This is a genomic window from Devosia sp. (genome assembly GCF_025809055.1).
Lineage (GTDB): Bacteria > Pseudomonadota > Alphaproteobacteria > Rhizobiales > Devosiaceae > Devosia.
Genome location: NZ_CP075529.1, coordinates 622,055 through 678,993 on the forward strand (window position 1 = coordinate 622,055; position 56,939 = coordinate 678,993).

A 56,939-nucleotide genomic window follows, 5' to 3' on the forward strand; every position below is an offset into this window, starting at 1 on the left:
TATCTCAGCTTCATCTGGTTTGGCGAAACCATCGGTGGGCTCTATTCGCCTGAATTCGAAGCGGCACGCTGGAGCCTGCCTAAGGTCTGGGATTTCCTCCGCCATGCTTGGGCGCCCATCCTTGTGCTGTCATTGGCTGGCACTGCCGAGTTGATCCGCATCCTTCGGGCAAATCTGCTGGACGAGCTCAAGAAACCCTATGTGACCACCGCACGCGCCAAGGGTCTGAGCGAATTCCGGACCATCATGAAATATCCCGTGAGGGTGGCCCTCAATCCGCTGGTCTCCACGATCGGCTGGCTGCTGCCGGCTCTGGTATCGAGCTCGGTGATTGTTTCGGTCGTGCTCAATCTTCCGACTGCGGGGCCGCTGCTGCTGCGCTCGCTCACGTCCCAGGACATGTATCTGGCAGGAGCGATCATCTTGCTGCTGGGCATCCTGACCGTGATCGGCACGCTGATCTCCGATCTGCTGCTGGCCTGGATCGATCCACGCATACGCTTTGGGAGCAAGTGAGATGGCAGTGGAAACGCTGAACGAAACCACCGCCCCAGGCTTTGCTATCCGCGCCAGGCGCGAGAGCCAGTTCGGACTGATGTGGCGACGTTTCCGGCAGCACCGATTGGCGCTGGTGAGCCTCTGGGTCGTGATCGCCTTTTACCTCGTGGCTCTCCTGGCAGAGTTTCTGGCACCTGCCGACCCTTCCGCCTACAGCGCCCGGTACACCTACGCGCCACCGCAAGGCATTCAGCTGTTCTCGACCAACGAGGATGGTTCCTGGCGCTTTTTTCCCCATGTCAATGGCTATGCCAGCGAGGTCGACCCGCTGGCGATGCGGCGGACGTTCGTCCTCGACCCTGAAGACGAAATTCCGGTGCAGTTCTTCGCGCCGTCGGAGCATTACAAGCTCGCGGGTATCATCCCAATGTCGATTAAATTCATCGGCGTCACTGAACCGCGGGCACCCTTCTATGTGCTGGGTGCGGACCGGCTGGGACGCGACCTATTGAGCCGGTTGATCCACGGCACGCGCATCTCCCTCTCCATCGGGCTGGCCGGGGTGACGCTGAGCCTGTTCTTCGGCATTGTGATCGGCGGTTTTGCCGGCTTCTATGGCGGCTGGTTCGACTCGGCGGTGATGCGCGTGGTGGAGTTCATCCGCTCCATGCCCACCATTCCACTCTGGCTAGGGCTGGCCGCGGCCATGCCAAAGGACTGGTCGGCGCTGCAGACTTACTTCGCAATCACCATCATCCTCAGCCTGATCGGGTGGACCGAGCTGGCGCGGGTTGTGCGGGGACGCTTCCTGAGCCTGCGGACCGAGGATTTCGTGACGGCGGCGCAGCTCGACGGTGCCAGCGACTGGCGCATCATCACGCGGCACATGGTACCCAGCTTCATGAGCCACATCATTGCGGCGGCGACCCTCGCCATACCGGGCATGATCTTGGCCGAAACGGCCCTGTCATTCCTCGGACTTGGGTTGCAGGCCCCGGTGGTGAGTTGGGGTACGCTGCTGCAGGATGCGCAGAACATCCGCACGCTGGCCTCGGCGCCGTGGCTGCTGACGCCGGGCATTTGCGTGGTGGTCATCATCTTGGCGATGAATTTCTTCGGCGATGGGCTGCGCGATGCTGCCGATCCGCACGGGAGATAATTCAATGCGCCGCGGCCTTCCGAAGCGGAATTTTGTTCGATCGCCTTGCTCCACCACGAGGGGTGGGTGTTCTTCAGTGATCAAGGAGGTCAATACATGACCCAACCTATTCTAACCGTTTCCGACATGTCCATCGTCTTCGCCTCGCCGGACGAGGCCGATATCGAGGCGGTGCGGCAGGTGGATTTGACACTTACGCCGGGCAAGACGCTGGCGCTGGTGGGAGAAAGCGGCTGCGGCAAGTCGGTGACGGCGCGGGCGGTGTTACGCCTGCTGGACAAGAATGCATCCATTCCATCCGGCCGCATCCTGTTCTCGCCGGAGGGGCAGGAGCCGGTGGACATCGTCAAGCTCAAGCAGGACAGCCTGCCCCTGCGCAGCATTCGCGGCAACCAGATCGCGATGATCTTCCAGGAGCCGATGAGCTCACTGTCGCCAGTACATACGATCGGTGACCAGATCGATGAGATGGTCATCATCCATGAGGGGCTTAAGCCCAAGCAGGCGCGCAAACATACGGTGAGGCTGCTCGACCAGGTGGGAATACCCGGCGCGCGGGAGCGAGCCAATGCGTACCCGTTCGAGCTGAGCGGCGGGCTGCGGCAGCGCGCCATGATTGCAATGGCGCTGGCATGTACGCCGCAAGTGCTGATCGCCGACGAGCCGACGACGGCGCTGGACGTTACGACGCAGGCACAAATCCTCGATCTGCTGCGCGACCTGCAGTCGGAGTTCGGCATGGCCATGCTGTTCATCACCCACGACCTGGGGGTGGTGGCGGAAATCGCTGACGAAGTAGCGGTGATGTATCTGGGGGACGTAGTAGAGCAGGGTAATGTGTATGACGTGTTCGCCCGACCCAGCCACCCTTACACGCAGGCACTGATGGCCTCAATTCCCAAGATGGCGCGTAAGGCGGACCGTGTACGTCTGAGCCCCATCAAGGGCAATGTACCCTCGCCGCGCGATCGTCCCGAGGGCTGTGCATTCACCAGCCGTTGTCCCTATGCGTTCGAACCCTGCCCGGATGTTCGTCCGGGCCGGACCGATGTCGGCAATGGGCATCATGCCCGCTGCCACCTGCTGACGCGCGCACCGGTTGAGGAGATAGCATGAGCACGCTGCTGACGGTGGAGCATCTTTCGAAACATTTCACGCTTTCGGGCGGATTGTTCGGGGCGGAGCGACGGCTCGAGGCACTGACCGATATCAACCTGACAGTGGAAGCAGGCGAGACCTTGGCCATCGTCGGGGAAAGCGGTTGTGGCAAGACAACGCTGGGGCGCTGCATTATCCAGGCGCAGCCCGCCAACGCCGGAAGGGTGGTCTATCATCCCAGGTCAGGCGGCGACGTGGAGTTGTCGGCGCTGTCGAAGCGCCAGCTAAAGCCTTGGCGGCAAGACATCCGCATGATCTTCCAGGACCCGATGAGCTCGCTGAACCCCAATATGCGGGTGTTCGACATTGTGGCCGAGCCGCTGCGCATTCATGGCCTTGCCAAGGGGCCGGAGCTCGAAGACCGCGTGATCTCGACACTGGAAAGGGTAGGCATTTCCGCTGATGCGGCCGGTCGCTATCCGCATGCTTTCTCGGGTGGACAAAGGCAGCGCATCGGCATTGCCCGGGCGCTTGTGCTCAACCCCAACCTGGTCATTGCCGACGAGGCGGTGTCAGCGCTCGACGTGTCCATTCAGGCGCAGGTGCTCAACCTGCTCGACGATCTCAAGCAAGAGTTCGGCCTCACCTATATTTTCATCAGCCACGACCTGGGCGTGGTGAACTACATCGCCGACCGCGTCGTGGTTATGTATCTGGGGCACATCGTGGAGAATGCGCCCACCGAGATGCTTTTTGATCGACCGCGGCACCCCTATTCCGAACTGCTGCTCGAAGCCCTGCCGATCGCCGATCCATTGCGGCGCAGGGGCAAGCGTGATGAAGTGCGGGGAGAAATTCCCTATCTCGGTAATCGTCCTCAGGGCTGTCCATTCCATACCCGCTGCAAATATGCCGCCGACCGCTGCCGCAGTGAAAAGCCCTCGCTCAGGCCCATCGACGGCACGGCGCAGCTGGCGGCCTGTCACTTTGCCGAAACACTTGATCTCAAGGGTGCGTACGAAGCGCCACCAAGGGCTATTGCGTAATGACCTACAACCCGGCCACCGCAAATCCGTTCTTTGGCAATCCGCTGCGAACGCGCGCTGATGTCGAAAAGGGCTTGCGTGATCTGCTCGATCCGTTGTTGCCATATTTCTCAGAAGGCGGCGCGCGCGTCCGGCTCGATGGTGCGGCTGCCCATTTTGACCGCGCCGCGGCGGACCTGGAAGGCTTTGCCCGGCCGCTCTGGGGCCTTACCCCTCTGGCGGCTGGCGGCGCCGACCTGGCATATTGGGATCTTTACCGGCAGGGCCTGGCCAATGGTACCGACCCAGACCATCCCGAATATTGGGGCCAGGTGAATTCGACCGATCAGCGGATGGTCGAGCTGGCCGCCATCGGCTTTACCATGCGGATGGTGCCACACCTGGTCTGGGAACCGTTGAGCCAAGAGGCCAAGGCCAATCTGGCGGCCTATCTCAAGCATGCGCGTCAGTCTGATTATGTAGACAACAATTGGAAATTCTTCCGCATTCTTGTCGATCTGGGGCTGGAAGAGTGCGGCGTCGACTTTGACCGAACGCTGACAGAGAAATACCTTGCAGAGCTCGACGGCTTCTATTTGGGCGATGGCTGGTATCGCGACGGCAATGTGCGCCGGATCGATCACTACATCCCCTTTGCGATGCATTTTTATGGGCTGATCTACGCCAGGCTGGCGCGTGGCGATGAGGCGCGCGCGGCAGCCTACAAGGAGCGCGCAAAACGCTTTGCCCAGGACATCCAGCACTGGTTTGACGAGGATGGCGGCACGCTGGCCTTCGGCCGCTCGCTGACCTATCGCTTTGCCTGTGGCGGCTTCTGGGGCGCGCTTGCCTTTGCCAATGTCGAGGGCCTGCCCTGGGGGAAGATCAAGGGCCATTTCATGCGCCATCTGCGCTGGTGGGCAGATAAGCCTATTGCTCATGGCAATGGCGTTCTTTCCATCGGCTTTGCCTATCCGCAGCTCCTGATGTCCGAGAGTTACAACTCAGCTGGTTCGCCCTATTGGGCGCTCAAGGCCTTTCTGCCGCTGGCTCTTTCGGCCGATCATCCCTTCTGGACCGCCGAAGAAGAGGAGGCCGGTTTTGACCCTAAGCCGGTGCCTTTGAAGCATCCGGGCATGGTGATGCAGCACACGCTCGGCAATGTTGTCGCGCTTTCAAGTGGCCAGCAGACTTGGCAGATGCGCCATGGCAGCGAGAAATACGCCAAGTTTGTCTATTCCAGCCGCTACGGATTTTCGGTGGAAGCCGACGAGCGCTCATATCATTCCGGCGCCTTCGATGGTGCGCTGGCCCTGAGCGATGACGGCCGCCACTACCGGGTGCGCGAAACCAATAAAACTGCAAAAATCGCCGAAAATTGCCTTCATGCGGTTTGGGAGCCATGGAGCGATGTCAAGGTCGAAACCTGGCTCATTCCCGCCAATCCGTGGCATCTGCGCGTCCACCGCATCACCACTCCGCGCGCGCTGCACGGCACCGAAGGCGGTTTTGCCATAGATCGAGCTGATCTCAACGTCGACGACTATGTGGACGAGCCGGGCAGGGCCGTCGCCCGCTCGAAAGCCGATCTCTCGGCCATCCTTGATCTGGCCGGGTCGCGGGAGGGGCGAGCCTTCCGCGCGTTACCCAACACCAATCTGATTGCCTCGAAAACCATTGTTCCACAATTGCGAGGCGACATACCGGCGGGCACCATCCTGCTCATGACTGCGGCCATGGCATTGCCGGCGGGGCAGATCGCCGAGGCTGCTCTGGTCAGGCCGCCGCAAGCTCCCGACCTCGCGGCGCTCGAGGCGCTGTTTCTGCGCGAGGGTGTGGATGTCAGCGCTATCCTTGTGCCGGAGCGTCTCTGATGCGGCCGCACCTGATCTTTGCCTTCGACCCGGACAAAACCGAGCACGTGTTTCCGCCTGAAACGCTGGAGCGTCTGGGCCGAAGCTGCACGATCCTATCACCCGATCCCCTTGCAAGTTTTGCAAGCCCCGAGGCGAGGCAACTGCTGAGCGAAGCGAACGTGCTGGTCAGTGGCTGGGGTTGCCCCAGACTGTCGCCGGAGGTTTTGCGAGCGGCGCCGTCGCTACAACTCATCGCCCACGCGGCGGGCACCGTGAAATATACGATTGACCCCTATGCTTACGCGGCTGGCATTCGCGTCACCCATGCGGCCGAGGCCAATGCCGTTCCGGTGGCCGAGTTCACGCTCGCCGCGATCCTCTTCGCCAACAAGCGGGTGTTCGAGCTGCGCGACCTTTACCGCGCCGACCCGACGCGAAGAACCGCCTCTCAATTGATGGATCAGCCCATTGGGAATTTCCGGCGCACGGTAGGCCTGATCGGCGCCTCGCGCATCGGCCGGAAAGTGGCCAGCCTGCTAACGGGATTTGATGTCAACGTGCTGCTCTACGATCCTTTTGTTGAAGCAGGCGACCCTATCGCCAAGGAGGCCGAACTGGTCGACCTCGATACGCTGATGGCCCGAAGCGACGTTGTCTCGGTGCACGCACCATCGCTGCCGAGCACATGGCGCATGATCGGGGCGGCACAACTGGGTCGCATGAAGGACGGGGCCGCCTTCATCAATACGGCGCGCGGGGTCCTGGTGGATGAGGCGGCGCTGGTGGCCGAATTGCAGTCGGGGCGCATTCAGGCGGTCATCGATGTCACCGACCCCGAAATCCCGCCGCAAGATTCGCCGCTCTTTTCCCTGCCCAATGTGTTCCTGACGCCGCATGTCGCCGGCGCTATCGGCACGGAACGGGCCCGGCTGGGCCTGATGGTGGTGGAGGAGATCGAGCGTTACGCTCGTAGCGAACCGCTGCTGTACGAGATCGAGCCGGAACTGCTGGAGAGATTGGCGTGATGGAGGAGGCCCCCTCATCCGGCGCTGCGCGCCACCTTCTCCCCCAAGTGGGACAAGAATGATTCTGCGCGCCGATACTGTCCCTCTCCGGGGGGAGAGGGTGGACTGGCCGCAGACGGAGAGGAGTGAGGGGAGGCTTGGCCTTTAGGAACGCTCCAATTCCTGACTTGACATCCCGCGGCTGCAGGCGTGGAGGAGGTTGAAATCGGGCTCTTACCGGGCGCCTATCAAGTACACAAGTCGGGCGTTGCCCTGCGCAACTTTGGGCTGGCGCACTACAATATTTTGGCAGTGGACTAGCTTGAAGTGCTGGACAGCCGTCCGCTGCATTAAATTGCTGCGGTTGGCCTCCACATTGGTTGTAACCGAATAAAGGTTGCACACGCTCAGTTCTCCGGGACCGGGTAGCCGTTGGCGACAAGAATCTGGTCGATATCCGCGCGCTTGGCGGGATAGACATCCCGGACTTCCAGCAACAACGACAATGTGGATTCGAAAGCCGCCAGAGCGTTTTCCTTGTCACGCCCTGCCTGGAAATTATGGCCGTGCGAGCGCAGTGCGGCCGCGCACCGCTTAATAAAATCGTTGGCTTCACGATCGGACATGGTGTGCAGTGGACGCAAGGGAACGCCGTCGTTATCCGCCTCATCCGGCTCAAGGCCAAGCGCTCGAAACGAAACGGTATTGGGCACGCGAACCATCAGTTCATCGCCTCGAGCTGGCCGGCAATCGCCTCGTCGATATAGTCCTCGATTTCCATGAACAGCGCCGCAATGACAGCCCTGCGCTCAACGTCATTGTTGGCCTCGGTGGCCTCGATCCCGAAGACCTCGCTGCGCAGCTTGTGATCTGAACGCAAGGCAAAGCCAACCCGGAACTCGATGAAGCCATGGTCGCTCCAGAGATCCACCATAAAAGTCTCCACATAGAGCTTGTACTGCTCGATCAGGGTCGAGCTCAGTCGGTCGACATACGCCTTCTCGATGCCATGCTCCTCGGATCGGTGCGTGTTCAGTCGACCGCCCGCTCTTGCGACCAGCAGCCGGAGCAGGGTCCGCAGCGTGTCACTTAGTGGCATGAAGCAGATGGCCGACACACCATAAAGCCGTCACAGCAACGTTCCGCTTTCCCGATGACCGCTTCTGTCACTTTGAAAACCGAAAGCGGACCGACCGGAATCCACCACCCCATAACAGCCATTTAACTGATCGAAAGTGAAGCTTGGAGCATCAAGCTTCATGTTTCTTGCACAGATGGCAGCAGCACCAAACTCCACTACGCGATAAGTGAAGGTTTTCGAGTAGTGATGTTGCCGCCATCCTTAGCGTCGTACCGGAATCGCACAATGTCCTCGCGCGTCACATCGTGCGCCAAGTCGATCTGCAAGTTGGATCTGTCGATCTTGTAAAACGTGGTCGCCATGGACCGGTCTATTTTGCTGGGCGCCTTCTTACGTCAACAAAAAAATGACCGCCCGGCCGGAGGTCCAGACGCGAGCGGTCGTGAAGTGCAAAATGCATAGTCTACAGTGTTCTATATAACTGTTACCCATGCATAGAACAACCATGACCGGATCACGCGAAGCGGCGTGATCCATTGCGAGGGGGTAACGGGGGTGTCATGGGTCACTGCGCTATCGCAGCTCGAGCAGCCTGCAGCGACGGGATCGGATGCAGGCTTGGAATGAACGACGGATCGCGATGCTCGTCGCGCAACGACATTCGCTGCGCGATGGCGAGCTTGGACTGCCTGCGATCGTAGCCTTGCCTGTCGACGAGAATGACGAGTGCTGTCTCGACCAGTTCGGCGATGGACAGTAAGGCGTCAGTCTGAGCGCCTGACAGCACGGCATCTGCCATGTTGAAAGCGAGAGCCTCGACGATCGCACCATCGACTTTCGACGTGAGTGGCTTTCCCAGCGCAGCCATCTTCTCGCGCCGGCGGTCCTGCCGTGCCCTGCCAGCCGCCAGTGCCTGTGCTCGCTTCTGTTTGTTCGTCCTTGCCATAGTCCGAGCTTTCCCCGGGATGCAGCAAGCTACAAGACGTGATTTTTCACGTTGGCGGCCGTGAGACGGTCATGCTGCAAAGTCCGGAATCGAGCGGGGGTGGCAGCCGGCGAGACTTCGTCAGTGGCGGCGCAGAGCAATCCCATGCCAGCAATGGACGGCGTAGCGCTTTGCGCGCAAAGCGCCGTCCAATCCCCTCAAAGACCCAGACAGCGTAATGCGCCATCAACGCCAACAAACATTCCCACGCCAATGCCATGCTATCATCGACAGTGGACCGCTAACGTCTGACACCGCATCGCTTCGCTCCTCGCGCGCGCGTCTGTTAGCTAATTAAGAGTCTGATAGCTTAGTGTATAGGACCGACAAAAAACAACCGATGGCCTTGAAATGTGCTCATAGCATAGGGATATTCCATCTTGACCGTTGTTTATTGTCAGCAGGCCAGCAATGCCTCGTCCGATCCAGCCCATCAATGTCCCGTTGCCTATTCTTGGCCATGCCCGATACGCGGCAGCAGGCGACATCCGTGGTAGCAGTCGTCCCTCGGGCAAGGGCTTCACAGGCGACGACATCCTGCTGTTCTGGACGATCCTCGACGGCGCTCGTTCGATCAGCGGTGAACGTCTCATCCTGCTCCAGCCGCGGGTCAAAGCCGCGACCGGCCGTGAGCATCTCCCACGCGTCGAGGCATCGCTCGAGCGGCTGCGTGGGACCGACTTGATGCTTAACAACAACGTCATGCCCTGCATCAAAGGCTGGACGCGCGAAGGCAGCACGTGGTTGATCGATATCGACAGACGCGTCATCGCCCTCGTCGAGGAGGCCTTGAATGCCAAGGCCATGGCGTCGATCACGCCTTCAGCCGTGCGCGGCCTGTCGTCGAGGTATTCGATGGCCTTGTTCGGTCGTTGGGCGGCGTGGGAGGCTTCGGACTATCCCTCGCGGGATATCGACTTCAGGACGACAGGCGGGGCGCTGCCGGCCTACAACGTCCGCGTGCCCTTAGATCGCCTGCCAGACGTGTTCGGCTATTACGATATGTTGCGCCCGTCTGAGATCCAGCGGCTGCTTGCCACCGCCTCCGCGACATGTCCACTGCAGCGCGAGTTGTACAAAGCAGGCTTCGCCGTCGACACCTATCTCGAGCGTGATGGAATCGATCAGCGCGTCCGTGGGCTCGACATATGGCTGTCGAGGATCACACTGGATGGCGGCCTCGGTCCGCTCAATGCCAGGGCCCGGCACCTCGGCATCGCGTCCAACGCCGCTCGCGAAGCCCGAGATCGGAATCTCATAAAAAGTGACCGATCGGATCCGTGAAATGTCCGGGGTTCCGGGGCATAGTGCCTGCCAACACAGGAGATGCATCATGAACGTGTCGTGGGAAACCGTCGCCGTCATTCAGGCCGCTCATGCGAATCTGCGTGATGCCGTGGACGATGGGCAAGCCATCGTCGATCGCAAGAACCGCCAGCTGCACCGCGCCAATGGCCGCATCGCCAGCCTCGAAGCCGAGGTCGCCGCTCTTCGTCGCGAGCGTACATCTCGCGGCATGCGTATCCTCGCTGCGGCCGCTATCCGACACGTCCATTGAAAACGGGGGCCGTAGCCCCCGTTGATCATGCTGGCACGAACTCGAGCTCGTTATTGAGCTCGTCTTCTCGGCGCTTTCTCCGCATCGCTGCGCGATATTCATTTACGGCGTTATGATCGCGTGCGAGCACGCCACGGAGCGGCCTGTTGCCCCTGATGTGGGCCAACAGGTCTGCATCGGGGGCGCCAACAATCTTGCACAGCATCGGCCGCGAGATCGCTGCCAGCCACTCGAAATCCATCTCCGTGAGCTTATCGACGGCCCGGGAGGGCGGCAGTTGTCCGGCCGCAATATGGGCTGCCGCCGTTCTGATGGCGGCGAGGTGCTCCTCATCGGCAGTATCGCGGGCAGTAGGCGGCTCCGGGGCTTCGGGCTCTACCGGCGCCGGCACGGCAACTAGGCGCTGAATCCAGCGGCCGGCAATCTGCGCGCGCTCAAGCACAAGGCGGGGCATCGCTTTCAATATCGCGGCGATAGCCTTGATGATCGATCTCATTGGTCTCTCTCCTAGCGGACGGTCTCTCCGTCGATGCCAAAAGGATCGTCGTCAGCGTAGCAAGGAACAACTCCAACGCTACGCTATAACTCGCCCACGCGCCAACCCATTGTCCCGTATACAAAATCTATGGGCGGCAAGGCCGCTGGTTCCCTGCGCGAATCGGTTTGTGCAATTCGATCGTCTGGAAACGATGATTTCGACGTCCGAGAACGCAAAAAAAGACCCCTCCACGGAACAAGACGAAATTTTTCTTGGATTTTTTTGAACCCGAGCTCGGCCAATAGAATCGGGATCGTTGCCTCTGAATCAGCGCAAACCCCGGGGCTTGACGGGCTTTTCGCGCCAGCTCCCCACTGGACAGTGGCTGTCAATCCCCCGATCTTTTTCGTGTTAAGCCACGGAGCCGACATCGATGAAAATCGGATACCGACCAGTTGCCACCTCGAGACCATCGGCAAAGCGGGCGATCTGCATGGACGTTTCGCTGCACCGGCCGCCGGTCATTTCGGATCGCCCCTCAGCGGAAGCGCTCACTGGGAGCGACCTTCCGAACTTCCTCCAAGGTGATGAATCTGACGCGATGCGACGCGCAGCCGAATATGATTGGACGCAGCCATTCGGTTATGCAGACCAAAGTAGGGGGGCACCACAATGACGAAATTTTGCGCTGCCACTGGAGCTACGGGATCAGCTTGCCTGCCAGACGTTGTCTCGCTGAACCGACGCTCGCTGGAGAACGCTCTCGTCGATCTCGACCAAGCCGTCGCTGCGAGTGATGACCTCGGCTACGAAAAGGCGTTTCGAGCCATCCTTGGGATGATTTCGCAGCCCTTGGTCGAAGTGGCTGACGCGCTCGAGGGCTACGTCGGCCCCGCTGAGGTGTCCCCGGAAGCACTTGCAGTTCGTAGGCTCGCAGATCGTGATGCCAAATATCGTGGGCGTTTATAGTGTCCCCTCTAGTCGTCCAGAAGACGTCGCTGGCTTGGGTCGGCGCAGCAGTAAAGGTGTCGGGTCGATGCCAGCTATCATGATCGACGGTAAGCTTCTCGATGAACTGTCACTGCGCGAGATCGTCGAGGCCACAGCGAACCCCGAGCGTCCATTCTTCGCGGGCGGCGACCGAATGGACTACACTCGGAATGTCAGCCTGCTGGCTCTATACGGCACCTCGTCCGCACTGGATGCCGAAGCCATTGCCGATCGCTATCACTTCGAGATTGCCACCGGTGCATACACGACGCGCTTAAATGCCCTGCGCGCTGGTGAGCTCATCGCCTGGGCGATCAGTCAGCGTCTCGTTGTCCGCTCGAACGACAGGTGGCACCTCGTCGAGACCGAACGCGTTTTCGAGCTCTGCGGACCCGAGCTTAGGCCCAAGGCCGTTCGCGTCCGGGGCCTCGAAGGCGCCGAGGCTATCGTGGCAGACAAGATCTGGCAACGCGAGCTCAAGCGTCGCGAGAAGGCCCGTGTGAAGCGCGTCGGTTACAAGATGGCTCAAGTTCGTGAGATGGCCGAGTACATCGGAATGCATGAGCCGGGGTCGAAGATCGGACCAGACCTTCAGCGCTACGCGGTCGCTGGCGTCGACACGATCATCGGCTGCTCGGACCTGATCCTCGCCTCTATGATGGAAATGACCGTAAAGGAAGCTGACGCGGTCTCGGACGCGGTTCGGAGGATCTACATCGACGTGCAGCACCGCGTGTGGCTGGCAAGCGAAGCTGAGCGGCAGCGTGAGAGGGAGGACATGGCTTCCATCGCTGCCGCATTCAGCACTCGGCCTGTCCCGCCGCCACCGCCATCGTCACCGCGCCCGCAAGACATCGGCGAAGGCCGCTGTCGCGCGCTCGGCTCCATGGATCTGGGGACTGACTGATCACGCTCCGCCGCCGCCTTCATATCTGGTGCCGAGTTCTTCGTCGCCGTCGTTTTCGTCACCGTCGTTTTCGTCACCGACATCATCATGAGAGCACTCGGATGAGCTTGGATGCGCCAGTAGGCTGTCGTCTACAATGACTCGACCTAGCACCGCGGCGAGCGCACGAGATCTCCAAATTCACCCCGGCTGCTGCGGTCGCGGCGGCATGGGGCGTGAAGAGGCAAACGCTGCACGCGGCGGTCAATGCGACGAACCGGTGTCGCCGTCGATCTTGCGGAATGTCGGGCTCGAAAGAGTGCCGGCCGGGTCGCGGCAGTATCGGGTGATCTGATGCTAGTTCCTTGCTAGCGCCCGGGGCATAGACTGGTCATCACGGAGACTATCCACATGACCATCTTCTTCACCGCCGACCATCATTTCGGGCACGCCAACATCATCAAGATGTGCGATCGTCCCTACGACAATATCACCGCGCATGACATGGGCCTCGTCGAGGCTTGGAACGCCGTTGTCCAACCCGACGATGAGGTCTGGCACCTAGGCGATTTCGCCTACCGTGCGTCGCCGAAATGGACCCGCCGGCTGTTCGAAATGCTCAATGGCACCAAGAGATTGATCGTCGGAAACCACGATTTCAAGGGCGAGACCCTGAAGTTGCCGTGGAAGTCGATCGATCAACTGACCGAAACGACGGTCGATGGCCAGACACTCGTTCTTTGCCACTACTCCTTGCGCGTCTGGCGCAATATGAGAAGGGGCAGTGTGCAGCTGTATGGGCACTCGCACGGAAAACTCCCGGGGACAGCCCAGAGCATCGACGTGGGTGTCGATGTGATGGGCTATGCGCCCGTGACATGGCCCCAGATCAAAGCTCGGCTCGAGCTGCAGCCAAAGCTCGACTTCCGTGACGACACTGATGACGTCGAAGCGATCGAGATCAAGCCATGAGGATCTGGCTGCTCTCGGATCTGCATCAGGAATTCATGCGCGATCCGACCGCGGCCGCGACCCCTCACACGCGCTTCGACCCCGCCATTCACGCGCCCGCCGATGGCTTCGATGTCGTCGTCCTCGCTGGCGACGTCGACGTGCCGCTGACGTCCTCGCTGCGCTGGATTGCCGACCGCTTCGCCGGCGTGCCCGTGGTTGCCGTCGCCGGCAACCACGACTTCTACAGCGATCCCGACGCACCCTTCACAATGACGGAGATGCGCCGTCGCGGTGTCGATCTCGCTGGCGAGTTGGGTATCCACCTCTTAGACGACAGCGCGACCGTCATCGACGGCGTGCGCTTCGCGGGTGGCACGCTGTGGACTGATTTCTCCAGCATCGGCTATGGCGATGTCCGCGCCAAAATCGCCGAGGCAGCCGGTCGCTTCGGGATGAATGACTATCGCCGCATCAAACGCCAGAGCAGCCTCCATCCCGGCAAGCGGAAGCGCCTCAGTCCCGAAGACACGATTGCCGCTCACCGCGACACCAGGGCATTTTTGGAATCGGAGTTGGCGCGGTCGCACGATGGCGCCACGGTGGTGGTTACGCACCACGCACCGCTTCCGCAAAGCCTCGATGATCGTCACCGAGGCCGGCTCGACTGGTGCTATGCGTCGGATCTGTCGCTGCTGATCGACGAGAGCCAGCCGGATCTCTGGCTGCATGGGCACATCCACCGCGCCGTCGATTATACGATCGGCGGCACGCGGATCGTGTCGAATCCGCGGGGTTACGCGTTCGATGCCAGCGAGAGAAATCACGGTTTCGATGCGGGTCGCGTCATCGAAATCGATGTGCCGGCACCGCGACCACCGAGCGCCTGATCGGGGCTTATGGGCACTATAAGTCCAAAATCGCCAAAATACGGGCAATAAAGGTCGGTTTCGCGGGAATTCTCGCTCATACGCGCACTATAAGTCATCGAAAGCGACAGATGGACCCGTTAAGTCGTCCAAAGGCCTGCCAAGGTTTTTGCTAAGTCATCCTGCTGCACTGGCGCCAGCACCCGTTGCCCGCTATCGTCCCATCGGGCAGGGGGGCGGCGATGCGGGTTCCGAATGCGGGAAAAGCCGAGCGAGAGCGTCTGGATCAAATTCGGCGGCTGGAGAAGAAGCTGTCGTACTTCCAGTCGATCCCAGCGAGCCGCCGCGACGACGAATGCGCCGATGAGGGCGAGAGCACGTGCCGGGCGCTGCTCGCCGAGCTCGGTGCTCCGGGGCATGAGCAGCCGCAGCCGGTTGGTGATGGCGATGTCACGCTGACGTCGATCGACGAATTCCTGGACGACTTGGAGAAACGATGAGACTGCTGACCACAGCGACGCTGACCTCGCTTATGGCTGCGTCGGTTGCCGCACAAGAGCCCATGAGATTGTGCCATCCCGGGGAGCGCAACGGTCCCGAAAAGCACTGCGTCGTCGATGGAGATACGATCTGGTTCTATGGATCGAACCTTCGGCTGAAGGATTTCGACACTCCCGAGCCGACCGCGCACAACTCGAAATGCCCGCAGGGGCAAACGGCTCTCGAAGTCGAACTAGCGGCCAAAGCCAGCGCGCGACTGCTTGAGCTGATCAACGCGATGCCGTTCTCGGTTGAGCAGTACGGCGTCGATACGACCGGGAATCGGTGGGAGGGGACGGTCCGCATCGAGGGTCGCGACGTCGGCGACATCCTGATCGAAGAAGGCTTGGCGCGACACTGGCCGGACGGGCCGTTGTTCTGGTGCTGAGGTACAGACGTGAGTCATCCATCGCTCTTCATGCCATCCGATGAGATAGTCGATGAAGGCGAGGGGCTAAGCTTGGTCGTCGGTGTCATCGTACCGGCGGCTCCACTCAATCCCGAGACCCTTCCAGCGCGTCACGACCCGACGCATCCGGCGACGAGTTCGGGTGGGCTGCTTGATCTGTATGATGAGTGTGAGGACGCCGATGAGCACACCAAGCCAAGCGGCAAGGTCGGCCATACGGTCTCCTAGAACGACAAAACCCGCCTCGCGGCGGGTTCAGGACGGACTTTCAAGTCCGATAATTGCGACGCTATGAGGATTCGTCTTTGGTGTCAATCGCCGGCGTTTCCACTGCGCTGTAGAGCTCGTCGCGCCAGAGGTGTGTAGTCCTCGCCCCTGCCAAACGCCGCACCACCAGCATCCCGACATCGCTGTTCGATGGATATCGCTGCCGGACACGCCAGAAGTCGCTACGGTCGCATCGCGGGCAGCGTCCCCCAAACAGGTCGTCGAGGTAAGTGTCGGGGTGGTAGATCTGAAGCAGATCGGTCGCGAGATATGCCCGACGCGCCGGCAAAGATTGCACCGCGCCACCAGCAGCAGCCCCTTGTCCGCGGCTTGGCCGAGCCGAGGGCGGTAAAACATGCTGGAAGGCGGGCTGTTGCTCATCGAATCCTGATTGCGTTATGTTCTCTTTATGTTCTACTTTCGAGCGATCGGACATGACAAGCGCGGGAGCGATCACGATGAAGCTGCAGCGGAGTACGGACCAGCCGCCGGTCGTGAAACCGACGACGTTGATCGTCTTGGCGGCGTTTGAGCGGGACGACGAGGGCGAGCTGCGACCCGCACTCGAGGCCCAGCAGATGCCGAGCGAGCACGCCGCTGTCGCCCGGGCGAAGCTGATGTCGAGGTCTTATGCTGGCGTCATCGCGTGGAAGAGGCCAGCGAGGCCGGATGAAGGCGAGTTTGGGGAGCCGGAGGTGCTGTTCAGTGTCGGCGACGTGCCGGACATGGAGTGAGGGCGCTGAAGTCAGCGAGGGCGATTGTTCCAGAGTTCTTCGATGTCGTTCTCCTCAGCGGCGAGCCACTCCTTCATTTTCCTCACCGCGTTGTCCGAAAAACATGGGATCTTCTGGGCGCCAAATTCGAAGACATGACGACATGAAGCGTCGTCATCAATCCCCAAGTGCGCTCGCAGCAGCTTCGATTTTGGCATGGTGATACCGAGCTTATGGGCTAACTCGCTCGCTCTCGAATGGAACTTCTTCTGCAAGTCCAACTCTCGTACGGCAGCCGCTTCACCGGGATCGTCACCGCCGATATATCTAACGGGTGCACCTTCTTTCTTGCTGAAGTGCACCGTCATGTTGATGCCTTCGCCTTCAGTGCTGGTCCCCACAGTCGCGAGTCGAGGGAATACCTCGGCGAACTCCTTGCCGGCTTTCACCGCCTTTTCGATCCGATCGATGTCCCGCTCGGAGATCTCCACTTCGTCCACGATGATGGCTTCCATCGCCAGCATTGAACGGATCCGCGCTCTGGCTTCGTCTCGAGCACGTCGACCTGGCTGAAGCAGTTCGGTCACCAACGAATATTCGCGGTCCACCAAGAACTCGAAATCCCCGGGCGGGTGCGTCGAGATCGGCAACACGCGGAGAGGAATGTGGGTTACCAGATCATCATCGAGCGCGCGTTTGAGATACCCATCGAAAGCCGTGATCAGCGCCCGCGTGTGCAAATAGAGTATGTCTTCGGCAACGAAGACATACCAATGCTGTGCGGCATCGCGAAGGCTGTCGATTGCACGCATAACGCCGGCCTCGTCTGCCGTTAGGCCGTGATCGGACGTGCACAGTCTCAGGCATTTCTCGAAGCCGAGCGACTTGCCGGTGTTTTTGTCGAACACCTTGGCCTTGTTTTGAACCAAGACTGCCTTGAGGAGCATTTCGCACGAATGCTGCAGGTGAAGCAGAATTGCGGTGACCCGACCATCGTCATCGAAACTGTTGAAGGCAGACATCCCGGCCCGCATCGAGCAGATGGCTTTCGTCTTTAGTGTTCGCGCTTCACGCACCAGCTTCATGCCAATCCCCCCGAATCCTGCCGGTATTCTGGTCGGACAAAGGCTTCTCAACAACGAACTTCACCACTCAGGCGGGAAGTTAGTAGTGAACTTTCCGGCGATTTGTGGTGGTAAACGGCTCTGGCGACACGAATCCATATTTTGGCGCAGTCGTCCCAATGTCGTCCCAATGCCAAGTCGTCCCAATCGACGAAAGGGATGACTTCAATGCTGGCAAGGGTTTAGATGGTGGCCCCGGTGAGATTCGAACTCACGACCTCAGGATTAGGAATCCTGTGCTCTATCCTGCTGAGCTACGAGACCAGCCATTGCCCGAGTACCAGCCGCAAGGGCAAGTTGCAAGCAGGGCTCCACGCGCATGGGACATGCAATGGCCGATTCGTTTGTCACATTTCCTGATCCGGTTCTGACCCAGCGGGCAAGCCCGCGTCCGCTCGATCCGGACCTCCGCGCCGTCGGCGGCAAACTCCTCGCCATGGGCCGGCAACATCAGGTCTATGGCCTGGCCGCGGCCCATATCGGCCTGGTCGAGCCGGTCGTTCTCGTCAGCCTGTCCGAACCGCAAAGCCGTGACTACCGGCTCCTCTACAATCCCGAAATCGTGGACCTGGGCGGCGCAACTGCTCCAGGGACAGAAGGGTCGGTCTCCATGCCCGGCATCGAGGTGACCATCGTGCGCCATGCCGAGGCAGAAATCGCATTCGACGACGCGGACGGCACCCGCCAGGTCTTACGCCTGTCCGGATTTGCGGCGCGCGTCGCCCAACATGAAATCGACCAGATGAACGGCCTCTTCTTCCTTGATCGTCTCTCCCGCCTCAAGCGCGATACCGCGATCCGCAGGTTCCGCAAGCTGGGTTCGGGCGCCAAATGAGGGCAGGGCGGTTGATCCGGGATTGCCGCTCCGTTAAACGGGGCGTCGACAAAACAAGGAACGACAATGCGCGCGGAAATCGAAAAGACCGTTGCCGAAATCGAGCAGGTTCTGACCCTGCTGAGGAGGCATCTTTGACTGGGATACAGCTCAACTCCGTCTCGACGCGCTGAACGCGCAAACTGAATCCCCCGAATTCTGGAGCGATCCGGAAAAGGCCCGCGTCACCATGCGCGAGCGCGACGAACTCGATGTGGCGGTGAAAACCGTCAACGAGCTCGAATCCGGTATTCGCGACAATGTGGAACTCATCGAACTCGGCGATGCCGAGGGCGACGAGGAGATTGTGCGCGAGGCCGAGGCGTCGCTCATCGAGCTCAAGCAGACCGCCCGCCGGACCCAGATTGAAACGCTGCTGTCCGGCGAAGTGGACAGCAATGACTGCTATGTCGAAATCCACTCCGGCGCCGGTGGCACCGAGAGCCAGGATTGGGCCAACATGCTGCTGCGCATGTACACCCGCTGGGCCGAACGCCGTAAAATGAAGGTCCAGGTGCTGGAAATGCATGACGGCGAAGAAGCCGGCATCAAGTCCGCCACCATCCAGGTCACCGGCCACAATGCCTATGGCTGGCTCAAGACCGAAAGCGGCGTGCATCGGCTGGTGCGCATTTCGCCATACGATTCGGCTGCCCGCCGGCACACCAGCTTCTCGAGCTGCTGGGTCTATCCGGTGATCGACGACAGTATCGACATCGAAATCCGCGAAGCCGATCTCAAGGTCGACACCTATCGGGCCTCGGGCGCCGGCGGTCAGCACGTCAACACGACCGACTCGGCCATCCGCATCACCCACGTGCCGTCCGGCATCATCGTGGCCTGCCAGCAGGAACGCAGCCAGCACAAGAACCGCGCCACCGCCATGGCCATGCTGAAATCGCGCCTCTATGAGGCCGAATTGCAGAAGCGCGAAGAGGCGGCCAACGCCCAGGCGGCCAACAAGACCGATATCGGCTGGGGCCACCAGATCCGTTCCTACGTCCTGCAGCCCTACCAGATGGTCAAGGACCTGCGCACCGGCGTCGAAAGCGGTCAGCCTTCGGTGGTTTTGGACGGTGATCTGGATCAGTTCATGGAAGCCGCCCTGGCCCAGCGCGTCGGCGTGGCAACCGATGTCACCGCCGAAGACTAGGCAGGTTCGTCCGGCAGCCTCTTCACCTCCCCCTTGATGGGGGAGGTAGCGCCGCTAGGCCCAAAGGGCAGTAGCAGAGCTGGGTGGGGGTGATCCTGACTGTGGTGCCAGGCAATAGGGGCCCGTCCTCCGGGCCCTTTGCGTTACAGCATGGCAGTCAGCCTTTTTCCCGCTTCGAGAAACGTCTTGGGGTCGAGCGGGCTGTCGCCGCGCCGAACCTCGAAATGCAGATGCGGGCCGGTGGAGCGGCCAGTCGATCCCACTTTGGCGATCGGTGTGCCGGTGCTGACCTTCTGGCCTTCATAGGCCAGTTGCGCGCTCAGATGTGCATAGCGGGTCATCAGTCCGTTGCCGTGCTTGACCTCGACCACCTTGCCATAGCCCGAACGGTTGCCGACAAAGGTGACCACCCCGTCCGCGGCGCTATAGACCGCGGTGCCCGTGGCGGCCGCGAAGTCGAGGCCCGAGTGAAAGGCACGGCCGCCGGTAAACGGATCGGTCCGGTTCCCGAAGCCGGAGCTTTGGCGAAAGCTGCCGCTGATCGGCATGTGGACAGGAACCAGGTTCAGGCTGTCGCGCGCGGCCTTGTAGCGCACCAGCGCATCCATCACCGCATTGGCGTCTTCCATCACCGGAGAAATGTCGCCGCCATCCGCTGCCGCCATGAAGGGGCCGCCCATGCCGGCCAGCATGGTGCGTGGCACCTCGACGCTGACGCCGAGCCGTGACAGCTCGGAGACGATCCCGTCCGTGCGCAGTTCTGCGGTTTCGGCAATGCCGGTCATGGCGCGCTGGGTTTCGTCCATCATCTGCACCAGCGCGTCGGAGGTGGCGCCGATATCGGAATTGCTGATTGCCGCGTGAGAAACAGGGATTCCGGCGGTTCCCGCTACCGAGGCGGAAATGCCGAGCTGGTCTGCCTTTTCGACCAGGACGCGCACAAGCTGATGCTGCTCAAGCAGCACTTCCTGCTGCTGGGAAAGCTCCTGCAATTGCAGGTTGATGTCGCCGGCCTGGGCGTAGTTTCGCGAGTGCAGGCGGTCGATCTCGACCCGCATCTGCGCCAGCCTGTCCTCATAGGCGGCGATGACCATTTCATTGTGGCCGCCCATGAGCCGCGCGATATCCGGCGCCATCAGAAAGCCGGTGACCGCCAGGGCATTGCCCCCCAGCAGCAGGGCAAACATGCCGTAGAACAAGCCGGGATGAATTCCGCGACGATTGCTGTCGTTCTTGCCCTTGGGCTCGACGCCGATGCTCGCAGATTGACGCACGCCACTACTCCGCACACCCATGCACTATGGTTAGCGAAGTATCACCCGGCTTGGTTAAGAAACGCCGAAGGTCATTTCCCTGCGACGACATCCTTCAAGGCTTCAAGCATCTTGGCGGCATGACCCTTGATGCGCGTGGCCCTGATAATGCGCGCCACCCGGCCTTCGGCATCGATGATGAAACTGGTGCGGACCAGCCCCATGAATTCGCGTCCATAGAGCTTCTTCATCTGCCACAGGCCAAAGGCCTCGATTGCAATGCGCTCAGGGTCGGCGGCGAGCGGCACTGCGAGCCCGTACTTGGCCCGGAATTTCCGGTGGCTTTCCAGGTCGTCGGGAGAAACGCCCACCAGCGTCGCGCCGAGCGCAGCAAATTCGGGCGATAGAGCCGAAAACTCCTGGTTCTCGTCGACGCAGCCCCCTGAATCGTCTTCGGGATAAAAATAGATGACCACAGGTTTTCCAGCAGCGGCGGCAAGCTCAAACTGGCTTCCATCGTCGCGCGGCAGAGAGAAATTGGGGGCAGGGTCGCCCGGCTTGAGATGCGTCATCTGTGTATCCGTCCGATTGGCCCTCAATAGAGGGTGTTTGCGTCACATTCCAGCCGGTATCATCTTGCAAAGCTCCGCGATTGGCGGATGATTCTGTTTGGCGGGCCACTGGCAGGACCGCTTCTGGCCTGGCGACACGTGAACGATCAAACTGTTTCCTCAGATCAGAGCACATCACCGTCGCCTCGGCCACCGATGCGCCGGGCAGCCAAACGCGCCGTGTGGATCGTTGGCGTCCCCTGCGCGCTGCTCATCCTGCTCTACGCGATCCTGCTGATCACGCCGATTAGGCTGCCCTTCACCGGCGGCGCAATTCGCCATCTGGTGCAGTCTTTTATCCCCGAAACTTCAACCATTGAAATGGGTGACATGGCCCTCGCGCTCGAGCGCGGCGTGTGGCCGGTCATCCAGTTTTCGCCGGTTGTACTGACCGATAACAAGACCGGCGGGCGGGTCGCCATGGAGGCCCTCGAAATCGGCTTCTCGCCGTCCCGGGCCATGTTCGGCCAGCCGGGCACGACCGTCACGGTCGTCCGGCCCCACATCCAGATGGTGCAGGATCTCTATGGTCCGCGCCTGGCCAGGCTGGAACTGGTCGAAGATGGCGATGGCGGCTCGGTCGTGCGCGTGATCGAGGGGACCGAGGCCTATCCCCGCGTTGATATTTCCGGGTCCGGCATCGAATACGACCAGCCGCCGGCCCAGGCAATGCGCTCGGACAATGATTGGCTGATCTACAATCTCGAAGCCGGTGAGGCCGGATTGGCCGACCTGGTCGAGCAGACCGCCCAGGGGCGGTTTTCGCGTCTGGTTGTGCGTGACGGCCATATCGAAATGTCGGATTCGGTCTATGGCATGTTCCGCCAGTTCGAGCAGGTCTCGCTCGAGATCGGCCCTACGCTCGACGGCAAGGCCACGGCTGGCGAATTTTCGGCCCTGATCGGGGGAAAGAAGGTCGTCGGGACCGTCGAGCGCACCATCGACGATGATGGCGTCAAGCGCCTCCAGGCCGATGTGACCAATCTCGACTTTTCCGCCTTTCTCCCCTTCATCGATGACGAAACCAGCATGGGGGCGATGCGGGGCGCGGGGGCCATCTCGATCGACGTCACCTTCGACGCCGAGACCAGCAAGGTTCTGGGTGGCGAGTTCAAGGCCGACCTGACCGGGGTCGATCTGCGCCTGGCCAAGGATTATTTCCCGGTCGCCAGTTCCATTCTGGACATTTCCTGGGAGCCCTCGACCGGCCGGTTCACCATGGCCGAGGGTGCCCTCCAGATCGGCAACAGCCGGGCGCGCGTGTCCGGTGTCTTTGCCCTGGGCCTCGATCCCGCCTTCGGGCCGGTGATCGGCATGTCCATGAAGGCCAGGGATGTCTATCTGCAGCCCAATGATCTGCCGCCGGCGGAGACGCCATTCGACAGCGTGGAATTTTCCGGCTGGTCGGCGCCGCTCTATGGCGCGCTCGGGATAGATCGCTTTGTGGCCAGCAAACCCGGCGCCGTGGTGGAAACCAGGGGCAGGCTCGATCTGCTGCAATCGGGCCTGGGCGTGGACATGACCGTGGCCGGGCAGGGCATCACCGCTGACGATTTCAAGCGCCTCTGGCCCTATGTGATGGCCGAGGAAAGTCGGGACTGGTTTGTCGCCAACGTGCCCGAGGGGCGGGTCAAGACCGCCCGCATGGTCTATAAATTCCCCGTCGGCACCCTGTCGCTGGATGGCGAGGAAAAGCCGTTGCCGCCAGACAGCATGCTCATCAACGTTGTCGCCGAGGGCCTGGCAATCCGCCCGATGGAGGGTATGGAGCCGATCAGCATCGAGGGCGACACGCGGCTGCATTTCGACAATACCGAATTTTCCATCGCCGGCGGCGGCGGTTCGATCGAAACCGAAGCCGGCACCATCACGGTCAAGAATCCGGCTCTGATCATGGACAGCTCGGTGCCAACCGAGAGCATTGTCGAAATTTCCGGTGACCTGTCGGCGCCCATTCCAGCGCTCCTGTCGCTGGTGTCGGACCTCCAGCCGGACGCGCTTGCCGGCGTGGAACTGCCCATCGACCTCGCCAGCCTCTCCGGCCAGGTCGAACTGGGACTGGTCTCCACCATCGCCCTTGCCGACGAGGAGCAGGGCACGCCGATGAAGCTCGACTATGTCGTCAACGGCACGGTGAGCGACTTCGCCAGCTCGGATACGTTTGAGGGGCGGCGCATCGGCGATGGCCAGTTCGCCTTTTCTGCTTCCCAGGAGGGTTACCAGCTGGGCGGCACCGCCGATATCGACGGGATGACGGCGGAGGTATCGCTGCAGGGTACGCCCGAAACCGATCCGGTCTTCCGCATCGGCTCCACAGTCAAGGTGGCCGACCTCGCCGCCATGGGTTTCGACGCCTCCCAGTTCCTCTCCGGGCAGGTTCGCTTCGTTGCCCAGCCTATGGCCGATGGGGGCCTGCAGATGGCCGTCGACCTGGCCGGTGCCGGTCTCAACATCGCTGATCTGGGGATCACCAAGCCCGCCAATGCGCAGGGCTCTCTGACTGCGATCATCCGCCCCGACGGTGATCGCACCAGGCTTGAAGACATCGTGCTCGCCTTCGGCACGGTCAAACTTGAGGGCACGCTCGACTACAGCACCAGCGATGGGCTCGTCGCCGCCGATTTCGATACGTTCGCGCTCAGCGCCAACGACAATGCTTCGGTGCGCGTGCGGCCCACGGATGGGGGCTTTTCGGTGGTCATATCCGGTCGGCAACTGGATCTGAAGCCCATGCTCAGCCGCTTCTTCAGCCTTGGCCAGGGCAGTGGCGGCGTCCAGACAACCCAGTTCAACCAGTCCATAGCCCTGACGGTCGATCTCGACCGGGCCATTGGCTACTACGCCACCACCGCCTTCAATGTCGACATGGACCTGCGGATGCGCAGCGGCCAGCTCAGCCGGGTGACGCTGACCACCCAGTTCGACGAAGGCAACGGCATTTCGATCACCACCAATCCGGCCCCCAATGGCCGCACGCTCAGCATGGCTTTCAACGATGCGGGCACCATTCTGCGGTGGATGGGAATTTACTCGCAGCTTGCCGGGGGCAGCGGCAGCCTGGTGATGACCACGGACCGAAACGCCAATGCGGAAGCCGGCCAGCTGGTCATGCGCAATTTCGCCATCGTGGACGAAGACACCGTCACCCAGGTTCTGGGCAATCACTCCGATTCCCGCGCCGCGATTGCGGCCAGCAACCGCCTCGATTTTGAGGCCGGACAGGTGGATTTCATCCGCCGCAGCGACCGGGTCGAAGTCACCAATGCCAATCTCGCCGGCAGCACGGTCGGCGGCACCCTGCGCGGCTTCATCTATACCGACGCGCGGCAATACGACCTTGCCGGAACCTATGTGCCCCTGTTCGGGCTCAACAACGCTTTCCAGCAGATTCCCCTGCTCGGGCCGCTCCTGGGCGGGCGCGATGGCGAGGGGCTGGTGGGCGTGACCTTCGCCGTGCAGGGCCCGCTCGAAAACCCGCAGTTCCGCATCAATCCGCTGTCGATCCTGGTGCCCGGCGCCTTCCGCGAACTGTTCGAATTCCGCTCCCGCGAACTGCCGCCTGCCGAATAGAAAAAGGCGCCGCACACCATGCGACGCCTTAAGATTTTCTGTGGTTTGGCGGCTCGGTTCAGACCGGCTTGATCAGCGCATGGCGCTTCTTGCCGACCGAGAGCTTGATGACCCCCTCCGGCAGCAGGGCATTGTCCCCAAGGTTCAGCCGGTCGTCCTCGATCACCGCATCGTTGATCCGCACCGCGCCAGACTGCACATGGCGGCGGGCTTCACCATTGGACGCGGCGAGCCCGGCCTTCACCAGCGCATTGAGCACGCCGATGCCGGCATTGAGTTCGGCATGGGTAACTTCCGACGTCGGCAGGGACAGATCGATGGCGCCCGATTCAAACGTCGCCGCCGCCGTGGCTGCCGACTGGATCGCCGCATCCCGGCCATGCACAATGGCCGTGACCTCGGTGGCCAGCACCTTCTTGGCCTCGTTGATATCGTCGGCGCCGATCTTCTCGATTTCCGAGATGGGCAGGCGCGTGAAGATCTTGAGGAACTTCACCACATCCGCGTCTTCGGTATTCCGGAAATACTGCCAGAAATCATAGGGGCTGAAGAGATCGCCATTCAGCCAGACGGCGCCCGACGCCGATTTGCCCATCTTCTCACCGCTCGACTTGGTCAATAGCGGGGTCGTCAGCGCATAAAGCTGCGGCCCGCCCATGCGATGGCTGAGGTCGACGCCATTGATGATATTGCCCCACTGGTCCGAGCCGCCCATCTGCAGCACCGTGCCGTGCCGCCGGTTCAGCTCGGTGAAGTCATAACCCTGCATGATCATGTAGTTGAATTCGAGAAAGCTCAGCGACTGCTCGCGATCGAGCCGCAGCTTCACCGAGTCGAAGCTCAGCATCCGGTTGACCGAAAAATGCCGGCCCACATCGCGCAGGAATTCAACGTAGTTGAGCTTCAGCAGCCAGTCGGCATTGTTGACCATGAGGGCCGGATTGGAGCCGCCGTAGTTGAGGATATTGCCGTAAACGCGCTTGATGCTCTCGATATTGCTCGCGATCTGCTCGACCGTCAGCAGTTTGCGCTGATCGTCGCGAAACGACGGATCGCCGACCATCGAGGTGCCGCCGCCCATCAGGCTGATGGCCTGGTGCCCGGTTTCCTGCAGCCAGTACAGCATGGTGACGGTGATCAGATTGCCGATATGGATCGAGGTCGCCGTCGCGTCATAGCCGACATAGCCGGTAATCCGCGACGTCGCTGCAAGCTGGTCGAGCCCCTCGGGGTCGGAAATCTGGTGGATGAATCCGCGCTCATCGAGCACGCGGAGGAAATCGGATTTGTACTTGGTCATTTTGGTGCGATCCAGGTGTCGCCCCTCCCACAGTGTCATTCCCGCGAAAGCGGGAACCTCTGTTGAAAGGCCGGCGATATAAAACTGAGGTCCCCGCTTTAGCGGGGATGACAATCCAGTGGGTGTGACCGCAATGAGTGCGCTCTAGATCAACGCCCGCCGCCGTCCGCGATCTCCTGACGGCGACGGTCGAGATATTCGGCACACCGGGTGGTCAATTCATCGACCTTGCCCTCGTAGAAGTGGTTCGCACCCTCCACGATCTGCTGGTCGATGGTAATGCCCTTCTGGGTCTTGAGCTTGTCCACCAGCTTCTGAACCGAGCTGGGCGGCGCCACCCGGTCCTTGTCGCCATGGATGATCAGGCCCGAAGACGGGCAGGGCGCCAGGAACGAGAAATCGTAGAGGTTTTCCGGCGGCGACACCGAGATGAAGCCTTCCACTTCCGGGCGGCGCATCAGCAGCTGCATGCCGATCCAGGCGCCGAAGGAGAAACCGGCAATCCAGCAACCGCGGGATTCGCGGTTGATGATCTGCAGCCAGTCGAGCGCCGCTGCGGCATCGGACAATTCGCCGATACCGTGGTCGAACACGCCCTGGCTGCGGCCGACGCCGCGCGAGTTGAAGCGCAGGACCGAGAAGCCGCGCTCGGCGAACATATAGAAGAGATTATAGACGATCTGGTTATTCATCGTCCCGCCGAACTGCGGATGCGGATGCAGGACGATGGCCACCGGTGCATTGGGTTCCTTGCCCGGCTGGTAGCGGCCTTCCAGGCGCCCTTCCGGACCGTTGAAAATCACTTCTGGCATATGTTCTGTTTTCCGGCCTGTTCGGCTTTTGGCTGCGGCTTTTCTGACCACTGGAAACCGGACCGCGCGGCTTGACTAAGCGCCGGGGGCTTCCTAAAACATGGGTCCGAAAAACCAGTTTAGAATTGTTCAAAACGGGTTTTGGCCATCAAATGGCCAGTTGGAGCGCCCCTTGTAATGAAGTTGGGCGCGAAATTTCAAGAAGAGTCTGGTTTTCACGGGGGCGTCAGCCTCCCGCGCCGGGCATGAGAGCGATGACGGGCACATGAGGGCCCGGGGAATGAGATGACGAGACCGTCGGTCTATCTCGATCACAATGCAGCCACCCCGCTTCGTCCCGAAGCGCGGGAAGCGCTCGTGGCCGCGCTCTCGCTCACCGGCAACCCGTCCTCGGTTCATGCCCATGGCCGTGCGCTGCGCGACCTGGTTGAAACCGGCCGCCGCCAGGTGGCGGCCCGTGCCGGTGCCGAGCCGCGGCAGGTCGTCTTCACTGGCTCTGCCACCGAAGCCATCACCCAGGCCGTGGTCGGCGGCGCAAAGGTCTTTGCCGCCGGAGCCATTGCCATCAGCGCCGGAGAACATGCGGCTGTCGCCAAGGCTGCAGAAGCCACCGGCCTTCCAGTCTGGATCATTCCACTGGATTCCGCCGGCCGCATTGATCTTGATCAATTGGCCGGCCTTCTGGCGCGGGCCGATGGGGACGGCATCAACCTCTTGGTGGCAGTCCACTGGGTCAATAACGAGACCGGCGTGGTCCAGCCGATGGGGCGCATCAACGCTTTGGTCGGCCCCACGCGCCACACGCTGTTTGTCGATGCCGTCCAGGCCTTCGGCCGTATCGATCTGGATTTCGCCGCTTCGGCACCCGATATGCTGGCTGTCAGCGGCCACAAGATCGGCGCCCCCGCCGGCATTGGCGCGCTGCTGGTCAAGGCGCACGCCGATACCGTCCGCCTGATTCCGGGTGGCGGCCAGGAACAGGGACGTCGCGGCGGCACCGAGGCCGCAGCCCTGATCGCCGCCTTCGGCGCGGCTGCCGCGGTCACGACGGGTGAAGGCCCTGATCTGCGGCAGTTGACCGCCCAGGTCGAGACCGGCCTTGCGGGCATCGCGCCCGATGTCGTGATCTTCGGCGCGGGTGCCGAGCGTGTCGGCAATGTCGTCGATTTCGCCGTGCCGGGTCTGGGCAATGCCGGCGCCATGATGGCGCTCGATCTCATGGGCCTGTCGGTGTCGTCCGGCTCGGCCTGTTCGTCCGGAAAGGTCGGCACCAGCCATGTGCTGACCGCAATGGGCGTCGAAAAATCCCTGGCCGATTGCGCCCTGCGCGTCAGCCTGGGCTGGAATTCCACGGCGGAAGACGTTCGCGCCTTCCTCGCCGGTTTTGCAACGCTCGTCGCGCGTCATCGGCGCGGGGGCAGGGCGGCCTAGCCGCCACACCACGTCTATCGGTTCGCGGCGGCCTTGAACCGCCGAGGGACATAAAGGAGAAGCCTTATGGCGGATTACGACATCCCGACGCTCAAGGAAGAGATCGACCGGGAGACCGTCGAGCAGGTTTTGGCGCTCGACGTCGACAAGTACAAGTACGGCTTCGAAAGCGACATTGAATCCGATGTGCTGCCGCCCGGCCTCAACGAAGACACCGTCCGCTTCATCTCCGCCAAAAAGCAGGAGCCGGAATGGATGCTGGAATGGCGTCTCGACGCCTTCCGCCGCTGGCAGACCCTTGAAGAGCCCAACTGGGCCAAGGTGCACTATCCCAAGATCGATTTTCAGGCGATCAGCTACTATGCTGCGCCCAAATCCGTCACCGGCCCCAAAAGCCTCGACGAGGTCGATCCCGAACTGCTCCGGACCTATGAGAAGCTCGGCATTCCGCTGAAGGAGCAAGCGATCCTGGCCGGCGTCGAAGGCGCTGCCGAATCCGTCGGCACGCCCTTTGGCGCCAATGTTGCCGTGGATGCCGTGTTCGACTCCGTGTCCGTCGTCACCACCTTCCGCGAGGAATTGGCCAAGCACGGCATCATCTTCTGCTCGATTTCGGAAGCGGTTCGTGAACATCCTGAACTGGTGAAGAAGTATCTCGGCTCTGTGGTCCCGGTTTCCGACAACTACTACGCCACGCTCAATTCCGCTGTCTTCACCGACGGGTCCTTCGTTTACATCCCCAAGGGCGTCCGCTGCCCGATGGAGCTCAGCACCTACTTCCGCATCAACGAGAAGAAGACGGGCCAGTTCGAGCGCACGCTGATCATCGCCGATGACGACAGCTACGTGTCCTACCTCGAAGGCTGCACGGCCCCCATGCGCGACGAAAACCAGCTCCACGCCGCCGTGGTGGAACTGGTCGCCCTCGACAATGCCGAAATCAAGTACTCCACCGTGCAGAACTGGTATCCGGGCGACAAGGACGGCAAGGGCGGCATCTATAATTTCGTCACCAAGCGTGGCGATTGCCGTGGCGTCAATTCGCACATTTCTTGGACCCAGGTCGAAACCGGCTCCGCCATCACCTGGAAATATCCGAGCTGCATCCTGCGCGGCGACGGCTCGCGTGGCGAATTCTACTCGATCGCCATTTCCAATGGCTATCAGCAGGTCGACAGCGGTACCAAGATGCTGCACCTGGGCAAGAACACGTCCAGCCGCATCATCTCCAAGGGCATTGCTGCCGGCTTCTCGGACAACACCTATCGCGGACAGGTTTCGGCCCACGCCAAGGCCAAGAACGCCCGCAACTTCACCCAGTGCGACAGCCTGCTCATTGGCGACAAGTGCGGCGCGCACACGGTGCCCTATATCGAAAGCCGCAACGGCACCGCCGTCTTCGAGCACGAGGCCACCACGTCAAAAATTTCCGACGACCAGATGTTCTATTGCCTGCAGCGCGGCCTCAACGAGGAGGAAGCGGTGGCGCTGATCGTCAACGGCTTCGTCCGCGACGTGCTGCAGCACCTGCCGATGGAATTCATGGTCGAAACCCAGAAGCTGATCTCGATCAGCCTCGAAGGCAGCGTGGGGTAGTTCACTCCTCCTGAGACCTCATGGTGAGCCTGTCGAACCACGAGGTCGGGAACGCAAGTAGTGCCATGACCTCGTCCTTCGGCAAGCTCAGGATGAGGTCCACTGAATCAGGCCTCCCAGCTCTCCCTTCCGGGGAGAGGTCGCCCCAAGGCGGTAAGGGAGCCTCAAAAAATCACCGGCGACTGATAGGCGCCATGGAGACCGAAAATGACCACGCCCGTTCTTGAAATCCGCAACCTGCACGCCCGCATCGAGGACCGCGAAATCCTCAAGGGTGTGAACCTCATCATCCCGCCCGGCGAAGTCCATGCCATCATGGGCCGCAATGGTTCGGGCAAGTCGACCCTGAGCTATGTGCTCGCCGGCAAGGAAGACTACGAGGTCACCGAGGGCGAGATCCTGCTCAACGGCGAAAACATCCTCGAGATGGAGCCCGACGAGCGCGCCGCCGCCGGTCTGTTCCTGGCCTTCCAGTACCCGATCGAAATTCCCGGCGTCGCCACCATGACCTTCCTCAAGGCGGCCATGAATGCCCAGCGCAAGGCGCGCGGCGAAGAGGAGCTGAAAACTCCCGAATTCATGCGCCTGGTCAAGGAGGCCGGCGCCCAGCTCAACGTCGATAGCGAAATGCTCAAGCGTCCGCTCAATGTCGGTTTTTCCGGCGGCGAGAAGAAGCGCGCCGAGATCATGCAGATGGCGCTGCTCAAGCCCTCTCTGGCCGTGCTCGACGAAACTGATTCCGGCCTCGATATCGACGCCCTGCAGACCGTCTCCAAGGGCGTCAACGCCCTGCGCGACGGCCAGCGTTCCATGCTGGTCATCACCCACTATCAGCGCCTGTTGAACCACATCATTCCCGATGTTGTGCATGTGTTCAGCGATGGCCGCATCGTCGAGAGCGGCGGCAAGGAGCTTGCGCTCAAGCTCGAAGCCGAGGGCTATGCCAATTACGGTGGCGAGGCGGCCTGATCCATGCGCGCGAACTTTCCAGTCCGCCTCGGTCCGGCCGAGGAAACCCTGATCAGCCAGCTCAAGGCCGCCGGTGCCGAACAGGCCGCCGAGCGCATCGCCGTCGCGGGTCTGCCGACCCGTCGCGTCGAGAGCTATCACTATACCGATCTCAAGACCCTGCTGCGGACCATTCCCGCCCTCGGTCAGCCAGCCAATGAAGCCAGCGCGCCGGCCCTGCGCGTCCCCGGAGCCTTCACGTTGATGATCGCCAATGGCGTCATCCAGAATGCGTCCACGGCCCCGGCCGGCGTCATTGTCGGCGAAGCGGGTGGCGGTGTGCTGTCCACGCGCGATGATGTCATCGTAAATGTTAGCAATGCGCTAGCGCAAAAGGCCCTGACGCTGACACTCGAAAGCAGTGTTGACCCGGTGGTTCAGGTCGAACGGCGGATCGAGGGCGAGGCGGCCCATGTTGCCGACGCGCTCAAGATTTTCGTCGCCGATGGCGCCAGCACCACCATTGTCGAGACGTTTTCCGGTTCCGACGCCGCCCATGTCGGCAATCACGCCACCTATATGGCGCTCGGCAAGAATGCGGTCGTCACGCACATCACCGTCGATCTCAGCACCCGCGCTGTCAGCCATTTCGCCACCAACGAATACCACCTTGCCGACGGCGCAAAGCTGCGGACGCTGGTCATTCACGCCGGTGCCGGCCTTGCCCGGACCAATGTGTTCCCGCGCCTCGAAGGCGCCGGCGCCCATGCAGACCTCACCGGCCTCAACCTGGTTGCCGAAGGCCAACACGCTGATATCACGATGGAAACCACCCATGCGGTGCCCAACACATCGTCGCAGCCGCTGTTCAAGTCCATCGCCCGCGGCCGCTCGAAATCCGTTGTCCAGGGCAAGCTGATTGTTGCCCGCGACGCCCAGAAGACCGACGCGAAGTTCATGCATCAGGGCCTGATGCTGTCGGACGAAGCCGAAATCCTGTCCAAGCCGGAACTGGAAATCTACGCCGACGACGTGGTCTGCGGGCACGGCTCGACCTGCGGCAAGCTCGACGAGGACAGCCTTTTCTACCTGCTCAGCCGCGGCGTTCCCAAGCCAGAGGCCGAAACCATGATGGTGCGCGGCTTCATCGCCGAACTCCTCGACGAAGTCGAGGACGAAGCGCTGAACGAAGCCCTGCAGACCGTGGTCGACAGCTGGTTGCTGGGGGCATAGAGGGCCACTTTTCGCCGGCATCCAATCACGGTGTCATTCCCGCGAAAGCGGGAATCTCCTCGCCGGAGGATGGAGCCGAGCCACAAACACCGGGTCATTCCCGCGACAGCGGGAATCCCTGTTGCGGATAGGACCGCGTGCATCACAACGGAGGTTCCCGCTTTCGCGGGAATGACACCGTGGAGTTGGAAGTGACCTTCGACCTCGAAAAAGTCCGCGCCGATTTTCCGATCCTGTCGGAACAGATTCACGGCCATCGCCTGGTCTATCTCGACAGCGGCGCTTCGGCGCAGAAGCCGGTGCAGGTGCTCGATCGCATGGATCATGCCTTCCGGCACGAATATGCAAATGTCCACCGCGGACTGCATACCCTCGCCAATCGCGCGACCGAGGGCTACGAGGCGGGCCGGGAAAGCGCGCGCCGCTTCCTCAATGCTGGCCGGATCGAAGAGATCATCTTCACCAAATCCGCCACCGAGGCCATCAACTTGGTTGCGTCATCCTTTGTCGGCCCGCGGATTGGGGCAGGCGACGAGATCGTCACCACGATCATGGAGCACCACTCCAACATCGTGCCGTGGCATTTCCACCGCGAGCGTAGCGGTGCAGTGCTGAAATTTATCGACGTGCGCGACGATGGCAGCCTGGATCTGGACGCCTTCGAGGCCGCTCTGTCGGATCGCACCCGTATCGTTGCCGTTACACATATGTCCAACGTGCTCGGAACCATCAATCCGATCAAGGAGATGGTTGCCATTGCCCATGCGCGTGGCATTCCGGTGCTCGTTGATGGCTCCCAGGGTGCTGTTCACACGCGGGTCGATGTTCAGGACCTCGACGCCGATTTCTACATCATGACCGGGCACAAACTCTACGGTCCCACCGGCATTGGCGTGCTCTACGGCAAATACGATCTGCTGGCCGACATGCAGCCCTATCAGGGCGGCGGTGAGATGATCGAAACCGTAACGCTCGACGGCGTCACCTATAACGAGCCGCCGCATCGCTTCGAGGCCGGTACGCCGCCCATCGTCCAGGCCATGGGTCTGGGGGCGGCCCTTGACTACATGCAGGGTCTGGGCCGGGACACCATCGCCGCTCATGAGCATGACGTCGCCGCCTATGCCCATGAACAGCTGAGCCGCATCAATTCGCTGCGCCTGATCGGCACTGCGCCGGGCAAGGGCGGCATCTTCTCGTTCGAGATCGCCGGCGCCCATGCCCATGACGTCGCGACCATTCTCGATCGCTACGGCATCGCCGTCCGCGCCGGCACGCATTGCGCCCAGCCGCTCTTGCATCGTTTTGGCGTCACCTCTACCTGCCGGGCCTCCTTCGCCCTATATAACGGCAAGGACGACGTGGACGCGCTGGTCGATGGTATCGAGCGCGCCCGCAAGTTTTTCGCCTGAGGAAGGCCGCCATGACTGAAGAAACGAAGATCGAAGACACGACGGACGTGCGCATTGCGCCTACGGTCTCGTCGAGCATTCCCGAGGCCGATGTCGAGCGGATCACCACCGATCTCATCGGGGCGCTCAAGACCGTCTATGATCCGGAAATTCCGGTCGACATCTATGAGCTCGGGCTCATCTACCGAGTCGATCTCGACGATGACCGCAATCTGACCATCGACATGACGCTGACTGCACCTGGCTGTCCGGTGGCGGGCGAAATGCCGGGCTGGGTCGAAAATGCAGCGCGCGGCGTCGAGGGCATTCAGGACGTCACCGTCAACATGGTCTTCGATCCGCCCTGGGACGCATCGCGCATGAGCGAAGAGGCTCAAGTCGCGTTGAACTGGTGGTAATTCGGCGCGTCTGCGCCTATATATCGTGAAACGCCGATAAAGGGCTCATCCGATGCCGTTCAAGATCATGTCGCTGACCGATGCCGCCGCCGAGCGCATCACCGAGATCATCGAAGACAGCGAAAAGCCTGTGGTGGGGCTGCGCGTGGGCATCAAGAATGCCGGCTGCGCGGGTGTGTCCTACACCATGGACTATGTCGAGGCGCCGATTGCCGGCGACGACCATGTCGAGGATCGCGGCGTCAATGTCTGGGTCGATCCCAAGGCCACCATGTACCTTCTGGGCACGGTCATGGACTTCGAAGCCACCAAGATGGGTTCGAGCTTCACCTTCAAGAACCCCAACCAGACCGGCGCCTGCGGCTGCGGCGAAAGCGTCACCCTCGCTGCCGCCGATCTCAAAGCCCTGGCCGAGGCGCGTCAGTCGGCCTAGTTCCCCCTCATCCGCCCCTTGGGCACCCCCATTCGAGCCGCGGGCAAGCTCTTCTCCCGCAAAGGGAGAAGGGTAGCACCAAGCTGGCATAACCACCGGCTTACCCCTCTCCCCTTGTGGGAGAGGGTGGATCGGCCGCAGGCCGAGACGGGTGAGGGGTATCTCTCCAGTTGCGCACCGCTCGAAGGTAAGGCATTGATCCCGCCATCATGCCGAACGCACTTCCCCCAGCCTACACCATTGTCCCGCCAAATCGTCCGCTGAATGGCCGGGTTTCTCCGCCGGGCAGCAAGTCGATCACCAATCGCGCGCTCCTGCTGGCGGCTCTCGCCCGCGGCACCAGCCGCCTCACCGGCGCGCTCAAGAGCAAGGATACCACCCTGATGGCAGCTGCCCTGCGGCAGATGGGGGTGAGTGTGGACGAGCCGGATGCGACGAGTTTTGTGGTGACCAGTTCGGGCCGCCTGTCCGCACCGGACAACGCCCTGTTTCTGGGCAATGCCGGCACCGCCACCCGCTTTCTGACCGCCGCCGTCGCCACCATCGAAGGCACGGTGATCGTCGATGGCGACGAAGACATGCGCCTGCGCCCCATTCGGCCATTGGTCGAGGCCCTGAAATCCCTCGGCATTGCCGCCGATTGCCCCACGGGCTGTCCGCCGGTGACCGTCCACGGCACGGGACGCTTCGGGCAGGGCAGGGTGGAGATCGATGCTTCCCTCTCCAGCCAATACGTTTCGGCGCTGCTGATGGCCGCCCCCTTTGGCGACGGCCCCATCGAAATTGCCCTGACCGGCAAGGATATCGGCGCACGTGGCTATGTCGATCTGACCCTTGCCGCCATGCGCGCCTTTGGCGCCACGGTCGAGGCGCGCGATGATGGCTCCTGGCTGGTGCAGCCGACCGGCTATGCGGCCACCGACTTCCACATCGAGCCCGATGCCTCTGCCGCCACCTATCTCTGGGGCATGGAAGCGCTGACCGGCGGAAGTATCGACATGGGCGTCGCTGCCGATGCCTTTACCCAGCCCGATGCTGCCGCGCAGGCCGTGCTGGCCCAGTTTCCCGATATGCCCGCCATCATCGACGGCTCGCAGATGCAGGATGCCGTGCCGACCATCGCGGTCGTGGCTGCGTTCAACAACAATCCCGTCCGTTTTGTCGGCATTGCCAATCTGCGGGTCAAGGAAACCGATCGCATCCGCGCCGTGGCCAACGAACTCAATCGCCTGCGTCCGGGGCTCGCGGTCGAAGAGGGCGACGATCTTGTCGTTCACGCGGACCCGCACCTTGCCGCCTCGCTCGCCGGGCGGAATTCGCGCATCAAGATCGAGACCTATCACGACCACCGCATCGCCATGAGCTTTGCTCTTGCGGGCCTGCTCGTGCCCAATGTGGTCATTCTTGACCCGTCCTGCACCGGCAAGACCTGGCCCGAATATTGGTCGATGTTAGAGGGGCTGGGTGTGGACCTGATCCCGGACCGGTAATCAGGCGGCCGAAACGTCGCCCGAGGTCGGCTTGGTGGCAGCAGCCAGGTCATCCTCGGTGATGACCCGGTTCCGGCCGGCGCGTTTGGCGGCGTAAAGGCACCGGTCGGCCCGCTCCACAAAGGTCACTGCTGTGTCGCTGGCATTGAATCGCGCGACGCCGAACGACGCCGTGATCCGCCCCAGCTTTTCATTGGTCGACCGCTTGAGCAGTTCCTTGGCCTGGATCGCCTTGCGGATATTCTCCGCGACGATCACTGCGCCCTCCATGTCGGTCGAAGGCAGAACCGCGACGAATTCCTCGCCGCCATAACGGGCGGCAATGTCCTTGCCCTTGATATTGGACTTCAGCGTCATCGCGACCAGCCGCAACACCTGGTCGCCGGTCTGGTGGCCATAGGTGTCGTTGAACGTCTTGAAATGATCGATATCGGTCATGATCAAGGACAGTGGCGCGCCGGTTTCCTTGAACTCCTTGATGGCATCCTCAAGACCCTCGTCGAAGCTCTTGCGATTGGCGATCTTGGTCAGCGGGTCGAGCATGGATTCCCGGCGTACGTCGTCGAGGTCGCGCTGCAGGGCCGCAATGTCCTCGCGGGACGCCTCGAGCTTCATCTCCAGTGTGCGGTTGGTCTCCTGCATCCGGCGCGTTTCCAGCAACAGCTTGTCGGCCAGGCTCTTCATGGCAACGGCAGACATGGTGCGTTCGAGATCGCCGCTCGCCGACTGGAGAGAGCCGGAATAGGCATTTGCCGTCGTCATGGCGGTGTCGATGGCGTCATGCACGGCCTCGATCCGGGCATGCATGCGTTCGGACACGTTCGACATGCGGTCGTCGACATCCGATTTCAGAAATTCGTTGTAGAGCGTCTCGGCCAGGTCCGCGGATGGCGATCCGCCAGCGCGGAAGATCGCATTGATGCGGCTGTTGAGCGAAGGATTGACGCCCGTGGCATAGGTGTAGAGCAGTTCATAGAATTGAGGATAAGGCGGAATGCTGCTCCGCTTGAGCAGGTCGAAGGCTGCATTGGCATAGCCAAGCGCCCGCATGAATTCATGATCCGACACTGCTTCCCTCGCGCCCCGTTGCGCTGCTCCCCAGCGGACGATCCTCGCTCGCCCGGCGCCGAAGCGCCTCAATGCAACTCAAGCACAGCTTGCCGAGATTCGGTAGTTGCGCGCAGCAATATTCCACGCGCAATGACTAAGTCGTGCGGGTCGCTCGCAACAAGAAAGCCGGTATTGGGCCTGCATCGCCAAAGGGATTGCCCTTGGTGTCCACAGTGTCGGCCTGCTCTTTTGCCGCTTCGACTTCCGCCGGCTTGCGTGCACTTGTACGGCTCGGCTTTTCCTTGCGAGCGGCCGGCTTTGCCGGCTCTGCTGCGTCCGCCTCGGCCTTGCCACGTCGACGCGATGGCGCCTTCTTTGCTGGCTTTTCCTCGGCTACGGCCGCCGCAGGTGCCGCGGCATTGCCCGGCTCCAGCCAGTCGATCGGCTTCTGGATCAACTTGAGGATGGCTTCGAGATGCTTGGTGTCTGCAGACGACACCAGAGTATAGGCAACCCCCGAGCGTCCGGCACGGCCGGTGCGGCCAATGCGGTGCACATAGTCTTCGGCATGAACCGGCACGTCGAAGTTGAACACATGGCTCACCGCCGGAATATCGAGGCCGCGCGCGGCGACATCGCTGGCGACCAGCAAAGTGAGCTTGTTGGTCTTGAACGCATCCAGCGTTTCCATTCGGCTCTTCTGGTCCATGTCGCCATGCAGGGCGCCGGCGGAATATTTGTGGCGCTGCAGGGACCGGGCGAGGGTGGCCACGTCGCGCTTGCGGTTGCAGAAGATGATGGCGTTGGTCAGCCCCTCGGAGGCATCGATGCGCGCCCGCAGCGCCGCGCGCTTTTCATCGGGCTTGGACGAAACCTTGACCAGCTTCTGGTCGATGGTGTCGGCAGTCGAGGCGGCGCGGGACACCTGCACATGCACGGGGTCCTTGAGGAATTTCTTGGTCAGCCGTTCGATCTGTCCGTCCATGGTGGCCGAGAACAGCATGGTCTGGCGGCGCGGCGGCAGGCGCGACACGATCTTTTCGATATCGTCGATGAAGCCCATATCGAGCATGCGGTCGGCCTCGTCGATCACGAGGATTTCCACGCCCGTCAGCAGGATCTTGCCGCGGTCGAACTGGTCCAGCAACCGGCCGGGCGTGGCGATCAGCACGTCGACGCCGCGATCGAGCTTGCGGTTCTGGTCCTCGAAGGAAACACCGCCGATGATCAGGGCCATCGAAAGCCGATGGTTCTTGCCGTACTTCTCGAAGTTTTCCGAAACCTGGGCCGCCAGTTCGCGCGTCGGCTCGAGAATGAGCGTGCGCGGCATGCGGGCCCGGGCGCGGCCGGCCTCCAGCAGCGTCAGCATGGGCAGCACGAAGGATGCGGTCTTGCCCGTACCGGTCTGGGCAATGCCGATCAGGTCCTTCTTCTGCAGCAGGTGCGGGATGGCCTGCGCCTGAATTTCGGTCGGCTTGTTGTATCCGGCTGCGGCAACCGCGTCGGTGACTTTGCTTGAAAGGCCAAGTCCGGAAAAGTCGTCGGTCAAGTTGGTCGTTCCACTCAACGGTGATGTCCGAAGCCCGTCCGGTCCCGGAATGGGGCCGGTGCATCGGTCTTTGATCTCTCGCACAAGGTCCGCTTTCGGGGCGCGCGGCCCTTGCAGGCAAGCGGATCGGCCAGGGTCCTGATCCGCCATGGCACACGAACCGAAACTACGCGTCCGTGATGCCGGCTTGGTGTCCCCGAACTGTCGTCATGGCAGTAAAACACCTTGACCACAGGGACATCCCAGCGGCGCGGACCATAACGCAAAGGCCTTGACTGTCAACGGCTAAGGCCAATTCACCTGCAAACGCAGTTAAATGGCGCGTGAACGGGGCCTTCGGTCCGCCGGAATTGCGCGGCTTCAAACTAAAACCCGTCGATCGGCAGCACCGCCACAAGTGTGCCGCTTTGCTGGCCCGCATCGTTTTCCGGCTGGATGATGAGGAGGTCGGCATAGGCAAGCGAGGAGGTGTGCCCGCTGTCGGTTTGGGAGATCGGCAAAACTTCGGGGCCGGTGGGGGTGTGGACGAGGCGCCCGCGCATAAAATGGCGGCGGGCGCTGTTTGGCGGGGTTGCGCCGGCCAGGGGCAGGTGCCAGGGCTCGTGCTCCGCCGCGCCCAGCCAGGCGCGCAGCGCCGGCTTGATGAAGACCAGCGCCGTCACCATGGCCGAAACCGGATTGCCGGGCAGCCCGAAAACAAGCGTCCGGCCCAGGCTGCCAAACATCAGCGGCTTGCCCGGCCGCATGTTGATCCGCCAGAAATCGAGGGAGACGCCGAGGTCCTTGAGCACATCCTGCACCAGGTCATGCTCGCCCACCGATGCGCCACCGGAGGTGATGACAATGTCCGGGTCCTGCGCCAGGACATTTGCGATCCCCTCGCGCAGCGCCTCGCGATTGTCGGGCATAATGCCATGATCGAGAACTACGTCGGCATAGGGCGCGAGCATGGCGGCCAGTCCAAAACTGTTCGACGCCACGATCTGGTCCGGACCAAGCGGTTGTCCGGGCGGCACCAGTTCGTCCCCGGTCGCGACAAGGGCGATGCGCGGGCGCCGGGAAACCGGAATTTCTGCAATATTGGCCGCGGCGATCACCGATATCTGCATCGGGCTGAGCCGTTCACCGGCCGCGACAAGCGTGTCGCCGACGGCAAAGTCATTGCCCTTGAGGCGCACGCTGTGGCCCGGCCGGGCCGGCACCGCAAAGCGTACGCGCTCGCCATCGCGGATCGCCTCTTCCTGCATGATGACCGTGTCGGCGCCCTCGGGCAGGGGCGCCCCTGTGAAGATGCGCACGGCTTCGCCATGGCCCATCACCCCTTCGAACCGCGCCCCGGCCTGCGCGGAGCCGATGACCGTCAGGAACTCGTCCGGCTGCACATCGGCCGCGCGCACGGCGTAGCCGTCCATGGCACTGGCGTTGAACGGCGGCTGATCATGCCGGGCGATGATCGGTTCTGCCAGCACGCGGCCCACAGCCTGCGCAATGTCAACGATCTCGCTGCTGACTGGCGGCACCCGCGCCAGGATTGCGGCAAGCGCCGCGTCGACTGGCAGCAGGCTCATGGCGCCTTCACATAGTCGCCAGACTTGCCCCCGGATTTTTCCACCAATTCGATATCGGAAATCACCATGGCCCTGTCGATGGCCTTGGCCATGTCGTAGAGGGTCAAAGCCGCGGTGCTCGCGGCCACCAGCGCTTCCATTTCGACGCCGGTCTGGCCGGTCGTTTCGGCTGTGGCGCTGATCAGGATTGCGCTGTTCGTGTCCTGGGTGATCTCGACGCTCACCTTGGTCAGGGCGATCGGGTGGCAGAGCGGAATGAGCTCGGAGGTCTTCTTGGCGGCCATGATGCCGGCAACGCGCGCCACCGCCAGGGCGTCGCCCTTTTTGAGCCCGCCCGCCATGATCGTGGCAATGGTTGCAGGCTGGCCAGTGAGCCGGGCCTGCGCCAGCGCGCGACGATGCGTAACGGCCTTGTTGCCGATATCGACGATGTGGGCCTCGCCGCGTTCGTTGAGATGGGTGAGGCCGTCCTTGCCCATCAGCGAACCGTCTCGGGCTGCCCCATCAGCAGCGCCCGGGTCGCCGCTACCACATCCGCTTGCCGCATCAGGCTTTCGCCCACGAGGAACGTGCCGACGCCGCAGCGCTCGTCGAGCATCTGGACGTGGCTATGGTCCACAATGCCGCTTTCGCTGACCAGCAACACATCCGATGGCACGCCAGCCGCCAGGTTCACCGTGGTTTCCAGCGTCGTCTCAAAGGTGCGCAGGTTGCGGTTGTTGATGCCGATGAACTTGCTGTCGAGCGCCAGGGCCCGGTCCAGTTCGATCTGGTCATGCACCTCCACCAGCGCGTCCATGCCCCATTCTTCGGCAGCGTCGAGCAGATAGCGCGCCACGTCGTCGCCGACGGCGGCGAGAATGATGAGAATGCAGTCGGCGCCCCAGGAGCGGGCCTCGGCCACCTGATAGGTCTCGAACAGGAAGTCCTTGCGCAGCACCGGCAGGTTGGTTGCCGCCCGTGCCTCGATCAGATAGCTCGGCGAGCCCTGAAAGCTGGGGCGGTCGGTCAGCACCGACAGGCAGGCCGCGCCAGCCGTTTCATAATCGCGGGCAATTTGCGTGGGCTCGAAATCGGGTCGGATCAGGCCCTTGGATGGGCTGGCCTTTTTCACCTCGGCGATCAGGGCAAACTGATCCTTGGCGCGCTTCTGCTTGATGGCTTTGACAAAGCCCCGCGTCGCCGGCTGGTCATGCGCTGCCGCAACCACTTCGGCCCAGGGGCGCATAGATTTGGCCGCGGCGATTTCTTCGCGCTTATAGGCTTCGATCTGCTTGAGAATATCGCTCATCAGCCCTGTCCGTTCGATACCGCCACCAGGCGGGCCAGTGTCTGCTTTGCCTTGCCAGTGTCGATGACCGAGCGGGCCATGGCAATACCATCCTCGATGGTGCCGACCTTGTCGGCAACCAACAGCGCTGCCCCGGCATTGAGCAGCACCGTGTCGCGATAGGCGCCGGGCGCTCCATCGAACAGCGCCATCATCGCTGCAGCATTTTCGCTGGGCTCGCCGCCCAGCAGGTCCTTGGGATCGGTAAGGCTCAACCCGACCTTTTCGGGGTGCAACTCGAAACTGCGCAGGTCGCCATCGGCAATCTGGGCCACGAAGTTCGGACCAGAGGTGGACAGTTCATCCAGGCCCTCGCTCGAATGCACCACCCAGGCCTTGGTCGCCCGGTTTGCCAGGAGCGCCGCCGCCACCGGCTCGACCCATTGCGGGGAATAGACGCCGAGCAGGTAGCGCCGCACCCCGGCCGGGTTCGACTGCGGCCCCAAAAGGTTGAACAGCGTCCGCACACCCATTTCGGCGCGCGCCGGCCCCACGTGACGCATGGCAGGGTGATGGCTGGGCGCAAACATGAAGCCGATCCCGGCATCGGCAATGGTCTTGCCGATCTGGTCGGGCGTCAGGTCGAGCTTGACCCCAAGGGCCTCGAGCACCTGCGAGGCGCCGGAGCGCGACGACAGCGCCTTGTTGCCATGCTTGGCCACGGGAACACCGGCTGCCGCCACGACGAGGCCGGTCGTGGTGGAAATATTGAGGCTCCCCACACCATCGCCACCGGTGCCGACAATGTCGATCGCACCCTCGGGGGCCGATACCGGCACCATCTGCTCGCGCAGGATCGACACGGCAGCCGCGATTTCGCCGACTGTCTCTCCCTTGATCCGCATGCCCATGAGGAAGGCGCCGGTCTGTGCCTGCGTCGCTTCGCCATTCATGATGATGCGCATGACGCCGCGCATTTCTTCGCCGGTCAGGTCCTTGCCGTCGGCGATCTTGTTGAGCGCTGCCTTGATGTCCATCACGCGGCCTGCTTTCCGTTGAAGTCGCGGGCAATGTTCAAAAAATTCTGCAGCAGGGCGTGGCCATTTTCCGACGCGATGCTCTCGGGATGGAACTGCACCCCATGCACCGGCAGGGTTCTGTGCTGCATGCCCATGATCAGCCCGTCATCCGTCGTCGCGGTGATTTCGAGCTCGCTGGGCAGGCTTTCGCGCCGCACGATCAGCGAGTGATAGCGCGTCGCCTCAAAGCCGGCATTGAGCCCACGGAAAACGCCCTTGCCCGTATGATTGATCGTGCTGGTCTTGCCGTGAAACAGGCTCGGCGCGCGGATCACTTCGCCGCCCAGCGCCTGACCCATCGCCTGATGGCCCAGGCACACGCCCAGCATCGGGATCGTACCCTTGAATCGGTCGATGACCGCAAGGCATATCCCCGCCTCGTTGGGCGTACACGGCCCAGGCGAGAGCACGATGGCTTCCGGAGCCATCGCCGCGATTTCTTCAAGGGTAATCTTGTCGTTACGCCTGACAGTGATATCAGCGCCCAGTTCCCCGAGGAAATGGACGAGGTTGTAGGTAAAGCTGTCGTAGTTATCGATGACGAGGGTCTTGGTCATTTTCTGGACGTTCCGCTGAAGGTGTTTCTATCCACCGGGTCATTCCCGCGAAAGCGGGAACCCCTGTTTTCAGAAACTTCCCCGCCATCGATTGGAGATCCCCACTTTCGCGGGGATCACGACGTGGTTCGTCACACCCGCCACGTCATTCTCGCGTACGCGGGAATCTATCTCTTGAATGCGCTCAAAGCTCACTGGCCCACTCCCGCTTCACCGGCATAGCGTAGCGCCTCTTCGGCGGCACTGAAAAGAGCGCGGGACTTGTTCTCGCATTCCAGTTGCTCCAGCGCCGGCTGGCTGTCGGCGACTATGCCGGCGCCGGCCTGCACATGCAGTTTGCCATCCTTGACGATGCCGGTACGCAAAACGATGCAGGTGTCCATGGTGCCGTCGGCACCAAAATAGCCTACGCAGCCGCCATAGATGCCGCGCCGGGAGCGTTCGAGCTCGTCGATGATCTCCATGGCCCGCACCTTGGGTGCGCCTGAAACCGTGCCGGCCGGGAAACCGGCCGACAGGGCGTCGACAAAGTCATATTGCGGGTCGAGCACGCCCACGACATTGGAAACGATGTGCATGACGTGGGAATAGTATTCGAGGAAGAACTTGTCGGTCACTTTGACCGTGCCGGTTTTGGCCACCCGGCCGACATCGTTCCGTCCCAGGTCGAGCAGCATCAGGTGCTCGGAAAGTTCCTTGGGGTCCGATAGCAGTTCGGCCGCCAATTCCTTGTCTCGGGTCGGTGTCGCACCGCGCTTGCGCGTCCCGGCAATGGGGCGGATGGTGACGTCGCCGTCCTGCACCCGCACGAGAATTTCCGGGCTCGATCCGGCCACCGCGAAGTCACCGAAATCGAGGAAATACATATAGGGGCTGGGATTGGTCCGCCGCAACGCCCGGTAGAGGGCTGTGGGCGGCAGGGTAAAGTCGGCGGAAAACCGCTGGCTGAGCACGACCTGGAACACGTCCCCGGCCGAAATGTACTCCTTGGCCCGCGCCACCATGCCAAAATAATCTTCCTTGGGCGTATTGCTGGTGACGGCGATCTTGTCGAGGTCGGGCAGGGCGGTCGTGGTCGCGGGCAGGGCGCGCGACAGCCGGGCAATCGCCTCCTCGATGCGGCTCTCGGCGGCCGCAAGCGCCTGGGCGGCGCTGACGCCGCTGCGCACATAGATCGGCGCTGTCAGGTAGAGCTCATCCTTGACCGTATCGAAGATCGCCAGCAGCGAGGGGCGCATCAGCACCGCCTCGGGGGTCTGCAGATCGTCGGGATTGGCGTTGGGCAGCACTTCCATGTAGCGGACCATCTCATAACCGAGATAGCCGTAAATGCCCGCCGATTGCGGCGGCAGGCCATCGGGCATGTCGATCTGGCTCTCGGCCACGAGCTTGCGCAGGGCATCGAGCGGCTTGTCGTCCATCGGCTCGAAGGCATCCGGCGCCGTCTGGGCGCTGCGGTTGATCGAGGCCTTGCCGTCTTCCACCTTGAGGATCAGGTCGGGCAAGAGGCCAATGATGGAATAGCGCCCTCGCGTCGTGCCGTCCTGCACGCTTTCGAGCAGGAAGGAATGCGTGCGCTCGGCGGCCAGCTTCAGATAGGTCCCCACCGGCGTTTCCAGATCGGCCACGATGCGGCGCCAGACCAGCTGCGAGTTTCCGGCATTGTATTGCTCGGTAAATCGCTTGGAAAAGTCGTCGCCCATTTGGTCTGGTTCCGTTGGTGGTGGTGGCCTTATTGGCCGAAGTTCTGCACGAGCAGATTGTTGAGGGCCTGCTGGTTGACGCGAAGCCCGGCATCGTCGCGCAACGCGGCGACGAATTCCTGATAGAGGCCGGCGCGGGCCTCGTTGTTGATGCTGGTCTGCGCATCCGCGGCCAGCGGTTCGGCCGGCTCGGTATTGTCGACGACCTGGAACACGATGAACTCACCGCTTTCGCTGACGACCGAGCCGGAATGATCCGGTCCGCCGCCAAAGGCGGCGGCAGCCACGGTGCTGTCGATGGTGCCATCCTCGGATCCGAAGCGGCTGAAGGGCGCGCTGATCTGCGGGAAGAGGTTTTGCGAAACCGCGACATCGGCCAGCGTCTCGCCGGCCTCGAGCCGCCCGGCCAGGTCCGCCGACTGCGCCAGCAATGCGTCATTGGTGCGCTGCGTCATCAGCGCCTCCTCGACGTCGGCGCGGACCTCGTCCAGCGTCTGGTCGCGCGCCGGCAGGATTTCCTCGATGTCGAACCACACATGGGCATTGGCCGAGAGCGGGACTGTCGGGTTGAGCCGATCAGGCTGTGCCGCAAAAATCGCCTGCGCCACGCGCTGCTGATCGGCGGGCTGCAAGTTTGGCATCACCGACAGTTCCGCACCATTGGCGGTCACATCGGCCTCATAAACGTCCAGATCATAGCGCTCGGCGATCTCCTCCACCGGGATGAAGGCCGCGCGCAGTTCCTCGATCTCGTCGAGCACGATATTGATCTCATTGCGGGCTTCGGTCGACGCCAGGCGCTCGGCAATACCGGCGCGGGCGTCATCGAGGCTGGTCTGACCCTCGGCTTCGATGGCCACGACATGCACGGCCCGCTTGCCGCCGATGCCGTCGATAATGGCAAATCCGCCTTCTTCCAGACCGAAAGCCGCTTCGGCCAGGCGCGTGTCCGTGACCTCGCTGCGCGCCAGCGTGCCGATGCTGGCCGGCGTCAAACCGGCTTCCGTGGCCAGGGTCGCAAAATCGGTCCCGGCTGCAAGACCGGCCTCGAATGCCGCAACGGCCTCGGGCGTCGACAGCACCACCTGCTCGATGCTGCGCTTTTCCGGCGTCGTCATGGTCGATTGCGTCCGCTCATATTCAGCGGCAATGGCGTCTTCGTCCACGGTCTTGGTCGCAGCCAGCGACGGCACGGACAATTCGAGCAGCTTGACCTTGCGTGTATCGACGGTGCGGAATTCGCTCTGGTGCTCGGTGAGATAGGCCGCCAGTTCCTCGTCGGTCGGGGTTGTGCCGATATCGACGCTGGTCGGGTTGAGGGTCACATAATCGATGGCGCGCGTCGCGCCCACATAGCCATTGATCAGCTCAGAGGCGACCGCGGGCAGGCCCGCATCGGCAAACAGCGACTGAATGACCTGGTCGCGCTTGGCCTCATTGCCGCGCGCGCTGAAATACTCCGCTTCGGTCCAGCCGCTGCGCTGCAGCACCTGCGAGAAGATGGAAGGGTCGAAATTGCCTAGCGTGCCCTGGAAAGACGGGTCCGCGCGCAGCATTTGCCCCAGCTTGGCATCGGATACGCCCAGCCCGAACTGCCCCGCCAGGCCATCGAGCGCCGCGCCTTCCGAAAGGCCCAGCAGCACCGCGCTGGGAATACCCAGGCTTTCCGCCTGGCTGGTGGTGGGCACCGAGCCGATCTGGTTGGCCACGGCATTGACCTGCGACTGGTAGGCCCGCAGGAACTCGCGCGCGTCGATTTCCTCGTCGCCCACGCGCGCGATGGTATTGCTGCCCAGATCGATGATCACATTGTTGATGCCGAAACCTGCTACACCGACCAGCAAGAACGCTCCCATGATCTTTCCCGGCCAGGATTTTGCAAAGTCACGCAAACCATCGAGCATTTCGAGCGTTCCAGTTTAGGGTCCAAGGCTTTACCCCAGGGGCAAGGCCGGACTAGTAAGACATTCAGACTGCCGGGGTTAGGGCAAACCTTTCCTCGGCGCAAGAGGCAGGAGTAGCAAGATTGTCGACCATCGCACCGCTGATCGCCGGAAACTGGAAGATGAATGGACTGACCCATTCGCTCGAGGAATTGAGTGAGCTGGCGCGCCTGCTGACGACCGGCGAAGCGCCGCGCGCTGTCGTCGTCGTCTGTCCACCGGCAACCCTGCTTGCGACCATGGCGTCACAGGGCGCCTCGAGCGGCATTCTGGCGGGTGGCCAGGATTGCCACGCCCAGAGCGCCGGCGCCCATACCGGCGATATCTCGGCCTCGATGCTGGCGGACGCCGGTGCCCAGTTCGTCATCGTCGGCCATTCCGAGCGCCGCGCTGACCACGGGGAGAGCGACGATCTGGTGCGCGCCAAGGCGGAAGCAGCCATCGGCGCCGGTCTCAAGCCCATCATCTGCGTCGGCGAAAGCGATGCCCAACGCGATGCCGGCGAGGCCGAGGCCGTCGTCTCCGCGCAATTGGCGGCGTCCATTCCCGATGCGGCCGAGCACCACGAGGTCGTGGTCGCCTACGAACCGATCTGGGCGATCGGTACCGGCCGCACCCCGACGCTTGAGGAAATTCATGACATTCACGCGGCCATTCGCGCCCGCCTCGTCGACCGGTTCGGCCTGTCGCGCGGCGAAACGATCCGCATTCTCTATGGTGGTTCGCTCAAGCCGCAGAACGCCCGCGAGATTTTGGCCGTGGACAATGTCAATGGCGGCCTCGTCGGTGGCGCCAGCCTCTTGGCAAAAGACTTCTACACCATTATCTCGGCCGTGTAGTTGAACGGCATTTCCGGTCGGGGCGAAAATCGCCGCGACCGGCTGGTATTTGCCGTTCCAGGGGTGTATGACCCCGCATCCTTTCAAAACCGGGACCCGTGACCTGCTTGTCCGGGACCGGCCTGACGCGAAGACAAGACTGACATGGCCAACGTTCTGCTCGTCGCCTATCTGCTGATCGTTCTGGCGCTGATCGTCGTCATCCTCCTGCAGCGCTCCGAAGGCGGCGCGCTCGGCATTGGTGGTGGCGGTGGCGGCGGCATGATGACGGCACGGGGCTCGGCTAACCTGCTCACCCGCACCACTGCCATTCTGGCCGTGCTGTTCTTTGCCTCGGCAATCGGGCTGACCATTCTGAGCGAACTGGACCGCGGCTCGTCGAGCATTCTGGACAACGCCGTTTCCACCGAGACGGGCGAGCAGCCATCCACCGTTCTGGACGCGCTGAACGCACTGCAGGGTGACAGCGATCTGCCGCTGCCGGCCGATGCACAGACGCCGGCGACGACCGACACCACGGGCAGCGACCTGCCGGTGCCCGCGACCGACGCCGCTCCGGCCACGACCGAGACTGCCCCGGCCGAAACCGACGCGGCGCCTGCCGAGGTCACCGAGCCCGCTGCCGACGCGGCGCCCGACAACACGACGACTGCGCCCGCTACGGGCAACTGACCGCCGCAAGGCGCTACGGAAAAGGGGATGGCGACATCCCCTTCTTCTTTTTGTGTAGAGCGCAGATGCAGCTCTGCGAATCATTTCTGATGTGCTTATGGTGATCGCCCATGGCTCGGTACGTTTTTATCACCGGAGGCGTGGTTTCCTCCCTTGGCAAAGGTTTGGCTTCGGCGGCGCTTGGCGCCGTACTGCAGGCGCGTGGCTACAAGGTCCGCCTGCGCAAGCTCGACCCCTATCTCAATGTCGATCCCGGCACGATGTCGCCGACCCAGCACGGTGAGGTTTTCGTCACCGATGACGGGGCCGAGACCGATCTCGACCTTGGTCACTACGAACGCTTTACCGGCCGCGCGGCCAACAAGCGCGACAACATCACCTCGGGCCGTATCTATTCGGACCTGCTCTCCAAGGAGCGCAAGGGTGAGTTCCTCGGTGCCACCGTGCAGGTCATTCCGCACGTCACCGACTCGATCAAGGCTTTCGTCCTCGACGGCAACGAGGACTACGACTTCGTCCTCGTCGAAATCGGCGGCACTGTCGGCGATATCGAGGGTCTGCCCTTCTTCGAGGCCATCCGCCAGCTTGGCAACGAGTTGCCGCGCAATCACGCGGCCTATCTGCATCTGACGCTGATGCCCTACATTCCCTCGGCCGGCGAATTGAAAACCAAGCCGACCCAGCACTCGGTCAAGGAGCTCCGCTCTATCGGCATCGCGCCGGACGTGCTCCTGGTGCGCTGCGACCGGCCGATCCCGGAAGGGGAAAAGAAGAAGCTCAGCCTCTTCTGTAACGTGCGCGAGACTGCCGTCATCCAGGGCCTCGACGTCGCCTCGATCTACGACGTGCCGGTCGCCTATCACGAAGAGGGGCTTGATCGCGAAATCCTGGCCGCCCTCGGCATCACCGACGCGCCCGAGCCCGATCTTTCCGCCTGGAACGAAGTCTCCCGCCGCTATCACAACCCCGAAGGCGAAGTGAACATCGCCATCGTCGGCAAATATACCGGCCTCAAGGACGCCTATAAGTCGCTCAGCGAAGCGCTGACCCATGGCGGCATCGCCAACAAGGTCAAGGTCAACCTGCAGTGGATCGACTCCGAAGTCTTCGAGCGTGACGATCCGGCCCCCTATCTTGAGCACGTCCACGGCATCCTCGTGCCCGGCGGCTTCGGCGAGCGCGGCTCGGCTGGCAAGATCGAAGCGGCCCGCTTTGCCCGCACCAAGGACGTGCCCTATTTCGGTATCTGTTTCGGCATGCAGATGGCCTGTATCGAGGCGGCCCGCAATACCGCCGGCATCAAGGCGGCGTCGTCCACCGAATTCGGCGCCACCAAGGAGCCGATCGTCGGCATGATGACCGAATGGGTGAAGGGCAACGAGAAGGAAAGCCGCGCCCAGGACGGCGACCTCGGCGGCACCCTGCGTCTCGGGGCCTATCCGGCCCAGCTGACCCGCGGGTCCCGCGTCGCCGACATCTATGGCTCGACCCGCATTTCCGAGCGCCATCGTCACCGCTATGAGGTGAACATGGACTACCGCAAGCTGCTCGAAAAGAACGGCCTCTTGTTCTCCGGCGTCTCGCCCGACGGCACCTTGCCTGAAATCGTCGAGCGCACCGATCATCCTTGGTTCATCGGCGTTCAGTTCCATCCGGAGCTGAAATCAAAACCCTTCGAGCCGCATCCGCTCTTCACCAGCTTCATCGCCGCCGCCATGGATCAGAGCCGGCTGGTGTGACGAACCCGGGGTCGCTGTCCGGCTCCGCTCACCGACGCTGCCCTCGGGCTTGACCCGAGGGCCCGCCCGGATCAGGGTAGGGCTCTTCGGAGTACCCTGTGGCCCAAATCCTCTCCCTGTCCAAAGCCCGCAAGGCCAAGGCCCGTTCCGAAAAGGAAGCGGCCGCCGAAGCCAATCGTCTGAAATTCGGCCGCAGCAAGGGCGAAAAACTCAAGCAGTCCGCCGAGAAGGCTCACGCCGAAAAGCAGATCGACGGACACAAGCGCGACGAATAGGCGAACTCGCGGCCGGTCGCCGTCATTGCGGAAAAGCGTTCGGCACTTGCCAAGGTTCTGCTCCATTTGGGCGTCCAATGGTTCAGACACAGGCAAATAGGAGCCGATCATGCGCATCCCAATCATCCTGGCCGGCGTTTTCTGCGCTACATCTGCCCTGGCCGACGAAGACCTCGCGCGTCAGCTCGACACGATCGCGACCGCGTTCAACGCCGGGCAACTGGACAGCCTGGGCGGTCCGGACACACCCGCCGAAATCGTCGATCAGATCGACGGACGCTGGTTCACGCTCGCCAATACGGTGCGAAACTGGACCGGAGAGTCCCAGGCGGATACCGAACGGCTGACGGACACGATCGAGCGAACCTGTTCCGACACCTGGGAAAACCTGATCACCCACGAAGCAACCGGACCCGACAGCTTTCGCATCCGCCAGGAAAGTCCCGAGGGCGAGGATCACGGCACGTTCGAGCTGTTCCCGCACGAATCCGGAGGGCGGCTGTTCACCATGGATCTCGATGAAAGCTACATTCTGGCGATTTCAGGCCTCGCGGATGCCGATGCCGACCGTCAGCGGGAGGTTCTCGACGCGATGAACGCCATGATATCGGACGGCATCGCGGTCTGGCGGCCGACACCCGATCTCATGGTCAATACCGGCCCCGAGGGCGCCGAAATCTGGGGCCGTTGCCCGGGCCAATAGGCGTTGCCTACCAATCCACCTGGCACACCACCCCGTCGGGTCCGAACTGCATGCTTTCCGGCGTGTACTGGAAAATCTCGATCTTGACCCCGCTCGGGTCGGCCAGCCAGCACTGCCAGGTATGGTCCACGCCGAGCTTCTTGTCCGTGACGCTGACGCCCTTGGCGCGCGCATTGGCCATGAAGCCATCGATATCGGCCGTTTCGAAGCAGATGTGGTTGATCTGGTTGCTGTCCTCGAACCGCGACTCGCCCTTGAGAAAGACCTCGACAAAGGTGCGATTGCCGAAATCGAGATAGAAGCCGATCCGTGTCTCGCCGCGCTTGAAGTCGAATTTCGGCGAGACACCCAGAACGTCGCGGTAAAAGGCCTCCACCGCATCGAGGTCGCGGGCAAAGATGCAGGTATGGGCCACCTGCGAAACGAGGGGTGTGGTCATTCGGCTTCCTCCGGAATCTGCGCACCGGCCGGCGCGCGCTGACATGTTAGGCCCCTGAACGGCACTCTTGCAACGTTTCAGGTGCCGGGCTGCCGCTTTTTTGCACATCCCCCCTTTTCACTGTCACACGGCCCGTCTAGACAGTCGGCACACCCACGCGCATCGACCGGAAAGGGCACGCATGTCTTCAATTATCCACGTCAATGGCCGCCAGATCTATGACAGCCGCGGCAATCCGACCGTTGAAGTCGATGTGGTTCTGGACGATGGCAGCTTCGGCCGCGCCGCCGTTCCCTCCGGCGCCTCGACCGGTGCGCATGAAGCCGTCGAACTTCGTGATGGCGGCAAGCTCTACAACGGCAAGGGCGTCACCCAGGCCGTCGACAATGTCAACGACGCCATCGCCGAGGAAATCCTGGGCATGGATGCCCTTGATCAGCTGGCCATCGACAAGGCCATGATCGAACTCGACGGCACCGCCAACAAGGGCCGGCTGGGCGCAAACGCCATCCTGGGCGTCTCGCTCGCTGTCGCCAAGGCCGCCGCTGAATCGAGCGAACTGCCGCTCTACCGCTACCTGGGCGGCCCCAATGCTCATGTCCTGCCGGTGCCGATGATGAACATCATCAATGGCGGCGAACATGCCGACAATCCGATCGACATGCAGGAATTCATGATCCTGCCGGCCGGCGCCACCTCCATTGCCGACGCGGTCCGCATCGGCTCGGAAATCTTCCACACCCTCAAGAAGGGCCTGTCCGCAGAGGGCCACAATACCAATGTGGGTGACGAAGGCGGCTTTGCGCCCAATCTGCAGTCGGCCGATGAAGCCCTCGGCTTCATCATGCGCTCCATCGAAAAGGCCGGCTACAAGCCGGGTGAGGATGTGTTCCTCGGCCTCGACTGCGCCTCGACCGAATATTACAAGGACGGCAAGTACGAGATGAAGGGCGAAGGCAAGTCGCTCTCCTCGGACGACAATGTCCGCTTCCTCGAAGACCTCACCAGCCGCTACCCGATCATCACCATCGAAGATGGCATGGCCGAAGACGACTGGGACGGTTGGAAGGCCCTGACCGCTGCCATCGGCAAGAAGGTGCAGCTGGTGGGCGACGATCTCTTCGTCACCAACACCCAGCGCCTGGTTTCCGGCATCAAGATGGGCGTGGCCAACTCCATTCTGGTCAAGGTCAACCAGATCGGTTCGCTCTCCGAAACGCTCGACGCCGTCGATACCGCGCACCGCGCCAGCTACACCTCGGTCATGTCGCACCGCTCGGGCGAAACCGAGGATTCGACCATTGCCGATCTGGCCGTGGCGCTCAACTGCGGTCAGATCAAGACCGGCTCGCTGTCCCGTTCCGACCGCATGGCCAAGTATAACCAGCTGATCCGTATCGAGGAGCAGCTTGGTTCCACCGCCAAATATGCCGGCTTCTCGGTCGTCAAGGGCCGCTGATCGGTTCTCGAAATGTTAAGAAAAGCCCGGCGGAGACACCGGGCTTTTTTGTTACCGCGTGTCCCTCAGTCGTCCTCCCTCGCCCCTTGCGGGAGAGGGTGGTTTTCCGCGTCCAGCGGAAAACCGGGTGAGGGGTCCTGCGCTGTCCCATGCCAGACGCGAAGAAAGTCACCCCTCATCCGCCCTGCGGGCACCTTCTCCCGCAAGGGGAGAAGGGTATAGACTGGGAGCGCACCGGCTACTGAAACGCCGTCTCCGCAAAGCTCCTGAGCTTGCGCGAATGCAGCCGTTCCGCCGGCTGGTCCCTGAGAATCTCCATCGCCCGCAGCCCCACCTGCAAATGCCGGTTGACCTGCGTGCGATAAAAGTCCGAGGCCATGCCCGGCAGTTTCAGTTCGCCATGCAGCGGCTTGTCGGAGACGCAGAGCAGCGTTCCGTAGGGCACCCTGAACCGGAACCCGTTGGCCGCAATCGTGGCACTCTCCATGTCCAGCGCCACGGCCCGCGACTGGCTCAATTGCCGGGTGATGGCCGTCTGGTCCCACAATTCCCAGTTGCGGTTGTCAAAAGTCGCCACCGTGCCGGTGCGCATGATCTTCTTGGTCTCAATGCCGGCAGTCTGGGTGACTTCCTCCACCGCCTGCTCCAGTGCCACCTGGATTTCGGCCAGCGCCGGGATGGGTACGGACAGCGGAAGGTCGGCATCCAGCACATGATCCTCGCGGACATAGGCATGGGCCAGCACATAATCGCCAAGGTCCTGCGAATTGCGCAGTCCGGCGCAGTGCCCGAGCATGATCCAGGCATGGGGCCGCAACACGGCGATATGGTCGGTAATGGTCTTGGCGTTGGATGGTCCCACGCCGATATTGACCATGGTGATGCCGCGCCCGCGATCGCCCACCAGGTGGTAGGCGGGCATCTGCGGCGCGCGTGGCGGTGGGTCGCCGGTTATCGCTCCGCCGGTCAGCATGTTGTCGGTGGCGACATTGCCCGGCTCGATGAACCGCTGATAGTGCGGGTGTTTTTCGCTCATCCAGCCTTTGGCGATGCGGCAGAATTCGTCGATATAGAACTGGTAGTTCGTGAAGATAACGAAGTTCTGGAAATGCCCGGCATCGGTGCCGGTATAGTGGGCCAGCCGGAACAGCGAATAATCGACGCGCGGCGCCGTGAAGGCCGAGAGCGGGTAAGGCCCGCCGCGCGGCGGCACATAGGTGCCATTGGCGATTTCGTCATCCGTATTGGTCAGGTCCGGTGCATCGAACAGGTCGCGCAGCGGGATATCCATGGCGTTGAGCGTGGCGCCATCGACATGGTCGCGCGGCCCCAGCGCGAAATGCAGCGGAATGGGTGTCTCGGACTCGCCAACGTCGATGCTGCCGCCGTGATTCTTGAGGATCACCGCGAACTGCTCCTGCAGATAGCCCTTGAACAGGTCCGGCGCCGTCACCGTCGTCCGGTAGATGCCCGGGCTATGCAGATACCCATAGGGCAGGGTGCTTTCATGCTTTGAATAGCTGGTCGAGCGGACTTCCACCTGCGGGTAGAATGCCCGGACCCGTCCCTTGGGCACCTCGCCACGCGTCAGCCCTTCAAGATGGGCGCGGATGAAGTCGCAATTGCGATGATAAATCTCGGCGATATGAGCCCAGGCCGCCTCCGGATCGGTGAAGGATCGCTTGTCGAGGCGCGGTGGGCTGAGAATCGTCATGTTTGTCCTGTCAAAAGCATGTCTGCCGAAAGTGGGCACCGGTTTCGGGACAAGGACATGCGTCAAAATAAAGAACTAGTGTCGCGTCCGGAATCGGTCGGGCGCTGACCGCTGACTATAGGCGTCGCTCGTGACGTTCTCAACGCGGTCGCCCCAATCCCGTTTGAGCAGGGGCGCCTTCACAGTTCGGTGACGTGCTCTTTTCTTGCCGCAATTGAAGCCCATCTTCATGAGCAGTTATCGGAAAAGCAAACGACCCATGCACCGATGACTGGAAGCGGTTTGCCGCTTGTCCCCCAAGCCCTCAACAGCGCGGTGGACCGTTTCTGAATAAAGACCGCCCGGCCTCCGTGCCGCGGCGGTCTTTATGTTTGTGGCCAGTCGTCAGGTGGCCGGATAGGCATTGCGCAGGGTGCGGACGGATATTTCAGCCAGTTCCCGCAAGACATCCATGTCGATGGCGCTCAGCCGCTTCACATAGAGGCAGGCCTTGCCCATCCTGTGCTTGCCCAGCCGCGCAAGCAGGGCAGTCCGCTCCGCTTCCACCGACGGAAAATAAGTGCCCATCAGATAGATGCTGAACTCGTTCTTGCGGGGCGAAAAGCCGACCAGGAACGAGTCGCCCTCGTGCCCGGTCGGATACTTGTAGTGATAATGGCCAAAGCCGACCATCGTCCCCCAGAGCACAGCCGGTTCGCCAGAGACCTCTTCCATCAACGTCACCAGCTGCTGCGCATCTGCGCGCCTTTCGTCACCCTCGATCGCGAGGAGGAATTCGGTCACGTCGCCGGTATGCGGCTTGGTCTTCTGCTCGGCCATGGCTGGCTCCTAAGTCAAGATTCCCGGCTGCGCAGCTTAGGGATAGGTGTAGTCCACCACCGTCTCGGGATTGATCTCGCCGTCATAGCTGGCGTCGATGTCATATTTGACGAGATTGAACTCGCCTTCCTTGAACACCCAGGTCCCAGACGAACTCGCATCGCCAATGCCGCGCCAATAGGAATTGGACGTGATCGTGCCGGATTCGGGGTCGAACTCCGAATTGACCAGGATCGCCGTTGAGCCGAAGCCGGTCACGGTCAGGCTTTCGAGGTCGCTGTCAGAATTGTCGGGCTCGGCATACTTGGTCTCAAAACTGGGCGTCGCAAACGACAGCGGTGTCAGGCCCTCATAGCTGCGATTGATGTAGTAGCTGTGCTGGATATTGTAGGCGCCGGCGCCGCAAAAGATGCGAATGACGGTCACCGTCTCTTCCTCGGCATCCTCGCTCCAGCTGGGCTTGTAAGTCAGGTCCCAGGCCATATAGGCGTCCTCGGGCACATAGCCGCCCTCGACCGGTTCGCAATAGGTGCCGCCAGACATCGCGTGCAGCTTCTGCGCCCGCTTTTCGAGCGAGGCGTCCTGGCCCAGCGCGGGAGATGCACAAAGCGCTGCCAGGGGCAGCCAAAGCAATGGACGGATCATTTCTCTTCCCTTATGTCGGAGCCCGAACGCGGGACCCGTGTCCCGCGCCTCTATTCAAGCAGATCGAGGCCGATATGACCGCAAAAATCATCGACGGAAAACTCTTTGCCGAGAACCTTCGCGGTCGCATTGCCGGTCATGTCGCCCGCCTCAAGGCCGATCACGGCATCACCCCGGGCCTGGCCGTCGTCATCGTCGGCGAGGATCCGGGCAGCCAGGTCTATGTGGCGCAAAAGGCCAAGCAGACCGTGGAAGTGGGGATGCACTCGGAAAAGTACGAGCTGCCGGCCACGGTGAGCGAGGCCGAGGTGCTGGCCCTCGTCGAAAAACTCAATGCCGATCCGGCCATCCACGGCATTCTGGTGCAATTGCCGGTGCCCGATCACATCGACCCGCGCAAGATCATCGAGACCATCGACCCGGCTAAGGACGTCGACTGTTTCACGCCCTCGAGCGTGGGCAAGCTGGCCATCGGCCTGCCGGGGCCCGTGTCCTGCACGCCTCTGGGCTGCCTGATGCTGCTGCGCGATACGCTGGGCGACCTGTCCGGCCTGCACGCCGTGGTCATCGGCCGCTCCAACCTCGTCGGCAAGCCCATGGCGCAGCTGCTCCTGCGCGAGAGCTGCACCGTCACCATGGCCCATTCCCGTACCCGCGATCTGCCCGCCATGGTGCGCCAGGCCGATATCGTCATTGCCGCCGTGGGCCGTCCCGGCATGGTCAAGGGCGACTGGATCAAGCCCGGCGCCACGGTCATCGATGTCGGCATCAATCGCATTGACGCCCCCGAGCGCGGGGAAGGCAAGACCCGCCTCATGGGCGACGTCGCTTATGCCGAGGCCGCCGAAGTTGCTGGTGCCATTACCCCGGTTCCGGGCGGTGTCGGCCCCATGACCATCGCCTGCCTTCTC

Annotated in this window: 55 protein-coding genes and 1 tRNA gene (2 of these 56 running past the window's edge); 33 read left to right on the plus strand and 23 right to left on the minus strand. The window is 62.1% G+C overall.

Going from position 1 to position 56,939, the window contains the following annotated elements; all coding sequences use genetic code 11:
* The 6 genes from KIT02_RS03050 to KIT02_RS03075 all read left to right on the plus strand — a co-directional run.
* Positions 1–516 carry the 3' portion of an ABC transporter permease gene (locus tag KIT02_RS03050; RefSeq protein WP_297582080.1) on the plus strand. The gene continues 477 nt to the left of window position 1, outside the view, so only the last 516 of its 993 coding nucleotides appear in the window; its start codon lies off the left edge, out of view; its stop codon occupies positions 514–516.
* 1 nt (position 517) lies between these two features.
* On the plus strand, positions 518–1,657 hold the full coding sequence (locus KIT02_RS03055) for an ABC transporter permease (protein WP_297582083.1): 1,140 nt from the start codon (positions 518–520) through the stop codon (positions 1,655–1,657).
* 96 nt (positions 1,658–1,753) lie between these two features.
* Positions 1,754–2,773 (plus strand): ABC transporter ATP-binding protein, encoded by a 1,020-nt coding sequence (locus KIT02_RS03060; protein ID WP_297582085.1) that lies wholly within the window; start codon positions 1,754–1,756, stop codon positions 2,771–2,773.
* A complete protein-coding gene (locus KIT02_RS03065; RefSeq protein WP_297582086.1) occupies positions 2,770–3,801 on the plus strand; it encodes an oligopeptide/dipeptide ABC transporter ATP-binding protein in 1,032 nt (343 codons plus the stop codon). The genes KIT02_RS03060 and KIT02_RS03065 overlap by 4 nt, the downstream gene beginning before the upstream one ends.
* Positions 3,801–5,654, plus strand: a complete 1,854-nt coding sequence (locus tag KIT02_RS03070; RefSeq protein WP_297582087.1) for a DUF2264 domain-containing protein — start codon at positions 3,801–3,803, stop codon at positions 5,652–5,654. The genes KIT02_RS03065 and KIT02_RS03070 overlap by 1 nt, the downstream gene beginning before the upstream one ends.
* A complete protein-coding gene (locus tag KIT02_RS03075) occupies positions 5,651–6,661 on the plus strand; it encodes a hydroxyacid dehydrogenase (protein ID WP_297585089.1) in 1,011 nt (336 codons plus the stop codon). The genes KIT02_RS03070 and KIT02_RS03075 overlap by 4 nt, the downstream gene beginning before the upstream one ends.
* A gap of 386 nt (positions 6,662–7,047) precedes the next feature.
* Here KIT02_RS03075 and KIT02_RS03080 read toward each other — a convergent pair whose 3' ends face one another.
* The 3 genes from KIT02_RS03080 to KIT02_RS03090 all read right to left on the minus strand — a co-directional run bounded on the left by KIT02_RS03080 (position 7,048) and on the right by KIT02_RS03090 (position 8,667).
* Positions 7,048–7,362 (minus strand): hypothetical protein, encoded by a 315-nt coding sequence (locus KIT02_RS03080; RefSeq protein WP_297582089.1) that lies wholly within the window; start codon positions 7,360–7,362, stop codon positions 7,048–7,050.
* Positions 7,362–7,739 carry a hypothetical protein gene (locus KIT02_RS03085; protein ID WP_297582092.1) on the minus strand — a complete coding sequence of 126 codons (378 nt, stop codon included), beginning with the start codon at positions 7,737–7,739 and terminating at the stop codon, positions 7,362–7,364. Before KIT02_RS03085 ends, KIT02_RS03080 begins: the two co-directional genes overlap by 1 nt.
* Positions 7,740–8,286: 547 nt before the next feature.
* Entirely contained in the window at positions 8,287–8,667 is a 381-nt protein-coding gene (locus KIT02_RS03090) for a hypothetical protein (RefSeq protein ID WP_297582094.1), read from the minus strand.
* Positions 8,668–9,117: 450 nt separating this feature from the next.
* Here KIT02_RS03090 and KIT02_RS03095 point away from each other — a divergent pair, with 450 nt between their 5' ends.
* Complete coding sequence (locus KIT02_RS03095; protein WP_297582096.1) at positions 9,118–9,990, plus strand: hypothetical protein; 873 nt, start codon at positions 9,118–9,120, stop codon at positions 9,988–9,990.
* 49 nt (positions 9,991–10,039) lie between these two features.
* On the plus strand, positions 10,040–10,264 hold the full coding sequence (locus KIT02_RS03100) for a hypothetical protein (RefSeq protein ID WP_297582098.1): 225 nt from the start codon (positions 10,040–10,042) through the stop codon (positions 10,262–10,264).
* A 25-nt stretch (positions 10,265–10,289) separates the two neighbouring features.
* Here KIT02_RS03100 and KIT02_RS03105 read toward each other — a convergent pair whose 3' ends face one another.
* Positions 10,290–10,760, minus strand: a complete 471-nt coding sequence (locus KIT02_RS03105) for a hypothetical protein (RefSeq protein WP_297582100.1) — start codon at positions 10,758–10,760, stop codon at positions 10,290–10,292.
* Between the two features lie 1,030 nt (positions 10,761–11,790).
* Between KIT02_RS03105 and KIT02_RS03110 the strand changes: the two genes are divergently transcribed.
* The 7 genes from KIT02_RS03110 to KIT02_RS03140 all read left to right on the plus strand — a co-directional run bounded on the left by KIT02_RS03110 (position 11,791) and on the right by KIT02_RS03140 (position 16,388).
* On the plus strand, positions 11,791–12,639 hold the full coding sequence (locus tag KIT02_RS03110) for a hypothetical protein (protein WP_297582101.1): 849 nt from the start codon (positions 11,791–11,793) through the stop codon (positions 12,637–12,639).
* Positions 12,640–13,029: 390 nt separating this feature from the next.
* A complete protein-coding gene (locus KIT02_RS03115; RefSeq protein ID WP_297582103.1) occupies positions 13,030–13,590 on the plus strand; it encodes a metallophosphoesterase family protein in 561 nt (186 codons plus the stop codon).
* Entirely contained in the window at positions 13,587–14,459 is an 873-nt protein-coding gene (locus tag KIT02_RS03120) for a metallophosphoesterase (RefSeq protein ID WP_297582105.1), read from the plus strand. The genes KIT02_RS03115 and KIT02_RS03120 overlap by 4 nt, the downstream gene beginning before the upstream one ends.
* 221 nt (positions 14,460–14,680) lie before the next feature.
* On the plus strand, positions 14,681–14,938 hold the full coding sequence (locus KIT02_RS03125) for a hypothetical protein (RefSeq protein ID WP_297582108.1): 258 nt from the start codon (positions 14,681–14,683) through the stop codon (positions 14,936–14,938).
* Positions 14,935–15,366, plus strand: a complete 432-nt coding sequence (locus KIT02_RS03130) for a thermonuclease family protein (protein WP_297582111.1) — start codon at positions 14,935–14,937, stop codon at positions 15,364–15,366. The genes KIT02_RS03125 and KIT02_RS03130 overlap by 4 nt, the downstream gene beginning before the upstream one ends.
* Before the next feature lie 9 nt (positions 15,367–15,375).
* Positions 15,376–15,615 (plus strand): hypothetical protein, encoded by a 240-nt coding sequence (locus tag KIT02_RS03135; RefSeq protein ID WP_297582113.1) that lies wholly within the window; start codon positions 15,376–15,378, stop codon positions 15,613–15,615.
* A 497-nt stretch (positions 15,616–16,112) separates the two neighbouring features.
* A complete protein-coding gene (locus KIT02_RS03140) occupies positions 16,113–16,388 on the plus strand; it encodes a hypothetical protein (RefSeq protein WP_297582116.1) in 276 nt (91 codons plus the stop codon).
* 11 nt (positions 16,389–16,399) lie between these two features.
* On the opposite strand, the gene KIT02_RS03145 is transcribed toward KIT02_RS03140, so the two are convergent.
* The gene (locus KIT02_RS03145; protein WP_297582118.1) at positions 16,400–17,452 is read right to left on the minus strand and encodes a hypothetical protein; all 1,053 of its coding nucleotides are present in this window, start codon (positions 17,450–17,452) and stop codon (positions 16,400–16,402) included.
* A 226-nt stretch (positions 17,453–17,678) separates the two neighbouring features.
* Positions 17,679–17,755: transfer RNA gene (locus KIT02_RS03150), tRNA-Arg, on the minus strand.
* A 67-nt stretch (positions 17,756–17,822) separates the two neighbouring features.
* Here KIT02_RS03150 and KIT02_RS03155 point away from each other — a divergent pair.
* A complete protein-coding gene (locus tag KIT02_RS03155) occupies positions 17,823–18,326 on the plus strand; it encodes a peptide deformylase (RefSeq protein WP_297582121.1) in 504 nt (167 codons plus the stop codon).
* Positions 18,327–18,392: 66 nt separating this feature from the next.
* A protein-coding gene (gene prfB, locus KIT02_RS03160) for a peptide chain release factor 2 (RefSeq protein ID WP_297582123.1) occupies positions 18,393–19,518 on the plus strand; the annotation gives its coding sequence in 2 pieces (ribosomal slippage) (positions 18,393–18,461 and positions 18,463–19,518; 1,125 coding nt in all).
* Positions 19,519–19,661: 143 nt separating this feature from the next.
* Here the strand turns inward: prfB and KIT02_RS03165 are convergent.
* Positions 19,662–20,792, minus strand: a complete 1,131-nt coding sequence (locus tag KIT02_RS03165; protein WP_297582127.1) for a M23 family metallopeptidase — start codon at positions 20,790–20,792, stop codon at positions 19,662–19,664.
* A 71-nt stretch (positions 20,793–20,863) separates the two neighbouring features.
* Positions 20,864–21,343: a peroxiredoxin gene (locus KIT02_RS03170; protein ID WP_297582130.1), complete on the minus strand. Its 480-nt coding sequence runs from the start codon at positions 21,341–21,343 to the stop codon at positions 20,864–20,866.
* Positions 21,344–21,538: 195 nt separating this feature from the next.
* On the opposite strand from KIT02_RS03170, the gene KIT02_RS03175 reads away from it, so the two are divergent.
* A complete protein-coding gene (locus KIT02_RS03175) occupies positions 21,539–24,952 on the plus strand; it encodes an AsmA-like C-terminal domain-containing protein (protein WP_297582133.1) in 3,414 nt (1,137 codons plus the stop codon).
* Positions 24,953–25,010: 58 nt separating this feature from the next.
* Here KIT02_RS03175 and tyrS read toward each other — a convergent pair whose 3' ends face one another.
* Both tyrS and KIT02_RS03185 read right to left on the minus strand, forming a co-directional pair.
* Positions 25,011–26,252, minus strand: coding sequence for a tyrosine--tRNA ligase (gene tyrS / locus KIT02_RS03180; RefSeq protein ID WP_297582135.1), 1,242 nt, complete (start codon positions 26,250–26,252; stop codon positions 25,011–25,013).
* Positions 26,253–26,401: 149 nt separating this feature from the next.
* Positions 26,402–27,064: an alpha/beta hydrolase gene (locus KIT02_RS03185; protein WP_297582137.1), complete on the minus strand. Its 663-nt coding sequence runs from the start codon at positions 27,062–27,064 to the stop codon at positions 26,402–26,404.
* A gap of 285 nt (positions 27,065–27,349) precedes the next feature.
* Between KIT02_RS03185 and KIT02_RS03190 the strand changes: the two genes are divergently transcribed.
* The 8 genes from KIT02_RS03190 to aroA all read left to right on the plus strand — a co-directional run bounded on the left by KIT02_RS03190 (position 27,350) and on the right by aroA (position 36,005).
* Positions 27,350–28,495, plus strand: a complete 1,146-nt coding sequence (locus tag KIT02_RS03190) for an aminotransferase class V-fold PLP-dependent enzyme (protein WP_297582138.1) — start codon at positions 27,350–27,352, stop codon at positions 28,493–28,495.
* Between the two features lie 66 nt (positions 28,496–28,561).
* A complete protein-coding gene (gene sufB / locus KIT02_RS03195; RefSeq protein WP_297582140.1) occupies positions 28,562–30,091 on the plus strand; it encodes a Fe-S cluster assembly protein SufB in 1,530 nt (509 codons plus the stop codon).
* Positions 30,092–30,298: 207 nt separating this feature from the next.
* Positions 30,299–31,060: a Fe-S cluster assembly ATPase SufC gene (sufC, locus tag KIT02_RS03200; protein WP_297582142.1), complete on the plus strand. Its 762-nt coding sequence runs from the start codon at positions 30,299–30,301 to the stop codon at positions 31,058–31,060.
* A 3-nt stretch (positions 31,061–31,063) separates the two neighbouring features.
* Complete coding sequence (gene sufD, locus KIT02_RS03205; protein WP_297582144.1) at positions 31,064–32,272, plus strand: Fe-S cluster assembly protein SufD; 1,209 nt, start codon at positions 31,064–31,066, stop codon at positions 32,270–32,272.
* Positions 32,273–32,463: 191 nt separating this feature from the next.
* Positions 32,464–33,684: a cysteine desulfurase gene (locus KIT02_RS03210; RefSeq protein WP_297582146.1), complete on the plus strand. Its 1,221-nt coding sequence runs from the start codon at positions 32,464–32,466 to the stop codon at positions 33,682–33,684.
* A gap of 11 nt (positions 33,685–33,695) precedes the next feature.
* Positions 33,696–34,082 (plus strand): SUF system Fe-S cluster assembly protein, encoded by a 387-nt coding sequence (locus KIT02_RS03215; RefSeq protein WP_297582148.1) that lies wholly within the window; start codon positions 33,696–33,698, stop codon positions 34,080–34,082.
* A gap of 52 nt (positions 34,083–34,134) precedes the next feature.
* Entirely contained in the window at positions 34,135–34,515 is a 381-nt protein-coding gene (locus KIT02_RS03220; RefSeq protein WP_297582150.1) for an iron-sulfur cluster assembly accessory protein, read from the plus strand.
* A 209-nt stretch (positions 34,516–34,724) separates the two neighbouring features.
* Complete coding sequence (aroA, locus tag KIT02_RS03225) at positions 34,725–36,005, plus strand: 3-phosphoshikimate 1-carboxyvinyltransferase (RefSeq protein ID WP_297582152.1); 1,281 nt, start codon at positions 34,725–34,727, stop codon at positions 36,003–36,005.
* Here the strand turns inward: aroA and KIT02_RS03230 are convergent, their stop codons facing one another.
* From KIT02_RS03230 to KIT02_RS03270, 9 genes are all read right to left on the minus strand, one after another.
* Complete coding sequence (locus KIT02_RS03230; protein ID WP_297582154.1) at positions 36,006–37,073, minus strand: GGDEF domain-containing protein; 1,068 nt, start codon at positions 37,071–37,073, stop codon at positions 36,006–36,008.
* A 136-nt stretch (positions 37,074–37,209) separates the two neighbouring features.
* The gene (locus KIT02_RS03235; RefSeq protein WP_297582157.1) at positions 37,210–38,604 is read right to left on the minus strand and encodes a DEAD/DEAH box helicase; all 1,395 of its coding nucleotides are present in this window, start codon (positions 38,602–38,604) and stop codon (positions 37,210–37,212) included.
* A 365-nt stretch (positions 38,605–38,969) separates the two neighbouring features.
* Entirely contained in the window at positions 38,970–40,172 is a 1,203-nt protein-coding gene (gene glp / locus KIT02_RS03240) for a gephyrin-like molybdotransferase Glp (RefSeq protein WP_297582161.1), read from the minus strand.
* Positions 40,169–40,651: a cyclic pyranopterin monophosphate synthase MoaC gene (gene moaC, locus KIT02_RS03245; protein WP_297582162.1), complete on the minus strand. Its 483-nt coding sequence runs from the start codon at positions 40,649–40,651 to the stop codon at positions 40,169–40,171. Before moaC ends, glp begins: the two co-directional genes overlap by 4 nt.
* Positions 40,651–41,466 (minus strand): indole-3-glycerol phosphate synthase TrpC, encoded by an 816-nt coding sequence (gene trpC, locus KIT02_RS03250; protein WP_297585092.1) that lies wholly within the window; start codon positions 41,464–41,466, stop codon positions 40,651–40,653. Before trpC ends, moaC begins: the two co-directional genes overlap by 1 nt.
* Positions 41,463–42,482 (minus strand): anthranilate phosphoribosyltransferase, encoded by a 1,020-nt coding sequence (gene trpD, locus KIT02_RS03255; protein ID WP_297582164.1) that lies wholly within the window; start codon positions 42,480–42,482, stop codon positions 41,463–41,465. The genes trpC and trpD overlap by 4 nt, the downstream gene beginning before the upstream one ends.
* The gene (locus KIT02_RS03260) at positions 42,479–43,078 is read right to left on the minus strand and encodes an aminodeoxychorismate/anthranilate synthase component II (RefSeq protein ID WP_297582166.1); all 600 of its coding nucleotides are present in this window, start codon (positions 43,076–43,078) and stop codon (positions 42,479–42,481) included. The genes trpD and KIT02_RS03260 overlap by 4 nt, the downstream gene beginning before the upstream one ends.
* Before the next feature lie 191 nt (positions 43,079–43,269).
* Positions 43,270–44,781: an anthranilate synthase component I gene (trpE, locus tag KIT02_RS03265; protein ID WP_297582169.1), complete on the minus strand. Its 1,512-nt coding sequence runs from the start codon at positions 44,779–44,781 to the stop codon at positions 43,270–43,272.
* A 29-nt stretch (positions 44,782–44,810) separates the two neighbouring features.
* Positions 44,811–46,685, minus strand: a complete 1,875-nt coding sequence (locus KIT02_RS03270) for a SurA N-terminal domain-containing protein (RefSeq protein ID WP_297582172.1) — start codon at positions 46,683–46,685, stop codon at positions 44,811–44,813.
* 122 nt (positions 46,686–46,807) lie between these two features.
* Between KIT02_RS03270 and tpiA the strand changes: the two genes are divergently transcribed.
* The 5 genes from tpiA (at position 46,808) to KIT02_RS03295 (ending at position 50,952) form a co-directional block, all read left to right on the plus strand.
* Complete coding sequence (gene tpiA / locus KIT02_RS03275; protein WP_297582175.1) at positions 46,808–47,563, plus strand: triose-phosphate isomerase; 756 nt, start codon at positions 46,808–46,810, stop codon at positions 47,561–47,563.
* Between the two features lie 144 nt (positions 47,564–47,707).
* A complete protein-coding gene (secG, locus tag KIT02_RS03280) occupies positions 47,708–48,235 on the plus strand; it encodes a preprotein translocase subunit SecG (protein WP_297582178.1) in 528 nt (175 codons plus the stop codon).
* A gap of 110 nt (positions 48,236–48,345) precedes the next feature.
* Positions 48,346–49,974: a CTP synthase gene (locus KIT02_RS03285; RefSeq protein ID WP_297582181.1), complete on the plus strand. Its 1,629-nt coding sequence runs from the start codon at positions 48,346–48,348 to the stop codon at positions 49,972–49,974.
* A 98-nt stretch (positions 49,975–50,072) separates the two neighbouring features.
* Complete coding sequence (locus KIT02_RS03290; RefSeq protein ID WP_297582183.1) at positions 50,073–50,249, plus strand: DUF4169 family protein; 177 nt, start codon at positions 50,073–50,075, stop codon at positions 50,247–50,249.
* Positions 50,250–50,358: 109 nt separating this feature from the next.
* Positions 50,359–50,952 carry a hypothetical protein gene (locus KIT02_RS03295; protein WP_297582185.1) on the plus strand — a complete coding sequence of 198 codons (594 nt, stop codon included), beginning with the start codon at positions 50,359–50,361 and terminating at the stop codon, positions 50,950–50,952.
* A 7-nt stretch (positions 50,953–50,959) separates the two neighbouring features.
* Here KIT02_RS03295 and KIT02_RS03300 read toward each other — a convergent pair whose 3' ends face one another.
* On the minus strand, positions 50,960–51,391 hold the full coding sequence (locus KIT02_RS03300; RefSeq protein ID WP_297582187.1) for a VOC family protein: 432 nt from the start codon (positions 51,389–51,391) through the stop codon (positions 50,960–50,962).
* Between the two features lie 181 nt (positions 51,392–51,572).
* Between KIT02_RS03300 and eno the strand changes: the two genes are divergently transcribed.
* Positions 51,573–52,850 carry a phosphopyruvate hydratase gene (eno, locus tag KIT02_RS03305; protein ID WP_297582189.1) on the plus strand — a complete coding sequence of 426 codons (1,278 nt, stop codon included), beginning with the start codon at positions 51,573–51,575 and terminating at the stop codon, positions 52,848–52,850.
* A gap of 238 nt (positions 52,851–53,088) precedes the next feature.
* Here the strand turns inward: eno and KIT02_RS03310 are convergent, their stop codons facing one another.
* From KIT02_RS03310 to KIT02_RS03320, 3 genes are all read right to left on the minus strand, one after another.
* On the minus strand, positions 53,089–54,564 hold the full coding sequence (locus KIT02_RS03310) for an AMP nucleosidase (protein ID WP_297582192.1): 1,476 nt from the start codon (positions 54,562–54,564) through the stop codon (positions 53,089–53,091).
* A gap of 384 nt (positions 54,565–54,948) precedes the next feature.
* Complete coding sequence (locus KIT02_RS03315) at positions 54,949–55,383, minus strand: DUF1801 domain-containing protein (RefSeq protein WP_297582194.1); 435 nt, start codon at positions 55,381–55,383, stop codon at positions 54,949–54,951.
* Positions 55,384–55,419: 36 nt separating this feature from the next.
* Positions 55,420–56,028 carry a DUF1176 domain-containing protein gene (locus tag KIT02_RS03320; RefSeq protein WP_297582196.1) on the minus strand — a complete coding sequence of 203 codons (609 nt, stop codon included), beginning with the start codon at positions 56,026–56,028 and terminating at the stop codon, positions 55,420–55,422.
* Between the two features lie 74 nt (positions 56,029–56,102).
* Between KIT02_RS03320 and folD the strand changes: the two genes are divergently transcribed.
* Positions 56,103–56,939 carry the 5' portion of a bifunctional methylenetetrahydrofolate dehydrogenase/methenyltetrahydrofolate cyclohydrolase FolD gene (gene folD / locus KIT02_RS03325; RefSeq protein WP_297582198.1) on the plus strand. It continues 66 nt past the right edge of the window, so the window shows 837 of its 903 coding nt (coding positions 1–837); its start codon is at positions 56,103–56,105; its stop codon lies off the right edge, out of view.

Coding starts and splice junctions, on each gene's coding strand:
- KIT02_RS03145 (WP_297582118.1), bottom strand. CDS start 17,452: ATGAAGCTGGTGCGTGAAGCGCGAACACTAAAGACGAAAGCCATCTGC.
- KIT02_RS03295 (WP_297582185.1), top strand. CDS start 50,359: ATGCGCATCCCAATCATCCTGGCCGGCGTTTTCTGCGCTACATCTGCC.
- KIT02_RS03110 (WP_297582101.1), top strand. CDS start 11,791: ATGATCGACGGTAAGCTTCTCGATGAACTGTCACTGCGCGAGATCGTC.
- sufC (WP_297582142.1), top strand. CDS start 30,299: ATGACCACGCCCGTTCTTGAAATCCGCAACCTGCACGCCCGCATCGAG.
- KIT02_RS03115 (WP_297582103.1), top strand. CDS start 13,030: ATGACCATCTTCTTCACCGCCGACCATCATTTCGGGCACGCCAACATC.
- KIT02_RS03120 (WP_297582105.1), top strand. CDS start 13,587: ATGAGGATCTGGCTGCTCTCGGATCTGCATCAGGAATTCATGCGCGAT.
- eno (WP_297582189.1), top strand. CDS start 51,573: ATGTCTTCAATTATCCACGTCAATGGCCGCCAGATCTATGACAGCCGC.
- KIT02_RS03090 (WP_297582094.1), bottom strand. CDS start 8,667: ATGGCAAGGACGAACAAACAGAAGCGAGCACAGGCACTGGCGGCTGGC.
- KIT02_RS03100 (WP_297582098.1), top strand. CDS start 10,040: ATGAACGTGTCGTGGGAAACCGTCGCCGTCATTCAGGCCGCTCATGCG.
- aroA (WP_297582152.1), top strand. CDS start 34,725: ATGCCGAACGCACTTCCCCCAGCCTACACCATTGTCCCGCCAAATCGT.
- sufD (WP_297582144.1), top strand. CDS start 31,064: ATGCGCGCGAACTTTCCAGTCCGCCTCGGTCCGGCCGAGGAAACCCTG.
- KIT02_RS03285 (WP_297582181.1), top strand. CDS start 48,346: ATGGCTCGGTACGTTTTTATCACCGGAGGCGTGGTTTCCTCCCTTGGC.
- KIT02_RS03215 (WP_297582148.1), top strand. CDS start 33,696: ATGACTGAAGAAACGAAGATCGAAGACACGACGGACGTGCGCATTGCG.
- moaC (WP_297582162.1), bottom strand. CDS start 40,651: ATGGGCAAGGACGGCCTCACCCATCTCAACGAACGCGGCGAGGCCCAC.
- KIT02_RS03300 (WP_297582187.1), bottom strand. CDS start 51,391: ATGACCACACCCCTCGTTTCGCAGGTGGCCCATACCTGCATCTTTGCC.
- KIT02_RS03260 (WP_297582166.1), bottom strand. CDS start 43,078: ATGACCAAGACCCTCGTCATCGATAACTACGACAGCTTTACCTACAAC.
- KIT02_RS03170 (WP_297582130.1), bottom strand. CDS start 21,343: ATGACGCATCTCAAGCCGGGCGACCCTGCCCCCAATTTCTCTCTGCCG.
- KIT02_RS03220 (WP_297582150.1), top strand. CDS start 34,135: ATGCCGTTCAAGATCATGTCGCTGACCGATGCCGCCGCCGAGCGCATC.
- sufB (WP_297582140.1), top strand. CDS start 28,562: ATGGCGGATTACGACATCCCGACGCTCAAGGAAGAGATCGACCGGGAG.
- KIT02_RS03055 (WP_297582083.1), top strand. CDS start 518: ATGGCAGTGGAAACGCTGAACGAAACCACCGCCCCAGGCTTTGCTATC.
- KIT02_RS03065 (WP_297582086.1), top strand. CDS start 2,770: ATGAGCACGCTGCTGACGGTGGAGCATCTTTCGAAACATTTCACGCTT.
- KIT02_RS03125 (WP_297582108.1), top strand. CDS start 14,681: ATGCGGGTTCCGAATGCGGGAAAAGCCGAGCGAGAGCGTCTGGATCAA.
- KIT02_RS03270 (WP_297582172.1), bottom strand. CDS start 46,685: ATGCTCGATGGTTTGCGTGACTTTGCAAAATCCTGGCCGGGAAAGATC.
- KIT02_RS03175 (WP_297582133.1), top strand. CDS start 21,539: ATGCGCCGGGCAGCCAAACGCGCCGTGTGGATCGTTGGCGTCCCCTGC.
- glp (WP_297582161.1), bottom strand. CDS start 40,172: ATGAGCCTGCTGCCAGTCGACGCGGCGCTTGCCGCAATCCTGGCGCGG.
- KIT02_RS03130 (WP_297582111.1), top strand. CDS start 14,935: ATGAGACTGCTGACCACAGCGACGCTGACCTCGCTTATGGCTGCGTCG.
- KIT02_RS03080 (WP_297582089.1), bottom strand. CDS start 7,362: ATGGTTCGCGTGCCCAATACCGTTTCGTTTCGAGCGCTTGGCCTTGAG.
- KIT02_RS03320 (WP_297582196.1), bottom strand. CDS start 56,028: ATGATCCGTCCATTGCTTTGGCTGCCCCTGGCAGCGCTTTGTGCATCT.
- tyrS (WP_297582135.1), bottom strand. CDS start 26,252: ATGACCAAGTACAAATCCGATTTCCTCCGCGTGCTCGATGAGCGCGGA.
- KIT02_RS03105 (WP_297582100.1), bottom strand. CDS start 10,760: ATGAGATCGATCATCAAGGCTATCGCCGCGATATTGAAAGCGATGCCC.
- KIT02_RS03185 (WP_297582137.1), bottom strand. CDS start 27,064: ATGCCAGAAGTGATTTTCAACGGTCCGGAAGGGCGCCTGGAAGGCCGC.
- KIT02_RS03070 (WP_297582087.1), top strand. CDS start 3,801: ATGACCTACAACCCGGCCACCGCAAATCCGTTCTTTGGCAATCCGCTG.
- trpE (WP_297582169.1), bottom strand. CDS start 44,781: ATGGGCGACGACTTTTCCAAGCGATTTACCGAGCAATACAATGCCGGA.
- KIT02_RS03155 (WP_297582121.1), top strand. CDS start 17,823: ATGGCCGATTCGTTTGTCACATTTCCTGATCCGGTTCTGACCCAGCGG.
- KIT02_RS03060 (WP_297582085.1), top strand. CDS start 1,754: ATGACCCAACCTATTCTAACCGTTTCCGACATGTCCATCGTCTTCGCC.
- KIT02_RS03140 (WP_297582116.1), top strand. CDS start 16,113: ATGAAGCTGCAGCGGAGTACGGACCAGCCGCCGGTCGTGAAACCGACG.
- KIT02_RS03190 (WP_297582138.1), top strand. CDS start 27,350: ATGACGAGACCGTCGGTCTATCTCGATCACAATGCAGCCACCCCGCTT.
- secG (WP_297582178.1), top strand. CDS start 47,708: ATGGCCAACGTTCTGCTCGTCGCCTATCTGCTGATCGTTCTGGCGCTG.
- KIT02_RS03310 (WP_297582192.1), bottom strand. CDS start 54,564: ATGACGATTCTCAGCCCACCGCGCCTCGACAAGCGATCCTTCACCGAT.
- KIT02_RS03315 (WP_297582194.1), bottom strand. CDS start 55,383: ATGGCCGAGCAGAAGACCAAGCCGCATACCGGCGACGTGACCGAATTC.
- KIT02_RS03085 (WP_297582092.1), bottom strand. CDS start 7,739: ATGCCACTAAGTGACACGCTGCGGACCCTGCTCCGGCTGCTGGTCGCA.
- KIT02_RS03095 (WP_297582096.1), top strand. CDS start 9,118: ATGCCTCGTCCGATCCAGCCCATCAATGTCCCGTTGCCTATTCTTGGC.